The sequence below is a fragment of the Enterococcus sp. 3H8_DIV0648 genome, from assembly GCF_002140655.1.
Taxonomy (GTDB): domain Bacteria; phylum Bacillota; class Bacilli; order Lactobacillales; family Enterococcaceae; genus Enterococcus_A; species Enterococcus_A hulanensis.
Window position 1 is genome coordinate 67,831 of record NZ_NGLG01000001.1, and the last position, 57,671, is coordinate 125,501.

At 40.2% G+C, this 57,671-nt stretch carries 55 protein-coding genes, 2 tRNA genes and 1 other annotated feature (1 of these 58 running past the window's edge); of the genes, 48 read left to right on the forward strand and 9 right to left on the reverse strand.

The window, feature by feature from the left end; genetic code table 11:
• Window positions 1-206: 206 nt before the first annotated feature.
• The 9 genes from A5875_RS00365 to A5875_RS00405 all read left to right on the forward strand — a co-directional run bounded on the left by A5875_RS00365 (window position 207) and on the right by A5875_RS00405 (window position 6,000).
• On the forward strand, window positions 207-1,370 hold the full coding sequence (locus A5875_RS00365) for an ABC transporter substrate-binding protein (RefSeq protein WP_088931771.1): 1,164 nt from the start codon (window positions 207-209) through the stop codon (window positions 1,368-1,370).
• 116 nt (window positions 1,371-1,486) lie between these two features.
• Window positions 1,487-2,365, forward strand: a complete 879-nt coding sequence (locus A5875_RS00370; RefSeq protein ID WP_088931772.1) for a branched-chain amino acid ABC transporter permease — start codon at window positions 1,487-1,489, stop codon at window positions 2,363-2,365.
• 9 nt (window positions 2,366-2,374) lie between these two features.
• A complete protein-coding gene (locus A5875_RS00375; RefSeq protein ID WP_088934594.1) occupies window positions 2,375-3,349 on the forward strand; it encodes a branched-chain amino acid ABC transporter permease in 975 nt (324 codons plus the stop codon).
• Window positions 3,330-4,106 carry an ABC transporter ATP-binding protein gene (locus tag A5875_RS00380; protein WP_088931773.1) on the forward strand — a complete coding sequence of 259 codons (777 nt, stop codon included), beginning with the start codon at window positions 3,330-3,332 and terminating at the stop codon, window positions 4,104-4,106. Before A5875_RS00375 ends, A5875_RS00380 begins: the two co-directional genes overlap by 20 nt.
• A complete protein-coding gene (locus A5875_RS00385; RefSeq protein ID WP_088931774.1) occupies window positions 4,106-4,807 on the forward strand; it encodes an ABC transporter ATP-binding protein in 702 nt (233 codons plus the stop codon). The genes A5875_RS00380 and A5875_RS00385 overlap by 1 nt, the downstream gene beginning before the upstream one ends.
• Window positions 4,808-4,810: 3 nt before the next feature.
• Window positions 4,811-5,455: a CBS and ACT domain-containing protein gene (locus A5875_RS00390; protein ID WP_088931775.1), complete on the forward strand. Its 645-nt coding sequence runs from the start codon at window positions 4,811-4,813 to the stop codon at window positions 5,453-5,455.
• A 75-nt stretch (window positions 5,456-5,530) separates the two neighbouring features.
• Complete coding sequence (locus tag A5875_RS00395) at window positions 5,531-5,761, forward strand: DUF2969 family protein (protein ID WP_088931776.1); 231 nt, start codon at window positions 5,531-5,533, stop codon at window positions 5,759-5,761.
• An 82-nt stretch (window positions 5,762-5,843) separates the two neighbouring features.
• A tRNA-Tyr gene (locus A5875_RS00400) sits at window positions 5,844-5,927 on the forward strand.
• Between the two features lies 1 nt (window position 5,928).
• Window positions 5,929-6,000 (forward strand) — tRNA-Gln (locus tag A5875_RS00405).
• A gap of 98 nt (window positions 6,001-6,098) precedes the next feature.
• On the opposite strand, the gene A5875_RS00410 is transcribed toward A5875_RS00405, so the two are convergent.
• Window positions 6,099-6,974 carry a helix-turn-helix domain-containing protein gene (locus A5875_RS00410; protein WP_088931777.1) on the reverse strand — a complete coding sequence of 292 codons (876 nt, stop codon included), beginning with the start codon at window positions 6,972-6,974 and terminating at the stop codon, window positions 6,099-6,101.
• 329 nt (window positions 6,975-7,303) lie between these two features.
• Between A5875_RS00410 and A5875_RS23465 the strand changes: the two genes are divergently transcribed.
• Window positions 7,304-7,474, forward strand: a complete 171-nt coding sequence (locus A5875_RS23465) for a hypothetical protein (protein WP_171004921.1) — start codon at window positions 7,304-7,306, stop codon at window positions 7,472-7,474.
• A 41-nt stretch (window positions 7,475-7,515) separates the two neighbouring features.
• Here the strand turns inward: A5875_RS23465 and A5875_RS00415 are convergent, their stop codons facing one another.
• Window positions 7,516-8,124, reverse strand: a complete 609-nt coding sequence (locus tag A5875_RS00415; RefSeq protein ID WP_088931778.1) for a TetR/AcrR family transcriptional regulator — start codon at window positions 8,122-8,124, stop codon at window positions 7,516-7,518.
• 177 nt (window positions 8,125-8,301) lie between these two features.
• Here A5875_RS00415 and A5875_RS00420 point away from each other — a divergent pair, with 177 nt between their 5' ends.
• Window positions 8,302-12,543, forward strand: a complete 4,242-nt coding sequence (locus A5875_RS00420) for a 2-hydroxyacyl-CoA dehydratase (RefSeq protein WP_088931779.1) — start codon at window positions 8,302-8,304, stop codon at window positions 12,541-12,543.
• A gap of 146 nt (window positions 12,544-12,689) precedes the next feature.
• The gene (locus tag A5875_RS00425) at window positions 12,690-13,394 is read left to right on the forward strand and encodes a GntR family transcriptional regulator (protein WP_088931780.1); all 705 of its coding nucleotides are present in this window, start codon (window positions 12,690-12,692) and stop codon (window positions 13,392-13,394) included.
• A 9-nt stretch (window positions 13,395-13,403) separates the two neighbouring features.
• Here the strand turns inward: A5875_RS00425 and A5875_RS00430 are convergent, their stop codons facing one another.
• A complete protein-coding gene (locus A5875_RS00430) occupies window positions 13,404-14,045 on the reverse strand; it encodes a YigZ family protein (protein WP_088931781.1) in 642 nt (213 codons plus the stop codon).
• A gap of 103 nt (window positions 14,046-14,148) precedes the next feature.
• Here A5875_RS00430 and A5875_RS00435 point away from each other — a divergent pair, with 103 nt between their 5' ends.
• The 25 genes from A5875_RS00435 (at window position 14,149) to treC (ending at window position 39,403) form a co-directional block, all read left to right on the forward strand.
• The gene (locus tag A5875_RS00435) at window positions 14,149-14,436 is read left to right on the forward strand and encodes a DUF7662 domain-containing protein (protein ID WP_088931782.1); all 288 of its coding nucleotides are present in this window, start codon (window positions 14,149-14,151) and stop codon (window positions 14,434-14,436) included.
• Between the two features lie 131 nt (window positions 14,437-14,567).
• Window positions 14,568-15,872: a DEAD/DEAH box helicase gene (locus A5875_RS00440; RefSeq protein ID WP_088931783.1), complete on the forward strand. Its 1,305-nt coding sequence runs from the start codon at window positions 14,568-14,570 to the stop codon at window positions 15,870-15,872.
• Window positions 15,862-16,527: a ComF family protein gene (locus A5875_RS00445; protein WP_088931784.1), complete on the forward strand. Its 666-nt coding sequence runs from the start codon at window positions 15,862-15,864 to the stop codon at window positions 16,525-16,527. The genes A5875_RS00440 and A5875_RS00445 overlap by 11 nt, the downstream gene beginning before the upstream one ends.
• Before the next feature lie 139 nt (window positions 16,528-16,666).
• Entirely contained in the window at window positions 16,667-17,212 is a 546-nt protein-coding gene (hpf, locus tag A5875_RS00450) for a ribosome hibernation-promoting factor, HPF/YfiA family (protein WP_067622946.1), read from the forward strand.
• Window positions 17,213-17,482: 270 nt separating this feature from the next.
• A complete protein-coding gene (gene secA, locus A5875_RS00455; RefSeq protein ID WP_088931785.1) occupies window positions 17,483-20,014 on the forward strand; it encodes a preprotein translocase subunit SecA in 2,532 nt (843 codons plus the stop codon).
• Between the two features lie 246 nt (window positions 20,015-20,260).
• A protein-coding gene (gene prfB / locus A5875_RS00460) for a peptide chain release factor 2 (RefSeq protein ID WP_141108256.1) occupies window positions 20,261-21,371 on the forward strand; the annotation gives its coding sequence in 2 pieces (ribosomal slippage) (window positions 20,261-20,332 and window positions 20,334-21,371; 1,110 coding nt in all).
• A 97-nt stretch (window positions 21,372-21,468) separates the two neighbouring features.
• Window positions 21,469-22,158, forward strand: a complete 690-nt coding sequence (gene ftsE, locus A5875_RS00465) for a cell division ATP-binding protein FtsE (RefSeq protein ID WP_016181267.1) — start codon at window positions 21,469-21,471, stop codon at window positions 22,156-22,158.
• Window positions 22,151-23,035: a permease-like cell division protein FtsX gene (gene ftsX / locus A5875_RS00470; protein WP_088931787.1), complete on the forward strand. Its 885-nt coding sequence runs from the start codon at window positions 22,151-22,153 to the stop codon at window positions 23,033-23,035. Before ftsE ends, ftsX begins: the two co-directional genes overlap by 8 nt.
• Before the next feature lie 408 nt (window positions 23,036-23,443).
• Window positions 23,444-23,764 carry a DMT family transporter gene (locus tag A5875_RS00475; protein WP_088931788.1) on the forward strand — a complete coding sequence of 107 codons (321 nt, stop codon included), beginning with the start codon at window positions 23,444-23,446 and terminating at the stop codon, window positions 23,762-23,764.
• A 45-nt stretch (window positions 23,765-23,809) separates the two neighbouring features.
• Window positions 23,810-24,247, forward strand: coding sequence for a GNAT family N-acetyltransferase (locus A5875_RS00480; RefSeq protein WP_088931789.1), 438 nt, complete (start codon window positions 23,810-23,812; stop codon window positions 24,245-24,247).
• Window positions 24,248-24,307: 60 nt separating this feature from the next.
• Complete coding sequence (gene cls / locus A5875_RS00485; RefSeq protein ID WP_088931790.1) at window positions 24,308-25,756, forward strand: cardiolipin synthase; 1,449 nt, start codon at window positions 24,308-24,310, stop codon at window positions 25,754-25,756.
• 266 nt (window positions 25,757-26,022) lie between these two features.
• On the forward strand, window positions 26,023-26,871 hold the full coding sequence (locus tag A5875_RS00490; protein ID WP_088931791.1) for a phosphate ABC transporter substrate-binding protein PstS: 849 nt from the start codon (window positions 26,023-26,025) through the stop codon (window positions 26,869-26,871).
• Window positions 26,872-27,000: 129 nt separating this feature from the next.
• Window positions 27,001-27,777: a helix-turn-helix domain-containing protein gene (locus A5875_RS00495; protein WP_088931792.1), complete on the forward strand. Its 777-nt coding sequence runs from the start codon at window positions 27,001-27,003 to the stop codon at window positions 27,775-27,777.
• A 67-nt stretch (window positions 27,778-27,844) separates the two neighbouring features.
• A complete protein-coding gene (locus A5875_RS00500) occupies window positions 27,845-28,237 on the forward strand; it encodes a VOC family protein (RefSeq protein WP_088931793.1) in 393 nt (130 codons plus the stop codon).
• Window positions 28,238-28,243: 6 nt separating this feature from the next.
• A complete protein-coding gene (locus tag A5875_RS00505; protein ID WP_088931794.1) occupies window positions 28,244-28,498 on the forward strand; it encodes a helix-hairpin-helix domain-containing protein in 255 nt (84 codons plus the stop codon).
• Between the two features lie 261 nt (window positions 28,499-28,759).
• Window positions 28,760-29,692: a phosphate ABC transporter permease subunit PstC gene (gene pstC / locus A5875_RS00510; protein ID WP_088931795.1), complete on the forward strand. Its 933-nt coding sequence runs from the start codon at window positions 28,760-28,762 to the stop codon at window positions 29,690-29,692.
• Entirely contained in the window at window positions 29,685-30,572 is an 888-nt protein-coding gene (gene pstA / locus A5875_RS00515; RefSeq protein ID WP_088931796.1) for a phosphate ABC transporter permease PstA, read from the forward strand. The genes pstC and pstA overlap by 8 nt, the downstream gene beginning before the upstream one ends.
• Before the next feature lie 270 nt (window positions 30,573-30,842).
• The gene (pstB, locus tag A5875_RS00520) at window positions 30,843-31,643 is read left to right on the forward strand and encodes a phosphate ABC transporter ATP-binding protein PstB (RefSeq protein ID WP_088931797.1); all 801 of its coding nucleotides are present in this window, start codon (window positions 30,843-30,845) and stop codon (window positions 31,641-31,643) included.
• A gap of 17 nt (window positions 31,644-31,660) precedes the next feature.
• Window positions 31,661-32,416, forward strand: a complete 756-nt coding sequence (pstB, locus tag A5875_RS00525; protein ID WP_088931798.1) for a phosphate ABC transporter ATP-binding protein PstB — start codon at window positions 31,661-31,663, stop codon at window positions 32,414-32,416.
• Window positions 32,417-32,443: 27 nt separating this feature from the next.
• Complete coding sequence (gene phoU / locus A5875_RS00530) at window positions 32,444-33,121, forward strand: phosphate signaling complex protein PhoU (RefSeq protein WP_088931799.1); 678 nt, start codon at window positions 32,444-32,446, stop codon at window positions 33,119-33,121.
• Between the two features lie 183 nt (window positions 33,122-33,304).
• Window positions 33,305-34,846: a daptomycin-sensing surface protein LiaX gene (gene liaX, locus A5875_RS00535; protein WP_088931800.1), complete on the forward strand. Its 1,542-nt coding sequence runs from the start codon at window positions 33,305-33,307 to the stop codon at window positions 34,844-34,846.
• Window positions 34,847-34,871: 25 nt separating this feature from the next.
• Complete coding sequence (locus A5875_RS00540; protein ID WP_088931801.1) at window positions 34,872-35,189, forward strand: PspC domain-containing protein; 318 nt, start codon at window positions 34,872-34,874, stop codon at window positions 35,187-35,189.
• Window positions 35,189-35,551: a phage holin family protein gene (locus tag A5875_RS00545; RefSeq protein WP_088931802.1), complete on the forward strand. Its 363-nt coding sequence runs from the start codon at window positions 35,189-35,191 to the stop codon at window positions 35,549-35,551. The genes A5875_RS00540 and A5875_RS00545 overlap by 1 nt, the downstream gene beginning before the upstream one ends.
• Window positions 35,552-35,818: 267 nt before the next feature.
• Window positions 35,819-37,765, forward strand: a complete 1,947-nt coding sequence (gene treP / locus A5875_RS00550) for a PTS system trehalose-specific EIIBC component (protein ID WP_088931803.1) — start codon at window positions 35,819-35,821, stop codon at window positions 37,763-37,765.
• Between the two features lie 15 nt (window positions 37,766-37,780).
• Complete coding sequence (treC, locus tag A5875_RS00555; RefSeq protein WP_088931804.1) at window positions 37,781-39,403, forward strand: alpha,alpha-phosphotrehalase; 1,623 nt, start codon at window positions 37,781-37,783, stop codon at window positions 39,401-39,403.
• Window positions 39,404-39,434: 31 nt separating this feature from the next.
• On the opposite strand, the gene A5875_RS00560 is transcribed toward treC, so the two are convergent.
• From A5875_RS00560 to A5875_RS00575, 4 genes are all read right to left on the reverse strand, one after another.
• Window positions 39,435-39,941, reverse strand: a complete 507-nt coding sequence (locus tag A5875_RS00560) for a QueT transporter family protein (RefSeq protein ID WP_088931805.1) — start codon at window positions 39,939-39,941, stop codon at window positions 39,435-39,437.
• 117 nt (window positions 39,942-40,058) lie between these two features.
• Window positions 40,059-40,811, reverse strand: coding sequence for a 3-oxoacyl-ACP reductase (locus A5875_RS00565; protein WP_088931806.1), 753 nt, complete (start codon window positions 40,809-40,811; stop codon window positions 40,059-40,061).
• Window positions 40,808-41,029, reverse strand: coding sequence for a DUF2829 domain-containing protein (locus A5875_RS00570; RefSeq protein WP_010740040.1), 222 nt, complete (start codon window positions 41,027-41,029; stop codon window positions 40,808-40,810). Before A5875_RS00570 ends, A5875_RS00565 begins: the two co-directional genes overlap by 4 nt.
• A 145-nt stretch (window positions 41,030-41,174) precedes the next feature.
• Window positions 41,175-43,565: a transglycosylase domain-containing protein gene (locus tag A5875_RS00575; protein WP_088931807.1), complete on the reverse strand. Its 2,391-nt coding sequence runs from the start codon at window positions 43,563-43,565 to the stop codon at window positions 41,175-41,177.
• A gap of 339 nt (window positions 43,566-43,904) precedes the next feature.
• On the opposite strand from A5875_RS00575, the gene tyrS reads away from it, so the two are divergent.
• The 3 genes from tyrS (at window position 43,905) to A5875_RS00590 (ending at window position 47,080) form a co-directional block, all read left to right on the forward strand.
• Window positions 43,905-45,167, forward strand: coding sequence for a tyrosine--tRNA ligase (gene tyrS, locus A5875_RS00580; RefSeq protein WP_088931808.1), 1,263 nt, complete (start codon window positions 43,905-43,907; stop codon window positions 45,165-45,167).
• A gap of 95 nt (window positions 45,168-45,262) precedes the next feature.
• Window positions 45,263-46,168, forward strand: coding sequence for an AEC family transporter (locus A5875_RS00585; RefSeq protein ID WP_088931809.1), 906 nt, complete (start codon window positions 45,263-45,265; stop codon window positions 46,166-46,168).
• A gap of 21 nt (window positions 46,169-46,189) precedes the next feature.
• Window positions 46,190-47,080, forward strand: coding sequence for a deoxyribonuclease IV (locus tag A5875_RS00590; protein WP_088931810.1), 891 nt, complete (start codon window positions 46,190-46,192; stop codon window positions 47,078-47,080).
• A gap of 45 nt (window positions 47,081-47,125) precedes the next feature.
• Here the strand turns inward: A5875_RS00590 and A5875_RS00595 are convergent, their stop codons facing one another.
• Both A5875_RS00595 and proB read right to left on the reverse strand, forming a co-directional pair.
• Window positions 47,126-48,376, reverse strand: a complete 1,251-nt coding sequence (locus tag A5875_RS00595; protein WP_088931811.1) for a glutamate-5-semialdehyde dehydrogenase — start codon at window positions 48,374-48,376, stop codon at window positions 47,126-47,128.
• A complete protein-coding gene (gene proB, locus A5875_RS00600) occupies window positions 48,369-49,178 on the reverse strand; it encodes a glutamate 5-kinase (RefSeq protein WP_088931812.1) in 810 nt (269 codons plus the stop codon). The genes A5875_RS00595 and proB overlap by 8 nt, the downstream gene beginning before the upstream one ends.
• 302 nt (window positions 49,179-49,480) lie before the next feature.
• Here proB and A5875_RS00605 point away from each other — a divergent pair, with 302 nt between their 5' ends.
• The 8 genes from A5875_RS00605 to A5875_RS00640 all read left to right on the forward strand — a co-directional run.
• Entirely contained in the window at window positions 49,481-49,699 is a 219-nt protein-coding gene (locus tag A5875_RS00605; RefSeq protein WP_010740033.1) for a YneF family protein, read from the forward strand.
• 224 nt (window positions 49,700-49,923) lie between these two features.
• On the forward strand, window positions 49,924-50,838 hold the full coding sequence (gene trxB / locus A5875_RS00610) for a thioredoxin-disulfide reductase (RefSeq protein WP_088931813.1): 915 nt from the start codon (window positions 49,924-49,926) through the stop codon (window positions 50,836-50,838).
• 181 nt (window positions 50,839-51,019) lie between these two features.
• Window positions 51,020-52,744 carry a phospho-sugar mutase gene (locus tag A5875_RS00615; protein ID WP_088931814.1) on the forward strand — a complete coding sequence of 575 codons (1,725 nt, stop codon included), beginning with the start codon at window positions 51,020-51,022 and terminating at the stop codon, window positions 52,742-52,744.
• A gap of 18 nt (window positions 52,745-52,762) precedes the next feature.
• Complete coding sequence (locus A5875_RS00620) at window positions 52,763-53,050, forward strand: ArsR/SmtB family transcription factor (RefSeq protein ID WP_088931815.1); 288 nt, start codon at window positions 52,763-52,765, stop codon at window positions 53,048-53,050.
• A gap of 127 nt (window positions 53,051-53,177) precedes the next feature.
• A complete protein-coding gene (locus tag A5875_RS00625) occupies window positions 53,178-54,467 on the forward strand; it encodes a homoserine dehydrogenase (RefSeq protein ID WP_088931816.1) in 1,290 nt (429 codons plus the stop codon).
• 2 nt (window positions 54,468-54,469) lie between these two features.
• A complete protein-coding gene (gene thrC, locus A5875_RS00630; RefSeq protein ID WP_088931817.1) occupies window positions 54,470-55,528 on the forward strand; it encodes a threonine synthase in 1,059 nt (352 codons plus the stop codon).
• Complete coding sequence (gene thrB, locus A5875_RS00635) at window positions 55,525-56,388, forward strand: homoserine kinase (protein ID WP_088931818.1); 864 nt, start codon at window positions 55,525-55,527, stop codon at window positions 56,386-56,388. Before thrC ends, thrB begins: the two co-directional genes overlap by 4 nt.
• Window positions 56,385-56,601: a binding site (T-box leader), on the forward strand. Its footprint overlaps the gene before it by 4 nt.
• Before the next feature lie 185 nt (window positions 56,602-56,786).
• Window positions 56,787-57,671 carry the 5' portion of an O-acetylhomoserine aminocarboxypropyltransferase/cysteine synthase family protein gene (locus tag A5875_RS00640; RefSeq protein ID WP_088931819.1) on the forward strand. It continues 387 nt past the right edge of the window, so only the first 885 of its 1,272 coding nucleotides appear in the window; its start codon is at window positions 56,787-56,789; its stop codon lies beyond the right edge, outside the window.

Here is a 57,671-nt window from a genome sequence, read left to right on the forward strand (position 1 = left end):
ATATAAATCTCTTTGACTTTTTATCAGTCAGAGAGATTTTTTTACGTTATTTGATAAGGGCTAGAAACTATTGTAAGCGCTATAAATTGTTTGAGTATTGCCGAATTATTAAAATATTCAGAAAATTTAATTGACAGTGAGAGTTTTTTCCTATATATTCTTTATTATCTTAACGAATTATCATTATTTTATTAGGGGGAAACAGGATGAAGAAAAGAACAGTAGCTGCTCTAGCAGCAGGGTTGTTTTTATTTGGCGCATGCGGTTCGCCTAAAGCTAACGATAGCAGCGGCGGGGAAGATGCGAAGACGATCAAAATCGGCGGAAACTTTGAATTATCTGGTGCAGTAGCTGCATACGGTGAAGCAGAAAATGAAGGTGTCAAATTAGCTGTTGAAGAAATCAATAAAGATGGCGGGATTGACGGAAAGAAAATTGAGTACATTTCAAAAGACAACAAATCAGATAATAATGAAGCTGCATCTGTGGCTGCAAACTTAACAACAAAAGATGGAGTTGTTGCGATCGTGGGACCAGCTACGTCTGGTGCGACAAAGGCGACGTTACCGAATCTATCTAAATCTAAGGTTCCGGCAGTAACACCATCAGGAACTGATGATGCGATTACTGTTCAAAAAGGAAAAGTTCAAGATTATATTTATCGTTCTTGTTTCCAAGACAGCTTCCAAGGGATTGTCCTAGCAAAATATGCGGATGATAACTTAAAAGCTGATAAAGCAGTCATTTTGGGCGATAACTCAAGCGATTACGCGAACGGTTTGAAGAAAGCATTTAAGGATACGTACAAAGGAAAAATCGTCGCAGAGGAAAACTTTACTGCAGGCGACAAAGATTTCCAAGCGATGTTAACGAAAATCAAAGACAAAGATTTCAATGTCATCTATATTCCAGGGTACTACACAGAAGCTGGCTTGATTATCAAGCAAGCACGTGAAATGGGTATTGAACAGCCAATTATTGGTGCTGACGGCTTTGGTGATGAAAAATTAGTTGAAACAGCAGGCGCAAGCAATGTTAAAAATGTTTACTATACAGGGCACTTCTCAACAAAAGCTCCAGCAACAGATAAAGTTGAACCTTTTGTAAAAGCTTTTGAGAAGAAATATAGCAAACAACCATCTTCATTCAACGCGTTAGCTTACGATTCTGTTTATATGATTAAACAAGCAATCGAGGATGAAGGAAAAGCAACACCAGAAGCAATTGATAAAGGTCTTGCGAACTTGAAGGACTTTGAAGGTGTTACCGGTAAGATTTCAATGGACAAGGAACACAATCCTGTAAAATCAGCGGTTGTTCTTGGTCTAACTGATGGGAAAGAAACTTCTGCTGAAACCGTTAATCCGTAGTTAGTCGGAAAAAGCAGGCAAGGGAGTGTGCCAATGAACGTTGGTACACTCCCTTTTAAGAATCAAAGTTGTTATTAATCGACTACTCTATTTTTTTGAAAAGTGATGTGATAAAGATGGAAATATTTATTCAGCAAATCGTCAATGGGCTTTTCCTTGGGAGTGTCTATGCGCTGATGGCGTTGGGCTATACCATGGTTTATGGAATTATTAAATTGATTAACTTTGCCCACGGCGAAATTTATATGATTGGTTCATTCATAGGCTATTTTTTGATCAACCAGTTTAATATGGGCTTCTTTCCGGCATTAGTTTTGTCGATGGCGGGCAGTGCCATTTTAGGTGTTGTGATCGAATTTTTAGCTTATCGACCACTAAGAAACTCAACTCGAATCGCGGCGTTAATCACGGCGATCGGTGTTTCATACCTTTTACAAAATACAATGATCTACTTTTTCAGTTCGACCACACGACCTTTTCCACAAGCGATTAAGCTGCAAGTTTACAAAATCGGCTTTTTAAGTATTTCAAATATTCAGCTGCTGATTTTAGGCTTATCGTTGTTCTTGATGATCGCACTAAATTTGATCGTTCAAAAAACCAAAATGGGAAAAGCGATGCGTGCGGTAAGTGTTGATACGGATGCTGCTCAATTGATGGGGATCGATGTAAATCGTACGATTTCTTTTACTTTTGCGTTAGGTTCTGCACTAGCTGCAGCCGGCGGAATGATGATCGGTTTGTATTATAACTCGATTGATCCAATGATGGGGTATATCCCTGGTTTGAAATCGTTCATTGCTGCGGTATTGGGCGGAATCGGAATTATTCCCGGGGCTGCGATCGGCGGGTTTGTCATCGGTTTGATTGAGACATTGACTACGGCATTAGGTTTTTCTGATTTTAAGGATGCTGTAGTATATGCTGTCTTGATTTTGATTTTATTAATTCGTCCGGCCGGTATTCTTGGCAAGCATGTAAAAGAGAAAGTGTAGGTGGATCAAATGAAAAAGAATTTGAAATACAATTTGATTTGGCTAGCTTTGATCGTAATTGGTTATGTGGTTTTATACGTAGCTTACTCTGCTGGAATGGTCAACTTGTTCTTAGATAATATTTTAGTTCAAATCGGTATTAACGTGATTTTAGCAGTTGGGCTAAACTTAATCATTGGTTTTTCTGGTCAGTTTTCTTTGGGGCACGCGGGTTTCATGGCGATCGGAGCTTATGCAGCGGCGTTGATCTCAATGAGTATGCCAACCTTTGGCGGATTTTTCTTAGGTATGGCAGTCGGCGTTATTTTAGCCGGAATCGTTGCTGTAGCCGTTGGAATTCCGACTTTGCGTTTAAGCGGGGACTATCTGGCAATCGCAACACTAGGTGTAGCCGAAATTATCCGTATCTTACTGATCAATTTTAAAGAGATTACAAACGGCCCTTCCGGTCTATTTGGAATTGAGCCTTTTGTTGACTGGCAAATGGTTTATGGTTTTATGGCGATCACAACGCTATTTATTGTTAACTACATTCGTTCAGGTGCTGGACGTGCAACGATGGCGATCCGCGAAGATGAGATCGCAGCTGAAGCCATGGGGGTCAATACCACTAAATACAAGGTAATGGCCTTTACATTTGGTGCGATGACAGCTAGTATTGCTGGTTCGTTATACGCAGGATATTTGCAGTCGATTGCACCGAAAGATTTTGCATTCACGAAATCTGTTGATATTCTGATCTTAGTTGTGTTAGGCGGTATCGGCAGTGTGACGGGAACATTTATTGCAGCGATTCTTTTAGGAATCATCAATATGTACTTGCAAGACTTCGGAACGTTGCGAATGATCATTTACGCATTGGCATTGATCATCTTGATGATCTTCAAGCCAGGTGGCTTATTAGGTACGAAGGAATTGTCGGTGAAGAAAATTTTAGACAAGTTTAAAAAAGGAGATGACCAAAATGCCTCTGTTGGAAATTAAAGATTTAACGAAAAACTTTGGCGGTTTGGCGGCGGTCTCCAATGTCAACATCGCATTAGAAGAAAATCAATTAGTTGGTTTGATCGGACCGAATGGTGCAGGGAAAACGACTCTGTTTAATCTGATTACGGGTGTTTATGAACCGAGTGAGGGTGATGTTTTACTGGAAGCAGATGGTAAAACGCATCGTTTAAATGGTCAAAAACCATATGCCATCGCTGACCTTGGTTTGAGTCGAACCTTCCAAAATATTCGTCTATTTAAAGATTTAACTGTTTTGGATAATGTACTGATTGCCATGAATAGTAAAAATAAAGAAGGCTTTTTCTCAAGTGTACTGCGTTTACCGGCCTTTTACGATAAAGAAGAAAAATTAAAAGAAGAAGCACTGAAATTATTAACCATTTTTGATTTGCAGGATAAAGCAGAAAATCTAGCGCGTAACCTGCCATATGGCGAACAACGACGGTTAGAAATTGTTCGAGCGTTGGCAACCAAGCCTAAGATTCTTTTCTTGGATGAACCAGCTGCAGGAATGAATCCGCAGGAAACGGCGGCTTTGACGTTGTTGATTCGAAAAATTCAAGAAGAATTCCAAATCACGATTCTGTTGATTGAACACGATATGAGTTTAGTCATGGATGTATGTGAACGAATCTATGTTTTGGAGTATGGCCGCATTTTAGCCGAAGGTGTTCCAGAAGAAATCAAGAATAATCCAGAAGTTATCAAAGCCTATCTCGGAGGTGAGCTATAATGCTGAAAATTGAAAATCTTTCGGTTCATTACGGCATGATCCAAGCCGTGCGGGATGTCAGCTTTGAAGTAAATCAAGGTGAGATCGTTTCATTGATCGGGGCGAATGGCGCAGGAAAAACGACGATTCTCCGGACGATTTCCGGGTTAAATCAACCGTCTAAAGGGACGATCACTTTTGAAGGCTCGCCGATCCAAAAGAAAGCACCGAGAAGAATTGTGGCTCAAGGAATTTCTCAAGTTCCTGAAGGTCGGCACGTTTTTCCTGGTCTAACGGTTTTGGAAAACTTAGAGATGGGTGCTTATTTACGCAAAGATAGTGATATACAAGAGGACTATGAGCATATTTATGAAAAATTCCCAATCTTGAAAGAACGCTTGAATCAAGACGCATCAACATTATCCGGTGGAGAGCAACAGATGTTGGCAATGGGGCGGGCATTAATGTCTAAACCGCGTCTATTACTGTTAGATGAGCCATCAATGGGGTTAGCACCGATTTTCATTCAAGAAATTTTCAACATCATTCAAGAGATTCAAAAACAAGGAACAACCGTTTTATTGATCGAACAAAATGCGAAGATGGCTTTATCGATCGCTGACCGCGGCTACGTGTTGGAAACCGGTAAGGTGGTCTTGTCAGGAACTGGTCAAGAATTGCTAGAGAGTGAAGAAGTGAAGAAAGCTTATCTAGGAGGGTAAAACATGAGTGTAAAAGATTTTATGACAGAAAATTTAGTGACGGTTGCACCAAATACCAAAATATTTGATGCCGTTGATTTGATGAAAAAATATGATATCCATCGCTTGCCAGTTATTGATAATGAAAAATTGGTCGGATTGATTACCGAAGGAACGATCCAAGAAGCATTGCCTTCAACAGCAACCAGCTTGAGTGTTCATGAAGTGAACTATTTATTGAATAAGACGGTCGTATCAGATGTGATGATCAAGGATGTTAAAACGATTGCTCCTGATAAGGAATTGGAAGATGGCATTTATTTAATGCGGCAAAACAAAATCAATGTGCTACCTGTATTAGATGAAGAGAAATTAGTAGGCATCATCACTAATAATGATATTTTCGATGCCTTCTTAAAGCTGACAGGCTATTATGAAGGCGGCACGCGCGTTCAATTGAAGATCTTAGAAGATAAAAAAGGGGTGCTGGCTAGAGTAGCCAAAATTTTAGCAGATCATGATTTTAGCATCTTAACGGTTATCGTAGATCATCAAACAAATGCGACGATCGTAGAGATTCAGTTAGCCAGCAAGGAAACTGAAGAAATCAAGCAATTGTTGACCGATAACGGCTACGAAGTTTTACGCGCAGCAATTACAGAGCCTTAAGACTAAGGATGACTGAGTGATCAGTTGTCCTTTTCTTTTGTTGTATGATAAAATGTTCAGGACGGAGGGAAATGTATGTCTAAAAAGAACAAAGATATCCAAGTTCAGGTTACAGAAGAAGAACGCGAAATTAATGGGGAAAAGCAAACAGTTACCCAATTAGTGATCGGCAAAAAAATCATTGGCGAAATCATTCCCGAAAATAAAAATTTTCAAGCCTATAATGATGGCCATGTACTAGGTAGTTTCAAGTCTTTAGACGATGGAATTGAAGCGCTGATTCGTAACTGGAATTTACATGAATAATTTTTGAAAAAGTACTTGCATTTTTTTTGAAGATTAGGTATTATAACTGAGTCGGGTTTTTAAATAATAAAAAAACCTAATTGGAGGAGTAGCGAAGTGGCTAAACGCGACGGACTGTAAATCCGTTCCTTAGGGTTCAGTGGTTCGAATCCACTCTCCTCCACCATTGGGGTATAGCCAAGCGGTAAGGCAAGGGACTTTGACTCCCTCATGCGTTGGTTCGAATCCAGCTACCCCAGTTGTTAAGTGAGTTGCAGAAAGCAGCTCACTTTTTTTGTTTTTTTATATAACAAATAAATTAAAAAATCCGCTGAGAAAATCAGCGGATTTTTGATCGTTAATGGGTGACAGCGCGCTGTCGTATTTTTAAGACGCCCCACAGACAGACAACGCACAATAAAAAGGCAATGAAAAGAATGAACGACAATACTGCATAGGGAAATATCGGAGCTCTAGTGACTGATAAAAATGGCTCAATAACTATTTTCCGTATGTGTTGTGGGACTTCCTGTTGCAAATTGGTTAGTGCGTGCGATATTTCCGGTAAATTACTGTGCTGTGACAGAATACTGGTATACGCTCCAAAGACCTTATTGCCGATAGCGAGATATCCAAAGGCAAAATTACCTAAGCCGAGTCCTCCAATGACTAAATTGCCAAAAGCGAATAAACCGATTCCCAGATTACCAAAGGCAATTACTCCCAAAGCTAGGTTGCCCGCAGTAAAAAGTCCTAATGCTAAAAAGCCTCCTGAAACTATTCCTAGAGATAAAAAACCAATTGAGAAAACGCCCTTCGTAAAAATCCCTAATGAAAAAAATCCTGTTGAGAAAAACCCAATACTAAAAATACCACGTGCTGCTGGGATCAATTGCTGTTTATGTCTTAGCGAGCTGATGGCAAACCTGCGATTGTGCCATAGCATTTCCGAAAGATTGGGAATAATGATGTGGAGCAAAGGCAGATTAAATAGAAGTGTGCTTGAGCGATATTCAAAATACAATTCTGGCTCCCGTTCATTCAGCAGGTTATCCAATGAAATATCCAACAACTGTGCAATGTGTTTCAACGTATCGATATCAGGGTACCCAGCCCCGCGCTCCCATTTAGAAACTGTTCGATCGGATACATATAGAATATTAGCCAGTTGTTTTTGTGTAAGTTCGTTTCGCTGACGATAATTTCTTAATTGCGTCCCTAAAAAATTTTCCATTTGATTTCCTCTTTCTTATTGAGATAAGTTAAGCATAGCGAATTATTAGCAAAATGGATAGGAAATCCAGTGAAAAATCGATTCTACTTTGCGTAGAGTCTTGCTAGATTAGGCTTTATTGAAAATTTTGATTAGGAAAAGCTTTCTCACTTGAAGCCTTTTTAAATATACGCTACATTTAAGAGGAAGAAATAAAACAGGCTAAATTGAAGCTGTCATAACGTTTTAAATTATTTATATTGGAATAAAAAATGATTTCAAAAACAAAAGTCAGCGATGCTTTTAGTCCGTTTCGATATTTACATTTTTACTTTGAAGGGAGAATAGCTATGAATAAAGTTGAGGAGGTCAAAGAACTGTTAACCGATACAGTGGCAAGAATTTACAGCACAATTAAAGACAACTCATTAGAAGTTACGAAAGAAAAAGGAAAAGTACCTCAAGTCCGTTCTGTACGTCCAACTCGTCACACAATCAAATGGAAAGCAAAAAACCATTAACACAAAAGCAGCGCTCAGAAAAAAATCTGGGCGCTGCTTTTTTAATGGTCGATCTCAATGCCTAAAATGGTCAAATGCCCGTTGCCGACTAATTTGATGACAAGCTTAGAGAGACTGTCAGCACTCATAGTCGTGTCGCTAGTAATCCACCAGTGCAAAGTACCGACAAATATCGAAGTCATGTATTCAATGATAAAATCCAAAGGAACTTCGATGTCGTTCTCAGTAATTTTCAATCGGTTAAAAACATGGGAATATTTCTCATCTAAAATTTCCGCAACTTTTTTTCGCAGAATTTCGTTTCCTGAAGCATCCATGATGGTTAAGAAGAATTTCCGATTCGCCTGAATTTGTTCGTAAATATTTTTCAGCACCATTTCAATTTTACGAACTTTCAATCGGTTGCCTTGGACGATTTGATCAGGATCAAGGACGGCTGCAAAGGCATCGATGGCTTGTTTAAAAATTTGATCGTAGAGATCCTGTTTGTCTTTGTAATGAGCATAAAATGTTGCCCGATTAATCATTGCTTCGTCAGCGATCTCTTGGATAGTGATATTGTCGTACCCTTTTACTTCTACTAAATGGATAAAAGCTTCCATAATCATTTTGTTGGTACGCTTAACTCGTAGGTCAATTTTTTTTGGCATGGTAAAATCCTTTCACTTTTGCAACAAATTACGCTTGATTGTTGCTTATCACACGAATGAAATGGTTTTGAGTATTGCATAACGTTCGAAATGTTTTTAGAATATACGTGAGTAGTATAACAAACACTTTGTAAGTTAATCAACATGTGTTGTTAAAAATGGAAGGTAGGAATAATTATGACATTACGAGCGGGGATTGATGTTGGCTCTACAACCGTCAAGTTGGTCATTTTGAATGAACAAAACGAAAGTTTATTTGCCAAGTATGAACGTCACTTTTCAGATGTGAAAACTGCCACAGAACGTGTGTTGCGAGAAGCTGAAGCGGTGATCGGCAATCAAGAAATGACGATGAGCATTACTGGCTCTGGCGGGATGGGTTTAGCGGATGTTTTAGAGATTCCTTTTGTTCAAGAGGTAATCGCGTGTACACGCACAGTTGAGGAAATTATTCCTGAAACAGATGTAGCCATTGAATTAGGCGGAGAAGATGCTAAAATCACATTTTTTGAAGGTGCATTGGAACAACGCATGAACGGAAGCTGTGCTGGCGGTACGGGAGCTTTTATCGACCAGATGGCCGTTCTATTGAAGACAGATGCTAATGGCGTGAATGAATTAGCCAAAAATTATAAAACCATTTATCCGATCGCTTCACGATGTGGAGTATTCGCGAAAACAGATGTACAGCCACTGATCAATGAAGGAGCAGCAAAAGAAGATATCGCTGCGAGTATTTTTCAAGCAGTTGTGAATCAAACGATTGCTGGTTTAGCTGCCGGTCGAAAAATTAAAGGAAACATTGCGTTTCTTGGCGGTCCATTGTATTTCATGTCAGAGTTGCGTCAACGATTTATTGAGACGTTGAATATCGCACCAGAAAATGTGATCTTTCCAGAAAATCCGCAACTCTTTGTTGCGATGGGGGCTGCGTTCTATTCAGAAGAAGCAGACGCTACTTCTTTGGAAGGTTTATTGCATCGTTTAACAACTGCTGAAGAGGGATATTTATCCCCTTCAGATACTTTAGAGCCATTATTTGAAGACGAAGCAGATTTAGCTGACTTTCGGATGCGTCATGGTCAGGCACAGGCTAAAGAAAAAAGTTTGACTGAACATGAAGGTGTGGCATTTTTAGGGATCGATGCTGGATCAACGACGACAAAAGTAGCTTTGATCGATGATAACGGTAATTTGATGTATTCATTTTATGGCAACAACCAGGGTCAACCGTTGGAAACGACTATGACAGTATTAAAAGATCTCTATACAAAATTACCGGAAAATATTTTTATCGGAAAAGCTGCGGTGACTGGATACGGAGAGCAATTAATTCAAAATGCATTGAAGGTCGATATCGGTGAAGTAGAAACAATGGCCCACTACAAAGCCGCGAATCATTTCCAACCGGGCGTTGATTTTATTCTGGATATTGGCGGTCAAGATATGAAGGCCATGACCATCAAGGATGGCGCCTTGTCTTCAATCCAATTGAATGAAGCATGCTCTTCAGGCTGCGGCTCGTTTATTGAGACCTTTGCAAAATCGTTGAATTACAATGTAGAAGACTTCGCGAAGGCGGCCTTAAAATCAAAAGCACCGGTTGACTTAGGTTCACGCTGTACCGTCTTTATGAACTCCAAAGTAAAACAAGTTCAAAAAGAAGGCGCCTCTGTGGGCGATATCTCTGCAGGACTGTCTTATTCAGTTATCAAGAATGCTATCTATAAAGTAATCAAAATTCGTCGGCCAGAAGAACTGGGAGAAAAAATCGTCTGTCAAGGCGGCACTTTTTATAACGAAGCTGTTTTACGGGCTTTTGAAATGGTTACAGGACGAGAAGTTGTTCGTCCCTCAATCGCTGGATTGATGGGGGCATTCGGAGCAGCTTTGATTGCTCTAGAAAATTATGAGATCGGTGAAAAAACTGAAACCCTTTCTTTAGCAGAGATCGATAGCTTTACTGCTGAAAAAGAATTTACGCACTGCGGTCTGTGCGAAAATAATTGTATGTTGACCGTTACAATGTTCTCAGACGGCCGTCAGTTCATTACAGGAAATCGTTGTGAACGCGGGGCACGAATCAAAGTTAAACGAGAAGATAAAAAGGTCAATTTGGTGGATTACAAATATCGCCGTTTATTCAAGTATCGTCCATTACGCAAGAAAGAAGCGGTTCGCGGCGAAATCGGGATACCTCGTGTCTTGAATATGTATGAGAATTATCCATTATGGCATACCTTCTTTAGCGATTTAGGTTTCCGCGTAAAATTATCACCACGTTCAAACAAAGAATTGTATGAACAAGGGATGGAGACGATCCCTAGTGATACAGCCTGTTATCCTGCGAAGATCGCTCACGGACATATCCAAGCATTGATCGATGGCGGCGTTCCGATGATTTTTTACCCAGGCGTAGTATTTGAACGGCAGGAATCAAAAGAAGCGGATAATCATTTTAACTGTCCAATCGTTCAAAGTTATCCTGACGTCATTCGTAACAACGTAGATGATATTCGTGAAGGCAAAGTCGATTATCGCAATCCTTATTTGAACTTAGCCAATGAAGCCTCTGTAGCAGCTGTTTTAGGGCGCTGTTTCCAAGATCTAGGTATTACGCAAGAAGAAATCAATAAGGCATTGCATCATGCCTATGAAGAATTAGAGGCCTTCAAAGAAGATGTTCGTCAAAAAGGTGAAGAGACCTTGCTGATGCTTAATCAAAAAGGTGAACGGGGTGTCGTTCTTTCTGGTCGTCCGTATCACTTAGACCCTGAAATCAATCATGGGATCGCTGAGGTTATTACACAAGAAGGATTTCACGTATTAACAGAAGACAGTGTCTCACATTTAAGTGATGTCGGTAATCTTCGTGTAGTTAATCAATGGGTTTATCATTCTCGTCTTTATGCAGCGGCCCGTGTTGTGGCAAAATCGAAAAATCTTGAGCTTGTTCAATTGAACTCCTTTGGCTGCGGTTTAGATGCTGTAACAACGGATCAAGTAGAAGAGATCATGGAGCAATATGGAAAAATCTATACTGTCTTGAAAATTGATGAAGGATCAAATCTTGGCGCAATCAGAATTCGTCTGCGTTCATTAAAGGCTGCGGTCAACGAACGAGATAAATCAAATTTCCAACCAGTCAAACGTTTCGAAGAACCAGAAAAAATCGTCTTCACCAAAGAAATGCGCAAGAAGCATACTTTGCTGTTGCCGATGCTTAGTCCAATCCATCAATCAGGATTATTTGATATTGCGTTGGAAGCTTCGGGGTATAATGTCGTTTGTTTACCAGCGATGGACAGAGAAGCGGTTAATGTTGGGTTAAAATTCGTCAATAATGATTCATGTTACCCAGCGATCATTTCGATTGGTCAACTTGTTGAAGCATTGCAAAGCGGCGAATATGATTTGAACAATACGAGCGTGATGATGAGTCAAACTGGCGGCGGCTGTCGTGCAACAAATTACATTCCTTTATTGCGTAAGGCGTTAAATGATGCTGGGTTCCCACAGGTTCCTGTCGTTTCAGTTTCACTTGGGAACAAAGGCGTGGAAAGCAATCCAGGCTTCAAGTACACATTGCCGATGCTGAAACGAATCGTTGTTGCGATTCTTTACGGTGATTTATTCGAGCGAGTTGTTTATCGGACACGTCCGTATGAGTTGGAAAAAGGACAAATCGATGCTTTACATGCAGAATGGTTGAAAAAAGTTGAGAGCAACGTACGAAATGGTTCGTTGACAATCTTCAATCGCAACATGAAAAAAATCATTAAAGACTTTGATACTGTACCGATTTCAAATGAAGTCAAACCGAAAGTCGGTGTCGTCGGTGAAATCTTGGTGAAATATTCTCCGACAGCGAATAATGATATCGTTCGTTTGCTGGAAGAAGAAGGTGCTGAGGCGGTAGTACCAGACTTGATCGGATTTATGAATTATTCCTTGTACAACCAAATTTGGAAATACGATAATATGGGAATGCCGAAGAAAAATAAAAATATTGCTGAAATGGCGATTAAACTGATTGAAGTCGTGGAAAAACCAATGGATAAAGCTTTACGTGCATCGGAGCGCTTCACTGGTATTCATTCAATTTATCAATTAGCTGAAGATGCCAGCAAGATTCTTTCAATCGGAAATCATACTGGTGAAGGCTGGTTCCTAACAGGTGAAATGATTGATCTGTTGAAAACCGGTGTTAACAATATCGTCTGCATGCAGCCGTTTGGTTGCTTACCAAACCATGTCGTTGGTAAAGGAGTAATCAAAGAACTGCGTCACCAATATCCGAAATCGAACATTGCGGCGATTGATTATGACCCAGGTGTTTCAATCGTTAACCAATTAAACCGAATCCGCTTAATGATGGCAACTGCCAATAAACAGTTAAAAGAAGAAGTCAAAAATTGATTAAAAGAGTAGACCAATTAAAACAGGTCTGCTCTTTTATTATAAAAAAGAAAAGAGTGAAACGAATCGCAAAGGATTATTGTTGTACATTAGGTATATACCAGTTATAATAAGAGTAGTAAAAATTTTGAACGGGGTGACGGAACGTGGCGAATCAAGTGCCAGTTTATATTCAAATACATGATCAATTGAAGCATGAAATTGAAAACGGTGTATGGAAGGTTGGAGCGCGCCTGCCTTCTGAACGCGAATTGTCGTTGAGATTTGGAGTAAGTCGAATGACTCTCCGCCAAGCAATCCAAACATTATCCGATGAGGGGATTTTAGAACGAAAGATCGGTTCAGGAACCTATGTAGCAAGTAAGAAAGTCCAAGAAAAAATGAGCGGAACGACGAGTTTCACTGATATTATGGAATCATTAGGTAAAGTACCAGCTAGCAAAACGATTTCTTTCTTTCATTCGCGAGCAAGCTCTAGTGAAGCGGAAAAATTAGGTTTAGAAAAAGGCGAACAGGTTCTGCGTATGGAACGAATTCGTTATGCGGATGATGTGCCGATTTGTTTTGAAGTCGCAAGTATTCCGGCAAAGCTGATAGAAGGCTTTAGTAAAGAAGAGATCACCGATTCTTTTTATCACAGCCTGCAAGAAAAAGGGTTTGAAATCGGACGTGCCAATCAAACAGTATCCGCCACTCTAGCTTCAGAACAAATTGCTGAATACTTAGCAGTGAAACGCGGAGATGCTATTTTACGTCTGCGGCAGGTATCATATTTAGCGGATGGGCGTCCATTTGAATATGTGCGAACACAGTATGTCGGCAGTCGTTTTGAGTTTTACTTAGAAAAATAATCCAAGCGGTTACACCTCTTGGATTACTTGTTCGTGGTAAATGACTTCACCAGATTTGAAGTTGACTTGACCGTTTAATAAATCGGTCACTTGATTTTCGAAATCAGCAGTCTTATTTTCATCTACCATACAAGTCACAACGACTTGATCGGTAAATTGGGTATCTTTGACTGCCAAATGTTCATTAGCAATGAAATTCTCCATCTTCCCCCAATTGGGGTAATCTAACTGCACAAGAACCTCTTGCTGCAGTCGACCTTCTACGATACCCGTGGCAGCTATCGCTTGGGCCACAGCTCCTGAATACGCACGAATCAAGCCGCCTGCGCCGAGCTTGGTTCCGCCGAAATAACGGGTTACGACCGCACAAACGTTGATCAAATCATTTTTTTTCAGCACTTCCAGCATTGGGACGCCAGCGGTTCCGCTAGGTTCACCATCATCTGAATAACGCTGAATCTCATTGCGATCGCCTAAGACAAAGGCACTGCAATTATGGTTTGCTTTCCAATGTTCCTTTTTGATCTGTTGAATGAAGTTTTTTGCTTCATCTTCTGATTTGATACGTTTCAAAAAACAAATGAAGCGAGATTTTTTGATCTCGATTTCGTGTTGATTGTCTTCTTTAATAGTTCGATAGTTTTGCAGCATGATTTTGCCTCACTTTAATTTTCTCTATTACAGTATAGGAGAAAAGCGGGGCAGGTTTCAACTAAACGCTGTTTATCAGTATGATTTTGTTTGAAGGTGAGGGATGAGCATGACACGAGCAAAAAAATATGATGGTATTACTCATTATTTGAAAAGTAATAACGGCTCACAGGTAACGCTGACCTTTACACAGTTCGATGAGCTGTTATTTCCTCGCAGCGGTCTGCCGCAAACTGCGCGTCAAGATCTAGATTGGTGGGCGAATGATTATCGACATCCAGAAAAGGGAGCTTATGGCTGGTTGAACGCCAACTATGAAGTAGTCCAGGTTAATCTCACTAAAGAATATGTAGTTTTCAATAAATTGGTAAAATCAAATTGGCTGATTTAAGCTTATACTAAAAAGGAAGTGCGATTTAATTGTCGTGCTTCTTTTTTTGTTTCTTTCAAGCTAGCAAATCATCTGAACGTGAAGATTGATAAGTCAATTTGCGTATGTTTCTTGAAAAGAGGAGGACTCAGATGGAAATAACTGGTCAACGATTATTATGGAAGGAATGGCAGGTTTTTTACCCGCAGATAGATTTAGCATATGCTGAAAAAATTTCTGCAATGGTAGAGGTCGAAGATGGTTGGTTGTGCCAACGCTGTGGAGGGATTTCTCAAGAGAAACTGCCGGCAGGCTTTTTTTACTGCACAGACTGTCTAACTTTGGGACGTGTAGATAGTCGCAGTTTTCTGTATTATTTTCCAGCTGAAGAATTATGCACGAGGCAGGTTAATCTTGTCTGGTCGGGAAAACTTTCACCTGCACAAAATAAAATTGCAGAGAATTTATTGGAGAATCAAGCTGTAGCAAAAACATTTTTGATTTGGGCCGTGACGGGGGCAGGAAAAACAGAGATTCTATTTCCTTTATTAAAAGCTTCGTTGGAGCGAGGGAAAAGGATTGCGGTAACGTCGCCTCGGGTTGATGTTTGTAACGAGCTTTATTTGCGTTTTCGTAACGCTTTTCCGCAAGAAGAAATCAGCCTCTTCCATGGACAAGAGCGAAAAGATGCCGGAGATGTTTTTGTTGTATGTACAGTCCATCAGCTTTTACGTTATCACAGCTACTTTGATCTGATCATTGTTGATGAAGTAGATGCGTTTCCTTATGCAGCCGATCCATTATTGCATCGTGCAGTAGATGACGCTCAAAAAATAGATGGAAATCGCATTTATTTAAGTGCAACCCCCGATGATTTTTTAAAAAAGGAGGTAGATCGACTTTATTATTTACCAGCACGTTATCATCGTCGTCGTTTACCCGTTCCGCAACTGCTATTTTCTTGGCATTTAGAAAAATACTTAATCAAAGGACAACTCTCTGAAAATATTTTGATGAAAATCGGCAGGTTATTAGAACAAAACAATGTTTTGCTTTTCTGTCCTAGTATCTCTTTGTTAGCAAACATAGCCAGCTATATTGAAAAAAAATTTCCAGAAGTACGTTTGACAACTGTTTTTTCACAGGACCAAGAGCGGCTGATAAAAGTCGAAAATATGCGAGCGGGTAAATACCAATTGCTTATAACAACGACTATTCTTGAGCGTGGTATAACCTTTGAAAAAGTATCGGTTGTTGTATTGCAGGCCTCACATCGTGTTTTTAATAGATCAGCGCTGGTTCAAATCGCAGGAAGAGCGGATCGTAAGGGTGGTTATACTCATGCTGAGGTGATTTTTATCACGAGTGAAGTAACTATTTCGATAAAAAAAGCGATTAAAGAAATTGAAGAAAATAATCGTCAGGCGTTGCAGGAGGGATTAATTGATGCGCTGTAGTTGTTGCCAAAAAGAATTAATTAATAATCTAACCTTGCGGGAATTATTTTTTCCAAGCAGTCAGCGATGCTATCACTGTGAACAATTATTTTCAAAAATAGATCAATCACAAGTCTGTCCAGGTTGTGGTCGACCAAATTCAACAGAGTTGTGTCATGATTGTTGTTTATGGCAGCAAGAGCTTGGTTTTGTGATGAGGAACTTCAGTTTGTTTAGCTATAACGAGGGCTTTCGACAATGGATTGAGACTTACAAATTTACGGGAGATTATCGAACGCGTGGGGCTTTTGTCTTGGAATTAACCGAAGCTTTACAAAAATATCAAGAATATTTGATTTGTCCATTGCCGCTTTCAAAAGAGCGTTTTGAACAAAGAGGGTTCAATCAGGTACGAGGGTGTCTAGATTTGACGAAACGTTCTTATGACCTTTTGCTAAAGCGCAGTGAATTAGCGCCGCAGTCAGAAAAATCACGTGAAGAACGCTTACAAATGAAGCAGCCTTTCGAACTAAATGTACCAATTGAAAAAATTAGAAATCAGAAAGTTTTATTAGTTGACGATGTTTATACGACAGGTCGTACGCTGTTTCATGGAGCAGAATTGCTTTATAAAAGTGGCGCAGAAACGGTGAAAAGCTTGACTTTTGCACGCTAAAATGCATTCTTTTAGCTTTGTAATTTGATAGCGATTTACTTTGCAAAAGGATTAGATTTCGATATAATAGAGATAAGAAGAAGAGGTAAGAGTGGTCCTTCCTTAATCTTCAGTTGGCAAGACGAAAGGGGCAATACGTATGTTCAAATATAATGTTCGTGGGGAAAACATCGAAGTTACAGAAGCTATCCGCAATTACGTTGAAAAGAAAGTAGGAAAGTTAGAACGCTACTTCACTGATGTTCCGGACGCAACTGCTTATGTCAATTTGAAAGTTTACACAGAAAAAACGGCAAAAGTTGAAGTAACGATCCCATTACCTTACTTGGTTCTTCGGGCGGAAGAAACTTCACCAGATTTATATGCAAGTATTGATTTGGTTGTGGATAAATTGGAACGTCAAATCCGCAAGTTTAAAACAAAAATTAATCGTAAAGCTCGTGAAACGGGTGTACCAGAACGTGAAGTGGAAGTGTTAGTGAACGCAGAAGATTCAGAAGAATCTGAATTAGAAATCGTTCGTACAAAACGCTTATCATTGAAACCAATGGGCAGCGAAGAAGCGGTCTTACAAATGAATATGCTTGGACATAATTTCTTTATCTTTGAAGATGCTGAAACAAACGGTACAAGTATCGTTTATCGTCGTAAAGACGGCAAATATGGATTAATCGAAACAGATTAACAGAAATTTATCGCCTTCCAGCGTTTCGCTGGAAGGTTTTTTATTTTGATTGAAAATAAAGTTTTAGGATAAGACCCTGTTTTTTATGCAGATTCACTCCTTGTAAGCCTTGCTATTAAAGAAAATCACTAAAAAAGATTAATCATTTATATAAGTCGAGGTTTATTCGCTATGAGAAGTTTCTTTTCTCAAAGACTAATGATAAAATATACTAGCGGGTTTCTATCGAAAAATAGAAAATGAAAAGAAATAAAGGAGTAAGATAAACGAATGGCAAACTTTCTGAAACGAATGATTGAGAATGATAAAAAAGAATTAAAAAGATTAAGTGTGATTGCTGACAAGGTCGAAGAATTTTCTGGCGACATGGAAAAATTGTCAGATGGACAATTACGCGGTAAAACCGAAGAATTTAGAGGGCGTTACCAAGCGGGTGAAACGCTAGATGAATTACTGCCAGAAGCATTCGCAGTGGTTCGTGAAGCAGCAAAACGTGTCTTAGGTCTATACCCATATCATGTCCAATTAATGGGTGGGGTTGTTTTACACGATGGCAATATCCCTGAAATGAAAACTGGTGAAGGTAAAACATTGACAGCAACGATGCCAGTTTATTTAAATGCATTAACAGGCGAAGGGGTTCACGTAGTTACAGTAAATGAATATTTAGCAACACGGGACTCGACTGAAATGGGTGAGTTGTATAATTTCTTAGGTTTGAGTGTTGGTTTGAACATCAATTCGAAAACTGCGGATGAAAAGCGTGAAGCCTACAACTGTGACATCACATACAGTACGAATAATGAGCTTGGGTTTGACTATTTGCGTGACAACATGGTAGTTTACCAAAGCCAAATGGTTCAACGTCCATTAAACTATGCGATCGTCGATGAAGTAGACTCAATCTTGATTGATGAAGCGCGGACACCATTGATCATTTCCGGTGCGGCAGAAAAATCAACGGCGCTTTACACACGGACAGATAACTTCGTGAAACGTTTGAAAGAGGATGAAGATTTCAAGATCGATATCCAATCAAAAACAATCGGCTTAACAGAACAGGGAATTGAAAAAGCAGAAGAAAACTTCGGCTTAGAAAACTTGTATGATTTAGACAATACTGCTTTGACTCACCATTTAGATCAAGCTTTACGAGCAAACTTTATCATGATTCGTGATATTGATTATGTGGTTCAGGAAGGTAAAGTCTTGATCGTTGACCAATTTACTGGACGTATCATGGATGGCCGTCGTTATTCTGATGGTTTGCACCAAGCGATCGAAGCGAAAGAATCGGTTGAGATCGAAGATGAAACCAAAACAATGGCAACCATTACTTTCCAAAACTATTTCCGGATGTATAAAAAACTTGCCGGGATGACTGGTACAGCTAAAACGGAAGAAGAAGAATTCCGTGAAATTTACAATATTGAAGTAATTCAAATTCCAACAAACCGCCCAATTGTTCGAGAAGACCATGCAGATTTGTTATATCCAACCTTGGAAAGCAAATTCCATGCGGTGGTACAAGACATCAAAGAACGTCACCGTAAAGGTCAACCGATTCTAGTTGGTACAGTGGCTGTTGAAACGTCTGAACTGCTTTCAAATATGTTGGACCGTGAGAAAGTTCCGCATGAAGTTCTAAATGCGAAGAACCACTTTAAAGAAGCGGAAATCATTATGAACGCGGGACAAAAAGGATCAGTTACGATCGCTACCAATATGGCCGGTCGAGGAACCGATATCAAATTAGGTCTTGGTGTTGTTGAATTAGGCGGATTAGCCGTTATTGGTACAGAACGTCATGAATCACGCCGTATTGATAATCAGTTGCGTGGACGTTCAGGACGTCAAGGAGATCCGGGTGTTTCACAATTTTATCTTTCATTAGAAGATGATTTGATGAAACGTTTTGGTTCTGAACGAATCAAAGCTTTCTTAGATCGAATGAAAGTTGAAGATGAGGATGCAGTTATTCAAAGCAAAATGTTGACTCGCCAAGTTGAATCTGCTCAAAAACGAGTGGAAGGCAACAACTACGACACACGTAAAAACGTCTTGCAATATGACGATGTAATGCGTGAACAACGGGAAGTTATCTATAAACAACGTCAAGATGTAATTATGGGTGAAAAAGATTTAACTCCGAACTTGCTAAACATGGTACGCCGGACAATTTCACGCGTTGTGGATAGCCATACTCAGTTAGAAAAAGATAATTGGAACCTTGAAGCGTTAGCAGATTTTGCTGGAGCGACATTAGTTCATGAAGATTCTGTTTCAAAAGCAGATTTTGAAGGCAAATCGCCAGAAGAGATGAAAGATTATTTATATGATCGTGCGAAAGCTGTCTTTGATACAAAAGTGTCTCAATTACAAAGTCCTGAGCAACTATTGGAATTTGAAAAAGTAGTTATCTTGCGTGTTGTAGACACGAAATGGACGGATCACATCGATGCGATGGATCAATTGCGTCAATCTGTAGGACTTCGTGCTTATGGACAAAACAATCCATTAGTTGAATATCAAACAGAAGGCTACAAAATGTTTGAGGACATGGTTGGTGCTATTGAGTTTGAAGTTACGCGTCTCTTTATGAAAGCAGAAATTCGCCAAAACGTTCAACGGGAGCAAGTAGCACAAAATCAACAAGAGCATCCTGTAGAAGCTGATGGCGATCCGAAGAATTTAACGCATACAAAACAAAAGCCGGTCCACGTAGAAAAAGTTGGACGAAATGATCCATGTCCTTGCGGCAGCGGTAAGAAATATAAAAACTGCCATGGTAAAGGACAATAATCTTTTACGAGAAAAGAACCTTCAGGACGGGACATAGCTGCTATGTCTCGTCTTTTGACAGTTCTGCCTTTGAAAATTTGATGAATTATGGAATAAAGCCGCTTTGTTAGAGCCTAGTATTGAAGCCGAGATACTTTGTTGAAGGACAGGTGTACGGAAAAATTATATACTACTAATTGAGCCGGCTATTTTTGGAATTATTGGTTAAACGGGTGATTTTTTACCCGTGAGAAAGAAGGAATAGATTTGGAAAACGCAGAAATTCGAAATTTGTTAGACACGATGCAAGAGCAGGTCGTAAGCTTCAGGGGGTCTCTTTGACCTCGAGCAGTTAGAAGAGGATATTGCAGAAGCAGAAAATCAAATGACTGCGCCTGGTTTTTGGGATGATTCAGAAAAAGCCCAAGCACTGATCAATCGCAACAATACCTTAAAAGAAACCTATGATCAGTTTCAAGCGATAGCAAATGAAAATGATGAATTGAACGTTATGTGGGAAATGCAGCAGGAAGAATTTGATGTCGAGTTGCAAACTGAACTGGAAGAACGCTTAATTGAGCTGCAAGAAAAAATCGCTGGTTTTGAGTTGTCACTTTTATTAGATGAACCTTATGATAAAAATAATGCGATCCTAGAGCTTCATCCAGGAGCTGGCGGAACAGAATCTCAAGACTGGGGTTCAATGCTTTTACGAATGTATACTCGTTGGGCAGACCAGCATGGTTTTTCAGTTGAGACGATCGATTATCAATCAGGTGATGAAGCGGGAATCAAGAGTGTCACGTTGATGATCAAGGGAACTAATGCATATGGATATTTGAAATCAGAAAAAGGGGTGCATCGTTTAGTTCGTATCTCTCCATTTGACTCTGCTAGTCGCCGCCATACTTCATTTTGTTCTGTCGAAGTTATGCCTGAATTGGATGAAAATATCGAAGTTGAGATTAATCCAGATGATTTGAAGGTGGATGTTTATCGAGCCAGTGGTGCGGGTGGACAGCATATTAATAAAACTTCTTCTGCTGTGCGGATCACTCACTTGCCAACTGGAACGGTGGTAGCTAGTCAAGCGCAACGTTCGCAATTTCATAATCGTGAGACTGCGATGCAGATGTTGAAGGCGAAGCTTTATCAATTAGAGATCGAAAAGAAGGAGCAAGAAGCTGCTGCTTTACGTGGTGAACAAAAAGAAATTGGCTGGGGTTCACAAATTCGTTCTTACGTTTTTCATCCTTACTCGATGGTAAAAGACCATCGTACTGAATATGAGACGGGAAATGTACAGGCAGTAATGGACGGCGAATTAGATCCTTTCATTGATGCTTACTTGAAATGGCGCTTAGCACAAGATGCTTAATGCTAAAATGAAATCAAATTGTAAAGTAATGAAAGCCAGTTGCAATGTTGGCATGCTATAATAGCAAAGAATTTAAGAGGATTTGGAGAGATAAAGCATGATTGAAATGCAGGATGTAACAAAAAAATATCCTAATAAGACAACTGCTGTACGTGGGATTTCGGTCCGTATCGATCAAGGTGAGTTCGTCTATGTCGTTGGTCCCTCTGGTAGCGGAAAATCTACCTTTATCAAGTTGATGTATCGTGAAGAAAAGGCAACTTCTGGAAAAGTGCTGGATGTTGCTCGTCATGATTTATTGAAAATCAAAAATAAAGAAGTTCCTTATCTGCGTCGTGATGTCGGCGTTGTTTTCCAGGACTTCAAATTATTGCCCCGTAAGACAGTTTATGAAAATGTTGCTTACGCAATGCAAGTAATCGGACGTAAACCGCGGGATATCAAGAAACGTGTTATGGAAGTTTTGGACCTCGTTGGCTTGAAACACAAAGTCCGCGTATTTCCAAGTGAGTTATCTGGTGGAGAGCAGCAGCGTGTTTCGATTGCACGGGCGATTGTAAACACACCGAAAGTTTTGATTGCCGATGAACCAACTGGTAATTTGGACCCAGATACATCTTGGGAAATCATGCATCTATTAGAACGGATCAATAACCAAGGAACAACGATCGTAATGGCCACACACAACAAAACGATCGTAGATACAATGCGCCATCGTTTGATCGCGATTGAAAATGGATTGATCGTTCGAGATGAAGCGGAAGGAGAATACGAGTTTGATGATTAGAAATTTCTTCCGACATTTGTTGGAAAGTGTCAAGAGTGTCAAACGTAATGGGTGGATGACATTGGCATCTGTCAGTGCGGTGACGATCACATTAACGATGGCTGGAATCTTTATGGCATTAATCATGAATGCGACAAAATTAGCACAAGACGTTGAAGGCAATGTTGAAGTAACGGTCTTTGTTGATATCGGTACAAAAGATAAAGACTTAAAAGAGTTGAAATCTGAATTACAGGATATCAGCCATGTTGATAAGGTAACATTCTCTAGTAAAACAGACCAGCTGAAAAAGTTGCAAAAACAAATGGGTGACGCTTGGGATCTATTCGAAGGCGACAGCAACCCGCTTTACGACGTGTACGTGGTCAGTGCAACAGATGCGCAATACATTAAACCAGTAACCCGTGAAGCAAGTCAGCTTCCAAATGTTTTCCGCGCTAACTATGGTGGTAACTCAGCCGATCGAATCATTCAGATGTCAAAAGTTGTTCGTACTTGGGGTCTAGCTGCAGCAGCATTGTTAATCTTTGTAGCAATTTTCTTGATTTCCAATACGATTCGAATCACGATTATTTCACGTAAAACGGAAATTCAAATCATGCGTCTCGTGGGTGCTAAGAACGGATATATTCGTTGGCCATTCTTCCTTGAAGGCGGTTGGATCGGCTTGATTGGTTCAATCGTGCCAATTCTAGTCTTAACGTATGGCTACTCACAAGTATATGGTTTAGCAGCTCCTTATTTATTACAATCAAATCTAGAATTGCTGCGTCCAAGCCAAATTGTTTGGATCTTGGATATTACAATGGCTGTTGGCGGATACTTGATTGGTTCAATTGGATCGGTCATTTCAATGCGTCGCTTCTTGAAGATTTAAAAAAATAAACTTCTCTGATTTATTTGGAGAAGTTTTTTTGCTGCCAGAAAGTATAAGAAATTCACAAGTAAAACGTTGAATCAACAGCTTTAACGATGTCCAGCTTCACGAACTAGCTTTTCTACACAGCGATCGGTTTTTGGAGCTGATGTGGAACAGTACCTACTCGGTGCTCAAAAGCTGAGCGAGTTCGAGAAGTCTTTCTATGAAAAAAATAAATGTTTGGTCTTGCCTTTTTCAATAAAAGGTTCTAAGATGGGAGACAAGTGAATAAAACGCTACCGAGCAAGGGAGCCAATTTCGTTAGGTCATTGAAGAAATTGGACTCCCTTTTGTCATTTCTATTTTTACAGTTGATTTGCTTGGTGCGTTAGACAAAATCATATTATTTTAGGAGGAGTATGTATTATGGCATGGGTATCTTTGATTGTAGCAGGAGTTTTTGAAATGTTTTGGGCAACGATGATGAAAATGAGTGAAGGGTTCAGCAAATTGAATTATTCGCTGTTAACAATAATCGGCATGATTGCCAGCTTCTATTTTTTGGCAAAGTCGCTTCATGCGCTGCCGATGAGTTTGGCCTATCCGATTTGGACAGGGATCGGAGCAGTGGGTTCGATTTTGATCGGAGTACTTTTCTTCAAAGATCATTTATCACTTTTGACAAGCTTTTTCGTCGTGCTTTTAGTAGTGGGAATCATCGGAATTAAGGTTACTAGCGGACATTAAACAAAAAATGGGTTAAACTATTTTTATTAAAAATAGGAGGTTATTATGATTAAAACAACGGATGAGTTAACCCCGCAAGAGTTAGTAACAATTTTCCAAGCTCGCACGGCTGTCTTTGTTGTGGAGCAAGAGTGTCCTTATCAGGAAGTTGACGAGGCGGATCGTCATGCGCTGCATGTTTGTCTGGAAGAAAATGGCGAGCTGCAGGCGTATGCACGAATTTTAGAAGAGGATGAGGCAATCCATTTTGGTCGTGTGCTGGTCGTGAAAAAATATCGCGGGCAACAATTAGGACGAAAAATTGTAGCGACAACGTTATCAGAAATTGAAAAACGCTATCCTGATCGACCGGTTATTATTTCGGCACAAGCGCATTTAGTCGATTTTTATCGCTCATTTGGTTTTGAACAAAATTCCGAAGTATATTTAGAAGATGAAATCCCTCACATTGAGATGCTTTTACAAAATGGCGAAAATGGTTAGGGCACATTGTTTACTTTAATCATTTTCTCGGCTATCCTTTAGAAGAAGGAGTGTGGAGGCATGTCTTTTGTGACAGAGCACTTAGGTTTATTTTTTTTGGTGATCAACACTATTTTATCTTTTATTATTGTTTTTCGAGAACGTAAAGATACAGTCAATACGTGGGCGTGGTTATTAGTTTTGACCTTTATTCCCGTCGTGGGCTTTGTTTTATACGTTTTCTTCGGGAAAGGAATCTCTAAAGAACGTATCTTTGATTTGAAGATGCAGACTAAAATCGGGATGAACGTTGAAGTCCAGCAGCAGCAGCGAGCATTGGCACGAGGACTATTTCCAAAACCAACGACCAATCAAGTCGATCCGCGACAGCTGATTTACATGCTGACGATGTTTGAAAGTTCTTTATATACTACTAATAATGAGGTCACGCTTTATACGGATGGTCGTGAAAAGTTTGATGCATTGATTGAAGACATCAAGCAAGCGAAATATCACATCCATATGGAATATTATATTTATCGAGCAGATGATTTGGGTCTTGAGGTCCGAGAAGCATTAGTCGATGCTGTTTCACGCGGCGTGAAGGTACGTTTGCTTTTGGATGCTTGGGGTTCTACGCAAGTTAATCGTCGTTTTCTTGCGCCTTTGATCGAAGCAGGAGGCGAGGTAGACTTTTTCTTCCCGCTATTTTTACCATATTTAAATCCACGAATGAATTATCGTAATCACCGAAAAATCGTGGTGATTGATGGCGAGATTGGTTATACCGGCGGGTTCAATGTTGGCGATGAATACCTGGGATTAGTGGAAAAGTTTGGTTATTGGCGAGATAATCATCTGCGTATCCATGGACAGGCCGTTTATACATTGCAAAACCGCTTTTTGATGGATTGGAATTCGCAACAAAAAAATGAGCTGGTTTATCAACCCGATTATTTTCCAGAGATTGAATCGGAAGGGAAATTGGCTTTGCAGATCGTCAGCAGTGGACCAGACAGTGAGCACGAGCAGATCAAATTGACTTATTTAAAAATGATCAATTTGGCTAAAAAGGAAATTTTGATTCAAACGCCTTATTATATTCCCGATGCACCAATTCATGAAGCATTGAAATTGGCGCTGCTTTCTGGTGTTAAAGTTCGAATGCAGATACCGAATAAGCCTGACCACATCTTGGTATATTGGGCAACGTATTCGTTTGCGGCTGAATTGTTGGAATACGGCGCAATTATTGAGACATATGAAAATGGATTTATTCATGCGAAGACTATGGTAATCGATGGCGGGATTGCTTCGGTTGGTTCGGCTAATATTGATGTTCGTTCCTTTAAATTGGACTTTGAAGTAAACACGATCGTTTATGACGCCGCCTTTGCGGAAGAATTACGTGAGGAAATTCATAAGGATTCAATGAAGTCGGAGCTTCTAACACAAGAAAAATATGATCAGCGCGGTACTGTGATTAAGTTTAAAGAAGGGATTGCCCGCTTGATTTCACCGCTCTTATAAAAATCATTTGCGCTTTCATGGTTTGATAGTATAAAATGAACTAGCTTGTTTAGTGAGTCAAACGTAAAAGTGACGAATGAATACTTAAAAATGAATAAGGATGCCAGTTCAACTTTTATCAGTGTAATTAATTAGCGGTTCAGTTAGAATTATATAAACAAACTAAACTTGTGTGCTGGTAGTTGAATGGTATACGGCATGAAAATAAGAATCATTTTTCGTTTTTTTGAAAAATGAATACTTAAAAATGAATAAGGAGCTTTTTCATGAAGAAATGGTTAATTCCCCTATTGGGTACGCTTCTGCTTTTATCTGGTTGTTCAAAATGGATCGATCGCGGCGAGTCAATCACTGCTGTCGGGTCTTCCGCCTTGCAGCCGTTAGTTGAAACAGTGGCAGAAGAGTATCAAAGTAAAAATCCAGGCAGATTTATTAATGTCCAAGGCGGCGGAAGCGGCACGGGGCTTAGTCAGGTACAATCAGGGGCAGTCGATATCGGCAATTCAGATTTATTTGCTGAGGAGAAAAATGGAATTGATGCTGAGAAATTAGTTGATCATAAAGTCGCTGTTGTTGGGATCACTCCGATCGTTAATAAGAATGTCGGTATAACGAATATTTCACTAGAGAACTTGCGCAAGATTTTTCTAGGGGAGATCAAAAACTGGAAAGAGCTTGGCGGAAAAGATCAAGATATCGTAATCTTAAACCGGGCGACCGGCAGTGGAACACGTTCGACATTTGAGCAGTGGGTCTTAGACGGCAAGACGGCGGTACGTGCGCAAGAGCAGGATTCTAGCGGAATGGTTCGTCAAATCGTTGCCGATACCCCTGGAGCAATCAGTTATACGGCTTTTTCTTATGTAACAAAAGATGTTCAAACATTGAGTATTGATAATATCGAACCGACTGATGAAAATGTGACGACCAACGATTGGAAAATTTGGGCATATGAGCACATGTATACTAAAGGAAAGCCCACCGAGCTAGTCAAAGATTTTCTTGATTATATGCTTTCAAAAGAGGTTCAGGGAAAAGTTGTTCCCCAACTGGGCTATATTCCGATCTCCGATATGAAAGTTGAACGTGATTGGCAGGGCAATGAAATAAAATAAGAATTTTTTGAAGGGCACGGAATGTTTCTGTGCTCTTTTTACTAATCCATTTTTTCGCAGTATAGAAGATGAAGTAATAGAAGAACGACAAGCAAAAAATGTCGATCAAAAGCAAGGAGGATGACTGTGATGTATTATCCGATTCAACTACCCTTTATTTTAAATGAAGCTTTTACTCGAGTAATGGCTTATCGTGAGATAGTGATTCCCGAATGTAGTGATTTTGTATTGTGCTTTTGGGAGATGTTTCCAAAAGTAAACGAGCAGACACGAGTCAAAAATGTAATCATCGCTGATGGTTGTATCGATTTGATTGTCGATTACGATCAAAAGCAGCTTTTTTTCACAGGAAATCAGCAGACTGATTTTGATTACGAAATTGAAACGCCGGCGCGCTTTTTTGGGGCTCGTATGATGCCGGGGGCTTTTCATCAATTAACTGGGTTACCTGCTGGGCAGGCGATGGATGATTTCATTTTGCTGCAAGAGGTTTTTGATGATTTGAATTTAGAGACTTTTTTTGCTTTATCATTTGAAGCGGCTAAAGAGCAGTTTCAGAAATATCTGACGAAAAAGTTTTCAGGCGAACAGCCGAATGAGTTTACTCAGCTTTTCCCACGATTAGCTGAGAAAATTCCCCAGACGACCAAGGAACTATATGAGCTGCTCTATTTTAGTCCGCGTCAGTGCCAACGATTATTCGCAAAAAATTTTGGATTAACACCTAAAATGGTATTGAGTATTTTAAGGTTTCAACGCTGCTTGCAGATTCTAACTTCAAACCAAGCGAAGCCAGCAGATATTTTAACTGTTACGAACTATTATGATCAACCGCATTTTAACAAGGACTTCAAACGTCATTTGGGCATCACGCCTTTGGAATTAATGGCCCGCTATAAAAAATGACGCATTTTTACAATAAAATTTTTCGCTGCCTTGTTAGAATTAGGCTATAAGTTAGGAGGCAGTTAAAATGTATAAAAATATAACAACGAATTTGATGGTGGCAAGTGTAGATAAATCTGTGGCGTTTTATCAAGAGATTCTTGGATTAGAAGTAGTAGCTTCAGTTCCAGCAAATGATCAAAGTTTGCAGTTTGCGATCCTTGCTAAAGAGGCCGTTACGCTGATGCTGCAGGAAAAAAGTAATTTGAGCGAAGAGTATCCTATTTTAGCGACAGAAAAAATTCAACCGTCGATCACTTTGTATATTACGATTGAAAATTTTGAAGAATTTTATACCAATACTAAAAAAGCTTATCCAATCTATACGGAACCTCATGCAACTTTTTATGGAGCGAAGGAATTTGTTATTACAGATCCCGATGGTTATGTGTTGACCTTTACTGAATACAAAGAGGGATGATAGACAATGGAAAATAATTTACAAGCGATTCCCGGCATTGGAAAAAATATGGAACAGCATCTGATTAGAGCAGGCTATCCGGATGTCGCTTCGCTGAAAAAGCAGGACCCAGAGGAAATCTATTTAAAAGATTGTGTAGTACAAGGGGCGAAAGTTGACCGGTGCGCTTTGTATGTTTATCGTTTGGCGGTACATTATGCTGATAATGACGGCAACTTGCCGCCGGATAAACAAAATTGGTGGGATTGGCAAGACAGATAATTTTTTTAGCAGTATCTATTTTTGGATGCTGCTTTTTTTGTCGTTTTTTTTGTATCGACTAGATAACAGCATTTATCATTCTTGATGAATTACTAAGCAGTTCTGTTGCAGGAAGTCTCTAATCTGGTTTACACTTTCTTTACAATTGTCATGGAAGCGTTACAGGACATTAAAAGGAAATTGATTTTCAACAGGTAGAATGACTTTGTTGGTTTGCAAAAAACCGAGTGGATTAGCTTGAAGGAATCAGGAGGAGTAGCTTTGGAAAATGAAGATGTAAAAAAAGCGCTGACGACGAAATCAAAGCGGGCGAAAATCGAACAGCGAGGTCGTTTTATTAGTTTCATTTGTATCGCGTTGATCGTACTTGTCGTAGGAGCGATTTTCTATTTTGTAGCGAGTAAAGGACTATCAACCTTTTTTGTAGATAAAATTAATGTATTCGACTTCTTATTTGGAACGGTCTGGAATCCTAGTGCAACTGGATCAGATGGTCAACCATTAGTAGGCGCGTTGCCGATGATTTTAGGATCGTTCATGGTTACATTTTTATCAGCGATCGTAGCGACTCCGTTTGCGATTGGTGCGGCTGTCTTTATGACTGAGATTTCACCTAACAAAGGACAAAAGTTTTTACAGCCGGTCATTGAATTATTAGTAGGAATCCCTTCTGTTGTTTATGGCTTTATTGGCTTAACAGTGATCGTACCGTTTATCCGTTCGATTTTTGGCGGAACGGGTTTTGGTATTTTGTCTGGGACTTTCGTTTTGTTTGTAATGATTTTACCTACCGTTACGACGATGACGGTGGATACGTTGAAATCCGTGCCGCGTCATTACCGCGAAGCTTCATTAGCATTAGGCGGAACGCGTTGGCAAACGATTTATAAAGTTGTTTTACGGGCGGCAGTACCGGGAATTTTGACGGCGGTTGTCTTCGGCATGGCCCGTGCCTTTGGTGAAGCTTTAGCGATCCAAATGGTGATCGGAAATGCGGCATTAATTCCGACAAGTTTAACGACACCAGCTTCAACATTAACTTCGATTTTGACGATGGGAATCGGAAATACGATCATGGGTACAGTAGAAAATAATGTCTTGTGGTCATTAGCGTTGATCCTATTATTCATGTCTTTAGTTTTCAATATTTTGATTCGCTATATTGGAAAGAAAGGGGAGATAACAAATGGATAAAGCAAAACGTGCAGATAAAATCGCCACGGGCGTCCTTTACATTATCTCAGCTTTGATTGTTGCGATATTGGCATTTCTCCTACTTTACATTTTAATTCGCGGCTTGCCGCATGTATCTTGGGAATTTTTGACCTCCCCTTCAAAAGCCTATCAAAAAGGCGGCGGGATCGGAATTCAATTGTTCAACTCGATTTATCTGCTGTTGATTACTATGATCATCAGTTTACCTATCTCGCTTGGCGCGGGAATTTATTTATCGGAATACGCAAAGAAAAATTGGGTGACGAATGTCATTCGTACCTCAATTGAAATTCTAAGCTCATTGCCTTCAGTTGTTGTCGGTTTGTTTGGGTTCTTGATTTTTGTTATTCAATTCGGTTACGGCTTCTCGATCCTTTCCGGCGCTTTGGCATTGACTCTGTTCAACTTACCGTTACTGACAAGAAATATCGAAGAATCTTTAAGAGCGATTCATTATACGCAACGTGAGGCTGGCTTAGCTTTAGGTCTATCGCGTTGGGAGACAGTCACGAAAATCGTTGTGCCAGATGCTTTACCAGGGATTTTGACTGGTGTGATTTTGAGCTCAGGCCGAATCTTCGGTGAAGCGGCAGCTTTGATCTACACAGCCGGACAAAGTGCTCCAGCGTTAGATTTTACCAATCTCAATCCATTGAGTGTTTCGAGCCCATTAAGTATTTTCCGCCAGGCAGAAACATTGGCCGTGCATATCTGGAAAATCAATACTGAAGGAACGATGCCGGACGGCACAGCAGTATCGGCTGGCGCATCAGCAGTCTTGATTTTAGCGGTCCTATTATTTAATTTTGGGGCCCGGGCCATCGGAAAGAGACTTCATAGAAAAATGACTTCAGCCTAAAAATTCTGATTTAACGTTGCTACGTATATCTTGCTTTAGCAGGCTGGAATAATATACGGCATCTTTGGATTTTAGGAAAGAAAAATTTCAACAATAGTATGAAGTAGGATGTCAGTCCAACTTTGCCAATACACATTATAGAAGAAGTGAGAAAGAATTATTAAGTTTATTAAGGTGTAAGGCAGATAGTTGGATGATATACGGCGTGAAAATCCGAGAAATTTTTACGAAAGAAAAATTTCAACAATAGTATGAACTAGGAGAAATTCAATGAAAGAATATAATTGGGAGGAACGCAACATTATCAGCATGCCTGGTGAAATTGCGTTGCATACAGAAGACCTGCATGTTTACTATGGCGATAACGAAGCCATTAAGGGTGTCGATCTTGAATTCGAAAAAAATAAAATCACCGCTTTGATCGGACCTTCCGGTTGCGGCAAGTCGACCTATCTACGTTCACTTAATCGAATGAACGATGGTATCGCCAGCGCTAGTGTAACAGGTAAGATCGTTTATAAAGATGTTGATGTCAACGCATCGAACATCGATGTTTACGAAATGCGCAAGCGTATCGGCATGGTGTTTCAACGGCCGAATCCTTTCAGCAAATCGATTCGTGACAATATTACTTTTGCTTTGAAACAGCATGGTATGCGGGATAAGCATCAGTTGGAAGAAATTGTAGAAACTAGTTTAAAACAAGCAGCGTTGTGGGACCAAGTCAAAGACAATCTAGATAAGAGTGCTTTAGCTCTTTCCGGTGGACAACAACAACGATTGTGTATTGCACGAGCAATTGCTATGAAACCTGATATTTTACTTTTGGATGAACCAGCTAGCGCCCTAGACCCGATTTCAACTGGTAAAGTTGAGGAAACACTGGTACAGCTGAAAGAAAATTATACGATTATCATCGTGACCCATAACATGCAGCAAGCTGCCCGAATCAGCGACTACACAGCTTTCTTTTATTTGGGAAATGTCATCGAGTACGATGATACAGCAAAAATCTTCACGCGGCCGAAAATCCAAGCGACTGAAGATTATGTTTCAGGACACTTTGGTTAAGAGACGGAGGAAATTGAATGTCGAAGATTATTACTTCCAAAGACCTTCATTTATATTATGGTAAAAAAGAAGCCTTAAAGGGCATTGATATGGAAATCGAAAAGGGCGAGATCACTGCGATGATCGGACCTTCTGGTTGCGGGAAATCGACTTACTTACGTTCGTTGAATCGGATGAATGATTTGATTCCCGGCGTTACGATTACCGGAAGTGTCATGTATAAAGGCAAGGATATTTATAGCCCGAAGACAGACACGGTAAATTTGCGAAAAGAAATCGGCATGGTTTTCCAACAACCCAATCCTTTTCCTTTTTCGATTTACGAGAACGTCATTTATGGGTTAAAATTAAAGGGTGAAAAGGATAAAAGCAAACTTGATCAAGTTGTAGAAGAAAGCTTGAAGGCTGCTTCCGTTTGGAACGACGTTAAAGATAAACTGCATGAGAGTGCCTTGTCGCTATCTGGTGGACAGCAACAACGAGTTTGTATTGCTCGCGTTTTAGCGGTCAACCCGGAGGTTATTCTTATGGATGAACCAACGAGCGCTTTGGACCCTGTATCAACTGGTAAGATCGAAAATATGTTATTGGAATTGAAAGAAAATTATACGATCATCATTGTGACTCACAACATGTCACAAGCATCACGAATTTCTGATCGTACAGCCTTCTTCTTGCAAGGCGAATTGATCGAATTCGATAAAACAAAGAAAATTTTCTTAGACCCGGCAAAACAAGAAACCGAAGATTATATTTCAGGGAAATTTGGCTAGCAATTAACAATCATAAGGAGGGCAACGATGTTACGTACACAATTTGAAGAAGATCTGCTGAATCTTCACAATCAGTTTTATGAAATGGGTATGATGGTCTCAAGTGCCGTGCACAAATCGGTCCGTTCATATATTGACCATGACAAAAAATTAGCGCAAGAGGTTATCGATCACGATATTGAGATCAATGACATGGAAGTCCGCTTAGAGAAAAAAAGTTTTGAAATGATCGCTTTGCAGCAGCCGGTTACGACCGATTTGCGGACGATCATCACGATCATGAAAGCCAGCTCAGACTTGGAGCGAATGGGAGACCATGCTGTTTCAGTGGCAAAATCAACTATTCGTCTAAAAGGGCTGCCGCGGATTTTAGAAGTTGAAAAAGAAATCAATGAAATGTCTAACTATGTTAAAAAGATGGTGGACAATGTCTTGATTGCTTACGTTAAGACAGACGAAAAAGATGCCCGCATGATCGCAAAAATGGATGAGCGGGTAAATGATTATTTCCAAAAAATCTATGATATGACGACTAATACGATGGAAAAAGAATCCGATACAATTATCAGTGGAACGGATTATCTGCATGTTGCTGGTTATTTGGAACGTGTGGGTGACTATGTAACGAACATCTGCGAATGGATCGTTTACTTAGCAACAGGGAAGATCACTGAACTTAACAGCAATCGTAACGAAAATTTTTAAGAACAAGCAACCAGCTAGAATTTTCTGGCTGGTTTTTTCTACATTTAAATAGGAAGAAACACCTCTCTTTAAGAAGTCGGATAAAAAGATGGGTCTTTAGTCCTATGACAAACGGATAAAAACATTGCATAATATGAATGTAAACAAAAGTAATGTATTTGCTTTTTGAAGGAGGCAATTTCTATGAATGAAAGACAAAGAATTTTGGAATTAGTAAAAAAAGGTATTTTATCAACTGAAGAAGGTTTAGATTTATTAGAAAGCATGGCCAAGGCAAAGGATGAAGCGCAGATCAAACAAGCTGCAGATAAAGTGGATTCTTATCACCGCGACCAAGCAACGAACTTAGTTGATGAATGGGAAACTGGTAAAGAAGCAAAAGGTTCTGAAGAACAGGACTTGGAAGACCTTGAAGCTTATTTTGATGACTTAGCTACAGAAGTCAACCAAATTTCTGCTCACATTGATGAGATCAACCAAAAGAAAAATGATTTAAAAAATGCACTTCATGAAAAAGAAGAAGTTTTGATGGAGTTAGACACAAAAGAAGAATTAGATACTTTATCAGAAGCAGACGATGAAATTCGTGAAGCGGTCGAAGCTGCGATCAAAGAATTGAAAGAACAAATCGCAGAGTTAGAAGACCAAGTTGAAGAGCAAGAAGAAGAATTAAGCAACGTACAAAGTAATCAAAAAGAAAATCGTAAAAAACGGGTTTATGCTCATATTGAGATTCCAGATGATTTGAAGGATCAAGCCAGCGAAACTTTCTCGCAAGTTGGTGAAAAATTGGGAGAAGCCGGCGTTCAATTAGGTCGTTTGATGAAGAAGACTTGGAAATCTGTTTCTGACACAGTAGAAGAAAACGTTGACTGGAAAGATTTCAACGTAAAAGTTCCTGGTCTAGTTACTTCTAAATTTGAACATCAATTCTTGTATACAGATGTTGAACCAACATTGCTTGATATTAAATTGGCAAATGGGAAAGTAACCTTAAAGTCTTGGGATGACGCAGCTATCAAAGTGGATGCGAAAATCAAACTTTATGGTAAAATGAATGAAGCGACACCATTACAATCATTGATGGAACGCAGCCAAATTGAAGTCAACGATGAACATATCTCATTCCAAATCCCGAATAAACGAGTTCAAGCAGAATTAGTTTTCTACTTGCCAAAACGGACCTACGATCATGTAGCTGTTAAACTATTAAACGGTGATTTGATTGTTGAAGAAATGGATGCCAAAGATGTTTATGCTAAATCAACTAACGGCAATATTACTTTCCAACATATCGATGCAACAATGCTTGAAATCCAAGGCGTCAACGGAAATATCGAAATTCGCGAGGGTGCGATCTTAGATTCGATCATCGAAACTGTTAATGGTAATATCACTACTAAAGCAGCGATTCAAAACTACGGTATTTCATTAGTCAATGGTGACGTGAAATTAACTGCGGGTCATGCTACTTTACAAAAAATCAAAGCAAGCTCAGTTAACGGAAATGTCAAAGTTTCTGTAGGAAAAACGATTGGGTTGGAAGGCTTAGCGAAAACAAGCTTAGGCAGCATCAATGATCGCTTATCAAACTACGAAGTCATCAGAGAGAAAAAAGAAAAAACGAATCGCTTGCTGCAATTCCGTCGAGTAGCGGATGAAATGGCGAAAATCGATGTATCAACTACTACAGGTAGTATTTTCTTGAAAGATTTCGACAATTAGGAAATAATAAGGAAGGAAGATTCATATGCAAAAGAGATTACAAAAGTCACGAAATAATGTGGTACTTACAGGTACCTTAGCCGGGATCGCCGAATACTTCGGGATTGATCCAACAATCGTGCGTGTGATTTATGTTTTCTTGAGTTTCGGTTTACTAGGCTCGCCTGTAATTCTATATGTCATTCTAGCCCTATTGATTCCAGCTGGAGCAAAAGGACGAGATTCATATGGACATAATAATCCCTATTACGGGAATAATGACTACAACAACTATGAGAAAAAAACGTCCCGCCAACGTAAGAAAGCGGACAAAATCGACGATGATGACTGGAGCGACTTTTAATGACTTACCTACAGCGCGTATTAGCTAATGCACTGATATTTATTTCACTGTCGGTGCTCTTTCCCAATCAAGTTTATGTGGAAAGTCTGACGATGGCTATTGCTGCAAGCTTTGTCCTATCAATATTGAATACTTTAGTGAAACCAATTTTGATTTTGCTTTCACTGCCGTTAAATATTATGACTCTCGGACTATTTAGCTTTGTAATTAGCGCTGGTATGCTGCAATTGACTTCCAACTTATTAGGAAATTATCGTTTTGGCTTCTCCAGCTTTGCCATCTCAATCTTGGTGGCTATCGTCATGGCGATTGTCAACGCGATCGTTTCAGATCATAATATCGACAAATACGCGGATAGGTAAATATTACCTATCCGTTTTTGTTAGTTCTGCTTTTCGCAGTATTAATAATGGACAATTCTTTTATTATGCATAAGTAATCTCGAAGCTGTGATGTTTAGCAGAATGATATGCGTAGTGATCTTATACACATCTAGATGTGTATAAGCTCTAATAAATGATAATCTGCTATGAATGTAAGCGATTTACAAAAAAGCTTAAACCAACTATAGTAAAAGTATCAGCTGAACTTATCCATACAAGTTAAAAATTATTCGGAGGGAAAAAACGATGGGAAAATATGAAAAGGATACAAAGGACCTGCTGGCGGCCATTGGCGGTAAGAAAAACATTTCCGCGGTTACTCACTGTGCCACACGGATGCGCTTTGTTCTAAATGATCCGAAAAAAGCGAATGAAGAGCGTATCGAGGACATTCCTAGTGTCAAAGGCATGTTTACAAATGCAGGACAGTTTCAAGTAATTATCGGAAATGATGTAGCAGTTTTTTACAATGAGTTTGCTAAGATTTCAGGAGTAGAAGGTGTTTCTAAGGAGGCAGCGAAATCTGCGGCCAAACAAAATCAGAATCCAGTCCAACGCGCCATTACTGTTTTAGCAGAAATTTTTACCCCGTTATTACCAGCAATTATTGTCGGCGGTTTGATTTTAGGGTTCCGTAATATTTTAGAAGCTGTGCCAATGGGCTGGCTAAATGGTCAAACAATCGTGGAAGCTTCAACATTTTGGAATGGTGTCAATGGTTTCTTATGGCTGCCAGGTGAAGCGATCTTCCACTTCTTACCAGTTGGTATTACTTGGAGTATCGCCCGTAAGATGGGTGCCACTGAGATATTAGGGATTGTCTTAGGTATCACGTTGGTTTCACCGCAGTTACTAAATGCTTACGCAGTAAACGGAACAACTGCTGCAGAAATTGCAAAGAACTGGACATGGGACTTTGGCTTCTTCACTGTTGATAAAATTGGTTACCAAGCCCAAGTTATTCCAGCGATGCTGGCAGGTTTCTTACTAGTTTATCTAGAACGTTTCTTCCGTAAACGTATCCCAGAAGCAGTATCAATGATTTTTGTTCCATTCTTCTCTTTACTACCAACGATTTTGGCAGCTCATATTATTTTAGGGCCAATTGGTTGGAAAATCGGAACGGCTATTTCAGCGGTCGTAAATGCTGGTCTGACTTCTAGCTTCAGCTGGTTGTTCGGCGGTATCTTCGGAGCACTGTATTCACCCCTGGTTATTACTGGTCTGCATCATACGACATTAGCGATCGATTCCCAATTGATTGCCGACTTTGGCTCAACGAACTTATGGCCAATGATCTGCTTATCAAATATTGCTCAAGGGGCGGCTGTTTTAGCAGTAGTATTCGCTCATCGCGGCAATAAAAAAGAAGAACAAGTATCTATCCCATCTGTTATCTCTTCATGGTTAGGGGTTACAGAGCCGGCGATGTTCGGGATTAACTTGAAGTACACCTATCCATTTATTGCAGCTATGATCGGCAGCGGGATTGCCGGATTATTCGTTACCTTGTTTAAAGTTCGTGCATTGTCAATTGGTGTCGGTGGATTACCAGGGATTTTAGCCATTCGTCCGCAAGACTATGTGATCTTTATCATCGCTATGGTGATTGCGATCGCCGTGCCGTTTGTATTAACATTGACTTTCCGTCGTATCGGATTATTCAATAAAATCGATCGGATCGAAGAAGGAAATGTTCCATCTTTAGACAATGAGGCGGTTAAAAAAGCTGGTTCAGTTGTTGAATTATTTGCACCGATCGCAGGCATGCTACATCCATTAAGCAGTGCCAAAGATCCAGTTTTTGCTGAAGGAATGATGGGACAAGGGGTCGTGATCGATCCAAGCGAAGGGAAATTGGTCGCACCATTTGATGGTCAAATCAGTTTATTATTCCCAACCAAACATGCTATCGGCTTAGTCAGCACGGAAGGAACTGAGGTATTGATCCATATTGGGATCGATACAGTACAATTAGACGGCAAGCATTTTACTAGTCATGTAGAGCAAGGCGACAGCGTCAAAAAGGGGCAGCTTTTGATGGAATTTGATGTTGAGGCGATCAAGGCGGAAGGATATGAAGTTCAAACGCCAATCATCGTAACAAATTCGACTGATTTTCAAGTAGACCCATTGATTGAAGAGGCACCTGTGACGAGCGCAGAGAAAATATTATTGGCAACAGAATTATAGAAGTTGGAGGACATCATGAGTTTTAAAGAGAAAGTAATCTATCAAATTTATCCCAAATCGTTTTTAGATACAAATCAAGACGGCATTGGAGATTTGCCGGGGATCAAGCAAAAAATCCCTTACTTGAAACGACTAGGTGTTGATATGATTTGGTTAAGTCCAATCTATCCGAGTCCGCAAAATGATAATGGGTATGATGTTGCCAATTACACGGCGATCAATCCCATGTTCGGGACAATGACTGATTTTGAAAATCTAATGGCAACCGCAAAAGAGCATGGGATTGAAATCATGCTGGATATGGTTTTCAACCATGTCTCGACGGACCATGAATGGTTTCAAAAGGCATTAGCTGGTGATAAAAAATATCAAGATTACTTTATTTTACGCGACGAGCCGACAGATTGGGTCTCAAAATTCGGTGGAAATGCCTGGGCACCTTTTGGCAATACGGATAAATACTATTTGCATTTGTTTGATAAAACGCAGGCCGATTTAAATTGGCGCAACCCAGAAGTACGGGAAGAATTATTTGAAGTCCTGCGCTTTTGGATGGAAAAGGGCGTAAAAGGATTCCGTTTTGACGTGATCAACTTGATCGGCAAGGATGAAGTTTTGAATGATTGCGCTGAAAATGACGGCAAACCAGCTTATACGGACCGTCCCATTACTCATGATTATATCCACATGATGAACCAAGCAACCTTTGGCAAAGAGGCTGAAATCATTACAGTTGGCGAAATGAGTTTTACCTCGGTGGAAAATTGTATTTTATACACTAAGCCTGAACGGGAAGAACTAAATATGACGTTCAATTTCCATCATCTAAAAGTTGATTATGAAGATGGAAAAAAATGGACGCAGATGCCCTTTGATTTTGCACGATTAAAAGAATTGTTTCATACTTGGGGAACGCAGATGAGTGAAGAAAGCGGCTGGAATGCACTTTTCTGGAATAATCACGATCAGCCGCGAGCCTTGAATCGATTTGTCGATGTGGATAACTATCGAGTAGCGGGGGCTAAAATGTTAGCGAGTGCGATCCACTTGAATCGCGGAACACCTTACATTTATATGGGGGAAGAAATCGGGATGATCGATCCAGATTTTGATTCCATGGAAAAATATGTTGATGTGGAAAGTTTAAACGCTTATCAAGAATTACTACTTGCAGGAAAAACTGAGCAAGAGGCCTTTGAGATCGTCAAAGCGAAATCACGGGACAATTCTCGCACACCGATGCAGTGGGATAGTGGAGAGTACAGCGGCTTTTCAGATGTTGCACCGTGGTTGGCAGTAGGAAAGTCAGCAAACGAGATCAACGTAGCAAAAGAATTGCAAGAAGGTTCGGTATTCAACTACTATCAAAAATTGATCCACCTGCGCAAAGAGTACCCAATAATCGCTGAAGGCAGCTATGAAGTATTTTTACCGGATCACCCACAAATTTATGGCTATATTCGCCGTTTCGAAGGGCATAGTCTGCTGGTTCTTAATAACTTTTTCGCTAAAGAAACGACGATCGAGTTGCCAGCAGAATTTCAAACAGGCGAGGTCTTGATCTCTAATTATGATAATGAAGAACTCAATCAAGATTTCACATTGAAGCCCTATCAATCAATTGCTATTTATCGTTAAAAAATACGCGTGAGCAAATTTGCTCACGCGTTTATTTTGTTAAATCAATTCGTTTATTTATCAAGTAGATCAACACACCGCCTAGCGACATAGAAAGCAGTTCGCCTAAGCCGATGATCAGCCAATTGAAGAAAAAGGGAACTTGATAGAAAAAGGTCAGTTGACCAGCAACCGTAAACATCGAAAAGGCAAAAATCAATGCAGTGATGATCATTTTTTTCTTAAGGCTCTTAATTTTTTTAGTTGCGACTCGACAGATCAATAAAACGATCAAGGTAGAAATACTGCCTAATAGGACATCCACGATACCAAGTGGCGAGGCTAGATTGGCGATTGCAACGCCCAGCGTCACCGCGATAGTGTAGCGTTTGTTGAAAAGAGGCAAGTAGTTGAACATTTCCGCAATGCGGAGTTGGATCGCGCCAAAACTAATGACGGATAAAACAATGGTGACAGCAACATATAGTCCGGTCACTACGGCCATTTTTGCCGTATCGGTGGTGGTCCAGCGTTGTGCTGAACTTTTTTCAAGATTCATTTTTTTAGCTCCTTTACAAGACAGTGTCTCGTTAATAACTGCGACCAAAGGATTGAAGTGCCACAGTGCGAAATTATCGCTATCATTTATCTTAGATGATTTCACAAAAATTGCAAGTTATTTCAAAAGCCAGCCGCCATCGATTGGTAAAATATTTCCCTGCATGTACCGTGCCTCATCACTGGCTAAGAACAAGGTGGTGTAGGCTACTTCCTGCGGAACTGCCCAACGTTTAACAGGTGTTTCCTCTGCTACCCATTTAGCCATCTGACCGTCGCCAGCAAAGTCCGCTTGGTTCATAGGCGTATTGATTGCTCCAGGCGCGATGGCGTTGACATGGAGTTCTTTGGCCGCATAGTCTAAAGCCAATTGCTTGGTGAAGCCAACAATGGCGTGTTTGCTAGTAGTATAGGCGATTCCGCCGCCGCCAGCGACAAGTCCGGCGATCGAAGCCATATTGATGACTGTTCCCCGATTAGCTAAAAGCTCCGGCAACAATAATTTTGTCAATGTGAACATGCTTTTTACATTGGTCTCCCAAATGCGATCCCACAACTCTTCCTCGGTTTCATGCAGCGGCAGATAGTCATCCAGCACCCCGGCAGTATTTAGTAAGATATCGACTGTTCCGAAAAGCTCATGACATTCTTGCCGCGCCTCCTGCAAGCTTTTTTTATCACGGACATCGCCAATGAAATAAGCCAGCTGTTCAGGAAAGTTTCTTTGCAGCTCCTCTAAGTGTTGTTTTTGCTGATCAAAAGCGAAAACACGGGCACCATTAGCTAAAAAGGCCTGCGCTTGAGCCGCTCCAATCCCCGAAGCAGCTCCCGTGACAAAAACAACTTTACCAGTAAAATCAACAGTCATCATTCGACGATTTTCCAGTCTTCAGCCAGAATATCACAAACGGTTGGTGCAAAGCTGGAGAAGCCTTCATCGGCCGTTTTGATTAAAAAGTAAGGTGTCACTGGCGAGCCATCAAACACTTCACCTTCCACTAGGGTTACATATAATTCAAAGCCGCCCCAGCCCTCACGAATAATTTTTGCGCCTTTTTTTAGTTCAGGCAAGATTTCTTCAAATGTCATTGATCGTTCCTCCGTTCAAAAATTCTTTGTCTTTTGGTAGGATACCAAAAAGCTGATAGTGCCACAAGGTGATTAAGTATATAGAACAATTAGGAAAACAAAAATAAAAGACCTCTCTGTAAAAGAGAAGCCTTCTATTAAAAATTTAATCATCTGTTTTTGTTTCTTCATTATCTTTGTCGTCATCTTTGCTTTTGGTGTTGGTCTTATTGCGAGTATTCCAATAAGTCTTGTAATCATCATCGGTTCCGCCGATACCAAATTCATAGGTATTATCGGCTGGACCATCCTTCGCCCAAAGCGAGGTCGTCTCGCCGCTTGGTACTTGATAATTGGTACCGTTGTGATTTACTTTTCCAGGTTTTAATCCTGTGAAATCAGATACTTTGACCTGTTTGACATCATCGGATAACTCGAATTCTTCGTCTACACCAAAGACATTCGGATTGACTTGATAGATTCGTCCAGCAAGATAAGCCATGTAGGTGGCTGTCCGATTTCCCGCGCCATCATTCATCGGTTTGTTGTCATCTCGTCCAGTCCATGTTCCTAATGTAATAGAAGGAGTGGAGACGATCAGCCAATTATCGGCATAATTATCAGTCGTCCCTGTTTTCCCGACCCAGTCAGCAGTGCTTAGTTGATAATTCACTCCGCTTAAAATAGATTTAAATGGCGTCGTGTGTTGTTCGGTTATGACACTGCGCATCATATCATTCATGATCGAAGCAGTTGCTTTTGAGAATACTTGTACAGGAGCATCTTTGTGCTTATAGATTTCCTTGCCTGTGCTGTCCGTGATTGAATCAATCAAGTAGCCTTGCTGATAAACACCACCGTTAGCCAAGGTTTGGAACCCGTTGACTTCTGTTAACGTAGTCACGTTCGTCGTACCTAATGGCGCAGCCTCAACACCCCAATCGTGGGAGGATGGATAGTTCATTTTCTTCAAATAATTATCATAGGCAAATTGATCAGAGCCTTTAGTTGCCAGCATATCTTGATACACATGATAAGAGGTAATATTGGTAGATTGAACAAGGGCCTGACGTGTTGTTTGGAAGGTTTTAGAGCCTTTGTTTTCGGCATTTTCTAATTCCTTACCCGCATCTGATCCATGTTGATACTTCATTGGAAAATCGGCAATTCGTGTTGCACTGCCTAACAGTCCTTGGTCAATCGCAGGACCATAGACTAATACCGGTTTGATGGATGAACCTGCTTGTCGAGCGGTATCAAAGGCATGATTATTTTGGTTGGTGTTGTAATCACGACTGCCGACAAAGCCGTAGATGCGGCCTGTTTTGTTATCCATCATCACTGTTCCCGGTTCAACTGTTGCACCAGAACCATCATCTAAGTATTGTCCATATTCAGCGACACCTAATTGCATCGCATCATAAATGTTTTTATCGATTGTGGATTTTACAACCAAGCCTTGATTTTGCATTTTGACTTTGGCTTGTTCAACATAGCGATTACGAGTTTCTTCTTTATTGTAATCCGCATCGCTGACGCCGTCTTCTTTGGCCTGTTGTTTTGCCACGATACTGATAGCTTCGTTATAAACGGTATAATACAAGAAGCCGTGTTGTTGAACTTCCACGTCTTGGCGCGCTTGGAAGTCTTTTGAAAGGTCATATTTTTTGGCGTCTTCATATTCTTTTTTCGAAATCATTTGTTCACGATACATATTGAAAAGGACATCATCTTTTCGAGCCATCCCAAGGGAGTAATCTTGTTTCAGATCACCGGTATTGGTATATGGACTGTAAACAATCGGACTTTGCGGCAGACCAGCAATAAATGCCGATTGCGGCAGATTCAAGTCTTTTGCATGGACACCAAAGATACCAATTGCAGCTTCTTCGACTCCGGCAATGTTTTGACCTTTGTTATTACGGCCAAAAGGAGAAACGTTTAGATAAGCCGTTAAGATTTCATCCTTACTTAGATATTTTTCCAAATCCAATGCCAAGACAATTTCATTGGCTTTCCGTTTGAAGGAAGTCTCATTAGTTAACACCTGCTGCTTGATCAGCTGCTGCGTAAGGGTAGAACCACCAGAACCAGCCCCAAAGCCGACTACTTCACCCAGCAAAGCCCGGACAACAGCTTTAGGAACAACACCATCATGTTCATAAAAGTTCTCATCCTCTGTGGCAACTAATGCTTTTTTCACCCATTGAGAAATTTCATCAGAATTTATCTTTTCGCGAATCGGATCGGCTTGAATCGTTGCTAGCTCTCGATCATCAGCGTAGAGCAGTTTAGACGATTCCGCGATGTCGCCAACTTTTTGCTTCATTTCTGATTTTGTCGGCGTCGGTGTTCCTTCGACAAGGTGAGCAAAATACCCAGCACCGATCCCGACCACAAGCATGCCGCCTAAAAAGAGCACAACGACTAAGCCAAGCAGCAATGACTTGACCACCCGCAATGAAACATTCAGCGCAAAAGAACCGCCCAGAGTAGCTCTGGATTTACTTTTACTGCTCTTTTTCGGTTGCTTGTTTATTTTTTTCTTGTGAGCCAAAAAGTCCACCTCCTGTCTCTTATACACATCTAGATGTGTATAAGAGACAGGAATTATAGCAAAGTTTTACTTCTATTAACAAGCGGATGCAATGTTTGTAATCAAAACTTCAACTAATTGTTAAGTAAAACAAAACAAACATTATTACATTGCTTGGCCTCTTTGTCTCAAGAAGATTTTTTATTGGAAGAGAACTTCGACTATTTCCAGCGAATAGCTTTTATTTCCCTGTTTTTTCAGTTAATATGGGAAAGTATAAATCATTTAGGAATGATATGCAGAATAAGCAAATGTTTAACTTTTTAAGTAAAACATCATAACAAATTAGGAGGATAAAAAATGCATTCAGACTTTTTCCAAGAATTAAAAGCCCGTGGCTTAATTTTTCAAGTAACAGACGAAGCAGCCCTAGAAAAACAATTAAATGAAGAGTCTGTTAAACTATATATCGGCTTTGACCCGACTGCAGACAGTCTGCATATTGGTCATTTATTACCGATTTTGACGTTGCGTCGTTTCCAGCAAAACGGACACGTGCCAATCGCTTTGGTTGGCGGCGGGACCGGGATGATTGGGGACCCTTCATTTAAGGATGCAGAACGTCAATTAAATACTTTAGACACTGTTCAGAACTGGTCGCAAAGTATTAAAAATCAGCTTTCTGGAATCATTGACTTTGAAAATAAAGAAAATCCAGCGATTGTTGCGAATAACTATGAATGGTTAGGCGAGTTAAAGCTGATCGAATTTTTACGTGATGTAGGTAAAAACTTTACGATCAATTACATGATGAGTAAAGAAAGTGTCAAACGTCGGATCGAATCTGGGATTTCTTACACGGAATTCGCGTACCAATTATTACAAGCATACGATTTCTATGAATTGAATAAACGCTACGGCTGTTTATTGCAGCTTGGCGGCAGCGACCAATGGGGAAACATTACATCAGGGATCGAATTAATCCGTCGTGAAGAAGGCAAACAGGCTTTTGGCTTGACGATGCCCTTAATCACTAAAGCCGATGGAACAAAATTTGGGAAAACTGAAGGCAATGCTGTTTGGTTGGACTCAGAAAAGACTTCTCCATATGAGTTTTACCAATTCTGGATCAACACAGATGATCGAGACGCAATTAAATTCTTGAAATACTTTACTTTCTTAGGTTTAGAAGAAATCGATGCGATTGAAAAAGAATTTACCGCGGCACCTGAACAACGTGCGGCTCAAAAAGCATTAGCTAAGGAAGTCACAGTCTTAGTTCACGGCGAAGAAGCCTATAATCAAGCCGTTCATATTTCTGAAGCATTATTCAGCGGTGATGTTAAAAACTTAAATGCAGAAGAAATCAAACAAGGCTTTAAGAATGTTCCGAGCTACCAAGTTGAAGCGGACGATAATCTAAACCTTGTGGAAATTTTATTAACTGCCGGGATTGAGAATTCAAAACGTCAAGCACGTGAAGATATCAACAATGGTGCGATCTATATCAATGGAGATCGCGTACAAGATGTGGCGTACACATTAAGTGATCAAGATAAATTATCCGATGAATATATCGTTGTTCGTCGTGGTAAGAAAAAATATTTTGTTTTACAATTTTAATCATAATTACGAGAGGGATTGGACCAATTTTTTGGAGCAATCCTCTTTCTTTATGGTGAGCGGTAAGCGTTTTAGATGGCAGATGGGGTGAGCATGTGAGAGCAGTTTTATTAAACTCGTTAGGATTATTTGTTATTATCTTGATAGGGTATCTAACGAAACGATTAAATATATTGATGAAAGCAGACGGCTCGATGATTTCAAAAATCGTCGTCAATGTCACACTGCCAGCAGCGATCATCGTGAACCTGCAGTTTTTGGAGGTAAAGAATCAGTTATTGCTGCTGATTATAGCGGGACTGCTTTTGAATCTAGTAATGATCATTATTGGTCATTTTTTATCTAAAGGACAGGATCAGGTGGAACGCGAATTTTTGATGTACAGCGTTTCCGGATACAATATCGGGAATTTTGCGATCCCATTTGTTCAAAGTTTTATGCCGCTGGCGATTCCTATTTTATCTTTCTTTGATATTGGGAACAGCGTGATGCTGGCGGGGGGATCGAATGTTGTAATCGAAGGAATCAGCGGCAGCAATGCAGAACGACCAACTGCTAAAAAGGTTTTAGGACGTTTGGGACGCTCGGTGCCATTTCTCTGCTATTTGTTTATGCTGGTCTTTCGTATTTTAAAAGTCGATTTGCCGGAGGCTGTTTTTCAGATTGCGCAACCGATCGCTAATGCGAATACATTCTTATCAATGTTTATGATCGGTTTATTTTTGGAACTGCGTCTGCCGAAAAAAGATTTGGCTTTAGTCTTCCGTGTTCTAGCGATCAAATATGGTGTCGGTATCTTATTAGTGGTTCTGTTTATGCTGATGCCGTTTTCCAATATGATCAAAATCGTTTTATGCCTGGTTTCAGTCGGACCGATTCCGACATTTGGTGTAATCAATAGTGTAGCTGCAGGAATGCGAGCCGAAGTGGTAGGTTTTACCTCATCTCTCAGCTTCTTGATCAGTTTGCCGTTGATGACGAGTTTGTTGTTATTCCTATAAATAAAAAATCTGGAGGTTTTTATGTTAATTGGTTCTCATGTAAGTATGAAGGGAAAAGAAATGTTACTAGGTGCGGCACAAGAAGCTGCCAGCTATAAGGCCTCGACATTTATGATTTATAGCGGTGCTCCGCAAAATACTCGTCGTAAATCAGTAGACGAGATGAATATTCCAGCTGGAGAAGAATTCATGAAAGAGCACGGCTTATCGAATATTGTTATGCACGCGCCGTATATCATTAATTTGGGCAACACTAAAAAGCCGGAGATGTTCCCATTTGCGGTCCAATTTTTGCGTGACGAAATCATGCGGGCAGAGGCTTTAGGTGCTATGCAGATCACTTTGCATCCCGGCGCTCACGTAGGAGCTGGTGAAAAAGCTGGTTTGGATCAAATCATCAAAGGTTTGAATGAAGTGCTGACCAAAGATCAACGGGCACAAATTGCGCTGGAAACAATGGCAGGCAAAGGGACAGAGCTAGGAAAAACATTTGAAGAGCTAGCTTATATCATCGATGGCGTAACATTGAATGAAAAATTATCAGTGACCTTTGATACTTGTCACACTAATGACGCCGGCTACAATGTGAAAGATGATTTTGACGGTGTTTTAGACGAGTTTGATCGGGTGATCGGCTTGGAACGTTTGAAAGTAGTTCATGTGAATGATTCAAAAAATCCAATCGCCTCTCATAAGGACCGGCATGCGAATATTGGGTTTGGTACGATTGGCTTTGATACCTTGAATGCTATTGTCCATCATGAAAAATTGAAGGACTTGCCGAAAATTTTAGAAACTCCTTATGTTGGGCCTGATAAAAAGAATCAGTACGCGCCTTACGGTTTTGAAATCGCTATGCTAAAAGATGGAAAATTTGATTCTGATCTATTGGAAAAAATTCAAGCACAATAAGAAAAAAAGCACATGCCCTAAAAAAACGGGGCATGTGCTTTTGATTTATTCTCGAATTTGACCGTCACCGTAAATGATGTATTTACTAGAAGTTAAATGCTCTAAACCCATTGGGCCGCGAGCATGCAGTTTTTGTGTAGAGATACCAATCTCGGCACCAAAGCCAAATTTAAACCCATCGGTAAAACGAGTAGAGGCATTGATATATACCGCCGCTGCATCGACTTCCTTTAAGAATTTTTGTCCATTAGGATAACTGTCAGTCACAATGGCTTCTGAATGCTTTGAGTTATAGTGATTGATATGCTCAATCGCATCATCTATGGAAGCAACAACTTTGATTGCTAACACATAATCTAAAAATTCAGTTGCCCAGTCTTCTTCAGCAGCTAAGTCCGCCTGCTCTAAATAAACCAAAGCCTTTGAATCCACCCGCAAGCTAACTTCATGAGAAGCCAATGCCTTTTCAATCATCGGCAGAAATTCAGATGCGATGTCTTCATGGACCAGCAGAGTTTCGATCGCATTACATACCGAGGGACGCTGTGCCTTTGCGTTGATAACGATATCGCGGGCCATATCTAATTGAGCCGCACTATCAACATAGACGTGATTGTTCCCGGTTCCTGTTTCGATTACCGGAACAGTGGCAGTGTTTTTGACACGTTGGATCAAACCCGCACCGCCGCGAGGAATCAAGACATCTAAATAGTCATTTAAGCGCATCATTTCGTTTGCCACATCACGGGAAGTATCATTAACAAATTGGATCATTGCTGAATTTAACTCGTTATTTCGCAATGTTCGCTGCATAAGCTCTACCAGTGCTTGATTGGAATAGAAGGCTTCTTTACCGCCGCGCAGTATTACGGCATTTCCTGATTTAAAACATAGGCTAGCGGCATCTGTAGTCACATTTGGACGTGATTCAAAGATTATTCCGATCACACCCAATGGTACACGTTGTTGACCAATCATTAGTTGATCTTCGGTCTGCCACATTTTTTCTACTACGCCGATTGGATCAGCCAAAGCAGCCACTTGTCGAATTCCTTCAGCCATCTCTTGAATTCTTTCATCGGTTAAACGTAAACGATCAATCAACGGCTCTGGAATACCATTTTCCTTCGCTTGATTCAAGTCTCGTTGATTTGCCGTTAATATCGTTTCGGCATTATCTTCTAAATCTTGCGCCATCTGCATCAAGCAGTCATTTTTTCGAGCTGTTTCAAGCTGACTCAGTTGTTGAGCGGCTTTTTTACTTTGTTGACCTAAAGTGTTCATTAAGTTATTCATGGCTGCCCTCCTTGAATAAAGTTCCTACTTCTGCGCCAGATAGGATATCAAAAATTATTCTGGGAGGTTTTCCATTGGCTAAGACCATGGCACTTTTCGCGTCTAATATTCTTTGAGCAGCCTTTAGCTTACTGACCATTCCACCAGTACCGAAGCGACTGCCTTCACCGCCAGCTTGGTCCATTAAGGTTTGATTGATGGTTGAAATAGTAGAGTAGAGAATTGCTTGTTTATTTTTTGACGGATTGTCAGAATAAAAGCCGTCAATATCACTTAACATAATCAGTAAATCGGCATCCATCAATTGTGCGACGATGGCAGATAATTCATCATTATCGCCGAACTTTCGCGTATGATCCATTTCGTCGACAGCCACTGTGTCATTTTCATTTATGATAGGAAGAATCCCCATTGAAATAAGCTGCTCTAACGTATTGATTACATTCTTGCGGCTTTCTGGAAAATCTACTACATCGCGTGTTAACAAAACTTGGGCGGTTTGTTGACTATATCCTAAAAACCGCTGATTATAGATATGCATCAGCTCTGATTGTCCGACCGCAGCAACAGCCTGCTGTACAGGGATTTCTTGTGGACGTTCGGGGATATGAAGCTTGTCCATGCCCACACCGATCGCTCCGGAAGAGACTAATATTATTTCTTTGCCTTGATTACGAAGGTCGGTTAAAACAAATGCTAATTGATCAATACCATCCAAATTTATCTTTCCAGTTGGATGGATCAAAGAACTCGTTCCGATCTTCACCACGATCCGATTGACGGATCTCAAAAAATTTCTCATGCCTACACCTCTTCACTTAGCCACCAGCGAGGAAGATATTGTTTTGCATTTTAGCATATTCTAATCAATATTTCATCATTTATTTAAAATTAATTGAAAATTTTTTGATAATTTCCTGAACTTACGACAGCACAGCTTTTCCTATCACTTAACAGAACTTAAAGATAAGAAATACCTCCGTTGTAATTAATAAGATTGAACTAAAATTTCCCACCCAGATTTGAAGTTTCTTAAAACAGCTTTTCTTTTGGGGTATCTTTTAGTAAAATATATGAGAATGTGTCAGGAAAGGAGCGGTGAAAATGGTATCAACTGGAATCGTAGTATTGATCGCGGTAATCGCTGCACTATTAGGTGCTGTCGGCGGTTTCTTCTTAGCTCGTAAATATATGCAAGACTATTTCAAAAAGAATCCTCCAATCAACGAGGATATGTTACGTCAAATGATGATGTCGATGGGGCAAAAACCTTCAGAGAAAAAAGTTCGTCAAATGATGCAGCAAATGAAAAACCAACAATAATTTTGAAAGGACAATCGTCGCAGGATGATTGCCCTTCTTTTTTGATTTATAAAGGAAAAAAGACCGCAAGAAATATTTCAAAATCTAACGCTGCTTAATAAATTTAACTATGCTAACCTTTGGAAAAAGCTAAGTTAGCATAGTGAAGGTTACATTTAGTAAGCAGATTTGTCGACAGAATAATTTCTTAGATGTATGGTAAAGCCGAATGGGGGAATGTCTGAATGTATGATGTAATAATTATTGGTGCGGGTCCAGCAGGGATGACCGCTGCCTTATATGCTTCACGTTCAAATTTGAAGGTACTTTTGATTGAACGTGGTGCACCGGGCGGACAAATGAACAATACCGCCGAAGTTGAAAACTATCCAGGCTTTGAATCAATTATGGGGCCGGAGCTTGCGATGAAAATGTACGACGGCGTCACAAAATTTGGTACAGAGAATGCTTATGGTATCGTTCAAGATATCAAGGATCATGGTGATTATAAAGAGGTCATCACTGAAGATAAAAGCTATCAAGCTAAAACAATCATTGTTGCAACAGGTTGTGTTCACCGTAAATTAGGTGTTCCGGGTGAGGAATCCTTTGCTGGTCGCGGAGTATCCTATTGTGCTGTTTGTGATGGGGCCTTTTTCCGTAATAAACGTTTGATCGTTGTTGGCGGAGGCGACTCAGCAGTGGAAGAGGCGATTTATTTAACTCGTTTTGCTTCTGAAGTTGTGATCGTTCACCGTCGTGATGAATTGCGTGCGCAAAAAATTATCCAAGACCGCGCATTCGCCAATGAAAAGATTTCATTCATTTGGGACAGTGTTGTGGACGAAATTGTCGGTAATGACATGGTCGTAACTGGTGCGCAAATCCGCAATGTTAAAACTGGAGAGGTTCATCTTGAACCCGCAGATGGCGCGTTCATTTATGTTGGTTTGGAACCATTGACTGAACCCTTTAAGAAGAGCGGTATTACAAACGCTGCCGGCTGGATCGAAACCGATCATGAAATGAAGACTAAAATTCCCGGTGTTTTTGCTATTGGTGATGCACGGGAAAAAGATTTACGTCAGATTACAACGGCTGTAGGCGAAGGCGGAATCGCAGGACAACAAGTTTATAAATATATCGAAGCACAAAATTAATTTTTGGAAGAGGAAGATCAATTGCGGCTTCCTCTTTTTTCTTTCTAAAAATAAACTATTCATTTATCAAAAAAAGATGTAAAACATTTTTTTAAACAGACAAGACACAAGTTTTCTTTGCTGAATATAACAGTAATGGTATACTTAAATGGTAAGAAAATTTTGAAAGAGGTGTTGTTTCATGTCTTGGGAACAAGTTTATGAACAGTGGATTGATTCAGATAAATTAGATGAAAAAATGCGTAAAGAATTACAAGACTTAGGCAAAGACCCAGAGTTAAAAAAAGATGCGTTTTATAAACAATTAGAATTTGGAACCGCTGGTATGCGCGGAGTATTAGGTCCTGGTGTCAACCGGATGAACATTTTCACTATTCGTCAAGCAACAGAAGGTTTGGCTCGCTTCATGGATACACAAGATGCTGAGACAAAACGTCGTGGTGTAGCAATTGCTTATGATTCACGCCATATGTCACCTGAATTTGCGATGGAAGCAGCAAAAACTTTGGCAAAGCATGATATTCCTTCATTTGTATTCGAAAGTTTGCGTCCAACGCCGGAACTGTCTTTTGCCGTTCGTTTTGAAAATGCCTTCACGGGAATTATGATCACAGCGTCTCACAATCCCGCTGAATACAATGGCTATAAGGTCTACGGAGAAGATGGCGGACAAATGCCGCCTGAAGATGCAGATGCATTGACGAAATTTGTCCGCGCTGTGGAAAATCCGTTAGAAGTTGAAGTCTTATCTGATGAAGAAGTAAAACATAGCGACTTGATCAACATCATTGGCGATGAAGTTGATTCAGAATATTTGAAAGAAATTAAATCAGTCACCATCAATCAAGAACTGATTGATGAAATGGGCAAAGAACTAAAATTAGTTTATACACCATTACATGGCACGGGTAAGATGTTGGGCGAAAAGGCGTTGAAGCAAGCGGGCTTCGAAAAATTCGTTTTAGTTCCTGAGCAAGCGATCGCCGACCCAGATTTCTCGACTGTAAAATCACCAAACCCAGAAGAGCATTCTGCTTTTGAATATGCTATCAAGCTGGGCGAACAAGAAGGTGCAGATTTGTTGATCGCAACTGATCCGGATGCCGATCGTCTTGGTGCGGCTGTTCGTTTACCAGATGGACGTTATCAAGTATTGACCGGAAACCAAATCGGCGCCATCATGATTCGCTACATTTTAGAAGCGCATAAACAGGCCGGGACTTTACCAGCCAATGCGGTTGTTCTAAAATCGATCGTATCGAGTGAATTAGCAACAACCATCGCGGATTCTTACGATGTCAAAATGATAGATGTATTGACCGGCTTCAAGTTTATCGCTGAAAAGATTCAGCAATATGAAGATGACAACTCACAAACTTTCATGTTCGGCTTTGAAGAAAGCTATGGTTATTTGATTAAGTCCTTCGTACGTGATAAGGACGCTATCCAAGCGTTGGTATTATTAGCCGAAGTAGCAGCATACTATAAAAAACAAGGCAAAACATTGTATGATGGCTTGCAGGATATCTTTGAAGAATACGGCTATTATGCTGAAAAGACGATCTCTGTTACTTTAAGCGGCGCTGAAGGAGCAGAACAAATCAAAACGATTATGGGCAACTTGCGTAATGAAGCACCAAAATCGTTTGCAGATGTAGCAGTTAGTTTGACCGAAGACTTCAAAACATCAAAAGCGCTGGATGCTGACGGAAATGAAAAAGCGATCGACATGCCAGCTTCAGATGTGTTGAAATATACACTAGAAGATGAAACTTGGTTAGCGATTCGACCTTCCGGCACAGAACCAAAAATCAAATTCTATATTGGCGTTAAAGGCGATTCTCACGATGCTGCCGCAGAAAAAATTGCAATGTATGAAGAAGCGATCCGTAAAATCGCCGAATAGAGTAAATGAGGGCTATAAATGAAGGAACACGAAGAATTTCAAGCGGTCAGTCAATTTTTTAAAATTTTGAGTGACCCGACACGTTTAAAAATTTTGATGTTTCTAAAAGAAGGAGAGCGCAATGTTTCATCCATTAGCGAGACATTAGCGATGGAGCAATCGGCTGTTTCTCATCAATTGAAATTATTGCGTGATAATCGATTGGTTAAGGCGCGTCGTGATGGAAAGGCGATGCTTTACAGTTTGGACGACCAGCATGTCTTGGATGTTTTAGAACAAACCTTTCGACACGTTTTACATCAATAAAAAAGGGCTTTTCCAAAATTTTTGGAAAAGCTCTTTTTTTTTACAGAAATTTTGTTATACTGAAAGCTAACTATTAGAATATGATGAAATTACTTTTAATACGAATGTAATTTACTGGAGGCGGATTATGGAAAAAGCAGTCAAGGTGGGTCTATTAGGTTTAGGTGTAGTAGGTACCGGTGTCTTAGAAATTTTGGCAGATCATCAAGAAAAAATTGAGAAAAGTATTGGCGGTCCCTTGGTTGTAACGAAAGCTTTGATTCGACCACAGGAAGATAAAAGTGCGTTGGCGGAAAAATACAATTTGGAATTAGTTACAGAGCTGGATGCTATCTTAAAAGATCCCGAGATCTCAATTGTTGTGGAGGTAATGGGGCGCATCGAGCCGGCTAAAACATTCATTAAAGAAGCGTTGATAGCAGGTAAAAATGTAGTAACCGCGAATAAGGATTTATTAGCCCAGCATGGCAGTGAACTAGTAGATTTAGCCCGTGAGCAGCAGCGTAATTTGTATTATGAAGCTAGCGTTGCCGGCGGTATTCCAATCTTGCGAACGATTGCTAACAGTTTAGCTGCGGACGATATCACCGAAGTTTTAGGAATCGTCAACGGTACAACCAATTATATGCTGACTAAAATGGTACAAGAGCATCGTACCTATGATGAAACTTTAAAAGAAGCACAAGAACTCGGCTTTGCAGAAAGTGATCCGACAAACGATGTAGATGGCATTGATGCTGCTTATAAAATGGTCATTTTAAGTAAATTTGCTTTTGGTATGACTATCACGATGGATCAAGTTAAAATAAAAGGAATCCGCGGTTTGGCTGCAGAGGATGTTTCGCTGGCTGATCAGCTTGGCTACACTATAAAACTAATCGGCTCGACGATCAAAAAGGATGGTACGATCTCGGTAGAAGTTGGCCCAGTCTTAGTTCCGCATGAGCATCCGCTTGCTTCGATTCATAATGAAATGAATGCTGTTTTCGTTAAGAGTTCAGGTATCGGAGAATCTATGTATTATGGACCAGGTGCTGGTGCACGACCAACAGCAACGAGTATCGTGGCAGATTTGATGACGATCGTCAATAAGATGAAAAAGAATACAGTTGGCCATCGCTTCACTGGCTATACACAGCCGACCAAATTAACACCGCCGAGCGACAACATCAGTAAATATTTCTTATCGTTAGAAATGCCTGATGAGCCGGGACAATTTTTGAAAATTGCAGAGATTATGACCGAAACGCAAGTTGGTTTTGAACAAGTTGTTCAAGAAAAAGGCGATGGCGAAAGTGCACGAGTAGTATTGATCACACATGAAACATCAGAAACGAAGATAGCAACGATCCAAAAAGAAATCAAAGAGAAGACTAAATATAAATTGATATCATTGATGAAAGTTATGGGGGAATAAGCATGTACGAAGGTTTATTAAAGCAGTATAAAGAATATCTGCCAATTACAGATAAGACGCCAAATATCGCGTTAGCGGAAGGAAACACACCGTTGATTCCTTTGAAAAATTTATCAAAAGAACTAGGAATTACTTTATATGGAAAATATGAAGGCTTAAATCCAACGGGTTCTTTTAAAGATCGCGGAATGGTGATGGCAGTCGCAAAAGCTGTGGAAGATGGAGCAAAGGCCATTATTTGTGCCTCGACTGGTAATACCAGTGCAGCAGCAGCAGCATACGCAACCCGTGCTGGAATCAAAGCTTATGTCGTAATTCCTGATGGGAAAATTGCGATGGGTAAATTAGCTCAAGCGATTGCTTATGGTGCGGATATTATTTCAATTCCTGGAAACTTTGACGAAGCCTTGAAGGCTGTGCGGGACATTGCTGAAACTGAAGCAGTAGCTTTAGTGAACTCAGTTAATCCTTATCGTTTAGAAGGACAAAAAACAGCTGCCTTTGAGATTTGTGAACAATTAGAAAAAGCGCCGGATGTTTTGGCGATCCCTGTTGGTAATGCCGGAAATATTTCTGCTTACTGGAAAGGCTTTAAAGAATGGCATGAGAAAAAGGGAACTGAGCTTCCACGCATGCACGGTTTTGAGGCAGAAGGAGCAGCGGCGATTGTAAAAGGTGAAGTTATTGAACAACCTGAAACAGTTGCAACAGCTATCCGAATCGGTAATCCAGCTAGCTGGAAATTGGCTGAAGCTGCTCGTGATGAATCAAATGGTTACATCGATTCTGTGACAGATGAAGAAATTTTAAATGCTTATCGTAAAGTTGCTGCACAAGAAGGCGTTTTTGTTGAACCTGGTTCAGCCGCTTCTCTAGCAGGAGTGATCCAACACGTGAAAAATGGTCGCATCAAACCGGGTGAAACAGTCGTAACTGTCTTTACCGGAAATGGTCTGAAGGACCCAGATACAGCAATCAACGAAACAGATATCAAGATCAATAAAATGAGTGATTTGGAGGATATGCGCCGACATTTACGTGAAGGAGTGGCGTCTCTATGAAAATCCGCGTTCCAGCAACAAGCGCCAATTTAGGTCCCGGGTTTGATTCATGCGGGATCGCGTTATCCCAGTATTTGACTATTGATATAGGACCTGAATCACGAAAGTGGGAGATCAAGCATCAGTTAGGAAGCGAGATCCCTTCAGATGAAAAAAATCTGTTGATTCAGACCGCTTTGGACTTAGCGCCTAAGTTGACTCCTCATAGAATCACGATGATCTCAGATATTCCAATCGCACGAGGTTTGGGAAGCAGTTCATCGGTGGTAGTGGCGGGCATTGAATTAGCCAACCGCTTGGGAAATCTAGGAATGACTCCGCAACAAAAAGTGAATTACGCGACAAAAATCGAGGGACATCCAGATAATGTTGCGCCAGCAATTTGCGGCGACTTCGTAGTTGCGAGCTATAACAACAATGAAGTCAATTTTGTGAAGCATACGTTTCCCGATTGCGATGTGATTGCTTTTATTCCCAATCATGAGCTATTGACGACAGAAAGCCGCGCTGTATTACCGAAGGAGCTGTCTTATCGCGATGCGGTTAAAGCCAGTTCAATTGGAAATGTGATGATTGCGGCAATTCTCAATGGTAATTTGCCGTTAGCTGGAAAAATGATGGAACGAGACATCTTGCATGAGAGTCACCGTCAGCATCTGGTTCCTCATTTGAAAAAAATTCGTGAGTTTTGTAAAGCTTATGGCGGCTACGGCAGTTTTTTAAGTGGTGCAGGACCGACTGTTTTAGTCTTAACACCGCCAGAAAATACAGAAAAGCTGGTCACAGCCTTGAAGGCCTTTGACCATGAAGCATTGATCGATGTGCTTTCAGTCGAAAAAGAAGGCGTACAAATATTTTAATTGCGTAGAAGAGAAGAGTAAGATTCATTAGACTCCACAGAGAGCTTCAGTAGCTGAAAAGAAGCAGCAGTGATGAATCAGAAGATGGTCTCAGAGCGATTGTCGTTTAGACACGGGAATGCCCGTTACAGCAGCTCGTAGCAATACGGCAAAAGATCAGTTCTGTGAAGGACTGATAAACTAAGGTGGTACCACGGAACTCCCGTCCTTTCAGATATGAAAAGACGGGAGTTTTTTGTCAGTTCTGCTTTTTTCAATGACTTTTGTTTGAGAGGGGTCATTGATTTCTATGGATAGATTAAACAAGTAATTTAGCAGAAGGATAGGTGTAATAAAAATCATGTTCATTTTAAGCTTCATTTATTGACTATATTAATCAAAACTAGGAGGAAAAAAATATGGAATTTGAAACAAAATGTTTACATGCTGGTTATCAGCCGGAAAATGGAGGACCACGGGTATTGCCGATCGTTCAAAGTACGACCTATGCCTATGACTCAACAGATGAAATTGGAAAATTATTTGATTTGGAAGCGGCAGGCTATTTTTATACTCGTTTGGCAAATCCGACTACTGGTGCTGTAGAAGAAAAGATCGCGGCATTGGAAGGCGGTGTGGGGGCGTTATGCACGTCTTCAGGTCAAGCGGCAACTTTCTATGCTGTATTGAACATCTTAGAAGCGGGCGATCATCTGATTTCATCCAGCTATATTTATGGCGGCACGTATAATTTATTTGCTCATACTTTCAGAAAAATGGGGATCGAAGTAACCTTTATCGATCAAGACGCTGCAAAAGAAGAAATACTTAAAGCAGCAAAACCAAACACCAAAGCAATTTTCGGCGAAACAATCGCTAATCCAGCGGTAAAAGTATTGGATCAAGAAAAATTCTCAGCGGTAGCAAAAGAACTTGATATTCCATTTATCATTGATAATACCTTTGCCACACCCTATTTTTGTCGCCCAATCGAATTCGGAGCGGACATTGTCGTTCACAGTACAACTAAGTATTTGGATGGGCATGCCGTTCAAACAGGCGGCGTGATCGTTGACTGCGGCACCTTTGATTGGAACAACGGGAAATTCCCGCAGCTTTCAGAGCCCGATGAAACGTATCATGGAATTGTTTATACCGAAAAATTCGGTCAAGCTGCTTATATCACCAAAGCGCGTGTTCAATTGATGCGTGATTTAGGAGCGACACCTTCACCGCAAAATTCTTTCTTGCTGAATCTTGGTATGGAGACACTGCCTGTTCGGATGGATCGCCATTATCAAAAT

What these genes read in the sequence shown, in the direction of transcription:
- tyrS (WP_088931808.1), top strand. Translation starts at nt 43,905, where the DNA reads ATGCATTCAGACTTTTTCCAAGAATTAAAAGCCCGTGGCTTAATTTTT.
- A5875_RS00370 (WP_088931772.1), top strand. Translation starts at nt 1,487, where the DNA reads ATGGAAATATTTATTCAGCAAATCGTCAATGGGCTTTTCCTTGGGAGT.
- A5875_RS00415 (WP_088931778.1), bottom strand. Translation starts at nt 8,124, where the DNA reads ATGCCAAAAAAAATTGACCTACGAGTTAAGCGTACCAACAAAATGATT.
- A5875_RS00565 (WP_088931806.1), bottom strand. Translation starts at nt 40,811, where the DNA reads ATGATGACTGTTGATTTTACTGGTAAAGTTGTTTTTGTCACGGGAGCT.
- A5875_RS00385 (WP_088931774.1), top strand. Translation starts at nt 4,106, where the DNA reads ATGCTGAAAATTGAAAATCTTTCGGTTCATTACGGCATGATCCAAGCC.
- A5875_RS00435 (WP_088931782.1), top strand. Translation starts at nt 14,149, where the DNA reads ATGAGCATGACACGAGCAAAAAAATATGATGGTATTACTCATTATTTG.
- treP (WP_088931803.1), top strand. Translation starts at nt 35,819, where the DNA reads ATGGGAAAATATGAAAAGGATACAAAGGACCTGCTGGCGGCCATTGGC.
- ftsE (WP_016181267.1), top strand. Translation starts at nt 21,469, where the DNA reads ATGATTGAAATGCAGGATGTAACAAAAAAATATCCTAATAAGACAACT.
- A5875_RS00615 (WP_088931814.1), top strand. Translation starts at nt 51,020, where the DNA reads ATGTCTTGGGAACAAGTTTATGAACAGTGGATTGATTCAGATAAATTA.
- liaX (WP_088931800.1), top strand. Translation starts at nt 33,305, where the DNA reads ATGAATGAAAGACAAAGAATTTTGGAATTAGTAAAAAAAGGTATTTTA.
- A5875_RS00445 (WP_088931784.1), top strand. Translation starts at nt 15,862, where the DNA reads ATGCGCTGTAGTTGTTGCCAAAAAGAATTAATTAATAATCTAACCTTG.
- secA (WP_088931785.1), top strand. Translation starts at nt 17,483, where the DNA reads ATGGCAAACTTTCTGAAACGAATGATTGAGAATGATAAAAAAGAATTA.
- A5875_RS00595 (WP_088931811.1), bottom strand. Translation starts at nt 48,376, where the DNA reads ATGAATAACTTAATGAACACTTTAGGTCAACAAAGTAAAAAAGCCGCT.
- trxB (WP_088931813.1), top strand. Translation starts at nt 49,924, where the DNA reads ATGTATGATGTAATAATTATTGGTGCGGGTCCAGCAGGGATGACCGCT.
- A5875_RS00545 (WP_088931802.1), top strand. Translation starts at nt 35,189, where the DNA reads ATGACTTACCTACAGCGCGTATTAGCTAATGCACTGATATTTATTTCA.
- A5875_RS00475 (WP_088931788.1), top strand. Translation starts at nt 23,444, where the DNA reads ATGGCATGGGTATCTTTGATTGTAGCAGGAGTTTTTGAAATGTTTTGG.
- A5875_RS00625 (WP_088931816.1), top strand. Translation starts at nt 53,178, where the DNA reads ATGGAAAAAGCAGTCAAGGTGGGTCTATTAGGTTTAGGTGTAGTAGGT.
- A5875_RS00410 (WP_088931777.1), bottom strand. Translation starts at nt 6,974, where the DNA reads ATGGAAAATTTTTTAGGGACGCAATTAAGAAATTATCGTCAGCGAAAC.
- proB (WP_088931812.1), bottom strand. Translation starts at nt 49,178, where the DNA reads ATGAGAAATTTTTTGAGATCCGTCAATCGGATCGTGGTGAAGATCGGA.
- A5875_RS00560 (WP_088931805.1), bottom strand. Translation starts at nt 39,941, where the DNA reads ATGAATCTTGAAAAAAGTTCAGCACAACGCTGGACCACCACCGATACG.
- A5875_RS00620 (WP_088931815.1), top strand. Translation starts at nt 52,763, where the DNA reads ATGAAGGAACACGAAGAATTTCAAGCGGTCAGTCAATTTTTTAAAATT.
- A5875_RS00500 (WP_088931793.1), top strand. Translation starts at nt 27,845, where the DNA reads ATGTATAAAAATATAACAACGAATTTGATGGTGGCAAGTGTAGATAAA.
- A5875_RS00390 (WP_088931775.1), top strand. Translation starts at nt 4,811, where the DNA reads ATGAGTGTAAAAGATTTTATGACAGAAAATTTAGTGACGGTTGCACCA.
- phoU (WP_088931799.1), top strand. Translation starts at nt 32,444, where the DNA reads ATGTTACGTACACAATTTGAAGAAGATCTGCTGAATCTTCACAATCAG.
- A5875_RS00540 (WP_088931801.1), top strand. Translation starts at nt 34,872, where the DNA reads ATGCAAAAGAGATTACAAAAGTCACGAAATAATGTGGTACTTACAGGT.
- hpf (WP_067622946.1), top strand. Translation starts at nt 16,667, where the DNA reads ATGTTCAAATATAATGTTCGTGGGGAAAACATCGAAGTTACAGAAGCT.
- cls (WP_088931790.1), top strand. Translation starts at nt 24,308, where the DNA reads ATGTCTTTTGTGACAGAGCACTTAGGTTTATTTTTTTTGGTGATCAAC.
- A5875_RS00440 (WP_088931783.1), top strand. Translation starts at nt 14,568, where the DNA reads ATGGAAATAACTGGTCAACGATTATTATGGAAGGAATGGCAGGTTTTT.
- thrC (WP_088931817.1), top strand. Translation starts at nt 54,470, where the DNA reads ATGTACGAAGGTTTATTAAAGCAGTATAAAGAATATCTGCCAATTACA.
- A5875_RS00570 (WP_010740040.1), bottom strand. Translation starts at nt 41,029, where the DNA reads ATGACATTTGAAGAAATCTTGCCTGAACTAAAAAAAGGCGCAAAAATT.
- A5875_RS00605 (WP_010740033.1), top strand. Translation starts at nt 49,481, where the DNA reads ATGGTATCAACTGGAATCGTAGTATTGATCGCGGTAATCGCTGCACTA.
- A5875_RS00495 (WP_088931792.1), top strand. Translation starts at nt 27,001, where the DNA reads ATGTATTATCCGATTCAACTACCCTTTATTTTAAATGAAGCTTTTACT.
- pstB (WP_088931798.1), top strand. Translation starts at nt 31,661, where the DNA reads ATGTCGAAGATTATTACTTCCAAAGACCTTCATTTATATTATGGTAAA.
- A5875_RS00430 (WP_088931781.1), bottom strand. Translation starts at nt 14,045, where the DNA reads ATGCTGCAAAACTATCGAACTATTAAAGAAGACAATCAACACGAAATC.
- A5875_RS23465 (WP_171004921.1), top strand. Translation starts at nt 7,304, where the DNA reads ATGAATAAAGTTGAGGAGGTCAAAGAACTGTTAACCGATACAGTGGCA.
- pstB (WP_088931797.1), top strand. Translation starts at nt 30,843, where the DNA reads ATGAAAGAATATAATTGGGAGGAACGCAACATTATCAGCATGCCTGGT.
- A5875_RS00590 (WP_088931810.1), top strand. Translation starts at nt 46,190, where the DNA reads ATGTTAATTGGTTCTCATGTAAGTATGAAGGGAAAAGAAATGTTACTA.
- treC (WP_088931804.1), top strand. Translation starts at nt 37,781, where the DNA reads ATGAGTTTTAAAGAGAAAGTAATCTATCAAATTTATCCCAAATCGTTT.
- pstA (WP_088931796.1), top strand. Translation starts at nt 29,685, where the DNA reads ATGGATAAAGCAAAACGTGCAGATAAAATCGCCACGGGCGTCCTTTAC.
- A5875_RS00380 (WP_088931773.1), top strand. Translation starts at nt 3,330, where the DNA reads ATGCCTCTGTTGGAAATTAAAGATTTAACGAAAAACTTTGGCGGTTTG.
- A5875_RS00480 (WP_088931789.1), top strand. Translation starts at nt 23,810, where the DNA reads ATGATTAAAACAACGGATGAGTTAACCCCGCAAGAGTTAGTAACAATT.
- A5875_RS00505 (WP_088931794.1), top strand. Translation starts at nt 28,244, where the DNA reads ATGGAAAATAATTTACAAGCGATTCCCGGCATTGGAAAAAATATGGAA.
- A5875_RS00365 (WP_088931771.1), top strand. Translation starts at nt 207, where the DNA reads ATGAAGAAAAGAACAGTAGCTGCTCTAGCAGCAGGGTTGTTTTTATTT.
- A5875_RS00375 (WP_088934594.1), top strand. Translation starts at nt 2,375, where the DNA reads ATGAAAAAGAATTTGAAATACAATTTGATTTGGCTAGCTTTGATCGTA.
- ftsX (WP_088931787.1), top strand. Translation starts at nt 22,151, where the DNA reads ATGATTAGAAATTTCTTCCGACATTTGTTGGAAAGTGTCAAGAGTGTC.
- thrB (WP_088931818.1), top strand. Translation starts at nt 55,525, where the DNA reads ATGAAAATCCGCGTTCCAGCAACAAGCGCCAATTTAGGTCCCGGGTTT.
- A5875_RS00420 (WP_088931779.1), top strand. Translation starts at nt 8,302, where the DNA reads ATGACATTACGAGCGGGGATTGATGTTGGCTCTACAACCGTCAAGTTG.
- A5875_RS00395 (WP_088931776.1), top strand. Translation starts at nt 5,531, where the DNA reads ATGTCTAAAAAGAACAAAGATATCCAAGTTCAGGTTACAGAAGAAGAA.
- A5875_RS00490 (WP_088931791.1), top strand. Translation starts at nt 26,023, where the DNA reads ATGAAGAAATGGTTAATTCCCCTATTGGGTACGCTTCTGCTTTTATCT.